Origin of the sequence: Ochrobactrum sp. 19YEA23 (assembly GCF_029909865.1) — a bacterium.
GTDB classification, from domain to species: Bacteria; Pseudomonadota; Alphaproteobacteria; order Rhizobiales; family Rhizobiaceae; genus Brucella; species Brucella gambitense.
Genome location: NZ_JASAMQ010000005.1, coordinates 1 through 55,450, shown reverse-complemented (window position 1 = coordinate 55,450; position 55,450 = coordinate 1). Strand labels below are relative to the sequence as shown.

Genomic DNA, 55,450 nt, shown 5'->3' with positions numbered 1-55,450 from the left:
CTGGAATCGCTGCGGCTCGACAAGTCCTATCGCGCCATGTACCGCGACATGAACACCGAGCTGAGCGCCTGGGAAAGCGGCCTCGAACGCTTCATCCGTCTCGACAAGGGCGATTTCATGGGCAGGCAGGCGCTGGTCGAGGAAAAGGAACGCGGCATCAAGCGCCGCTCCGTCACGCTTGCGGTTGAAACCGATGGCGCCAGCACGCTGACCAGCGAGGGTGTCTACCATGATGGCAAGCTGGTGGGTCGCGTCACTTCGGGCAGCTATTCCTACACGTTCGGGCACGATATCGCGCTGGCGCTGCTGCCGGTCGAGCTTGGCGTGCCGGGCACGGAACTGGAAATCCCGGTTCTGGGTGAGAGGCGCAAGGCCCGCGTGATCGAGGAATCGCCATACGATCCGGAAGCCAAGCGCGCGCGCCTCTGATCGTCCGTCCAATAGTTAGTGCGAACCGGCTCCGATATATCGTCACGACGATCCGGTTCGCTGCAAGGAAAGGTTAGCCCCATGAAGGCAGTTGTCGCAGTAAAACGTGTCGTCGATTACAACGTAAAGATCCGTGTTAAGGGCGACGGATCTGGCGTTGAGCTTTCGAATGTGAAGATGTCGATGAACCCGTTCGACGAGATTGCGGTTGAAGAGGCGATCCGCCTGAAGGAAGCTGGCAAGGTCACGGAGATCGTGGCTGTATCGGTTGGCCCGGCACAGGCGCAGGAAACACTGCGCACGGCCCTTGCCATGGGTGCGGACCGCGCGATCCTGGTCAAGACCGATGAGACGGTCGAGCCTCTTGGCGTCGCCAAGGTCTTGAAGGGCGTGGTTGATACAGAAAAGCCGGACCTCGTCTTCCTCGGCAAGCAAGCCATTGACGACGATGCCAACCAGACCGGCCAGATGCTGTCGGCGCTTCTTAACTGGAGCCAGGCAACCTTTGCCTCGAAGGTGGAACTGGGTGACGGTTCGGCCAAGGTGACGCGCGAAGTGGATGGCGGTCTGCAGACCATCGATGTGAAACTTCCGGCGATTGTCACGGTCGATCTTCGTTTGAACCAGCCGCGCTATGCATCGCTGCCGAATATCATGAAGGCGAAGAAGAAGCCGCTGGACGAGAAGTCGCCTGCCGATTTCGGTGCCGATATCACGGCGCGCCTGAAGGTCCTGAAGACCGAAGAACCGGGTGGCCGCAAGGCTGGCGTCAAGGTTGGTTCGGTCTCTGAACTGGTCGAGAAGCTGAAGGCCGACGGCATCATTTAAAGGGAAACCCGTGAGGCCCGTCTGCAAATGGCGTGTCGCTGCGCTTCCGGTGCTCACGTACCAAAAGTACGCTCCGCTCCGGTTCTCGCGCCCCACCATTTTCGCCAAGTGTGTATATTGGGCCTGACAGGTTTCCGGCACCGGATGAATTAAGGACAGAAACAATGGCTATTCTTCTTATTGCCGAACATGACAATGCAACCCTTTCGGACCAGACGGCAAAGGCGCTGACGGCCGCCGCCCAGATTGGCGGCGATGTCGATATTCTGGTTGCAGGCAAGGGCGCAAAGGCGGCAGCCGATGCAGCCGCCAAGCTGAAAGGCGTGCGCAAGGTTCTGCTGGCTGAAAGCGATGCGCTGGAAAACCGTCTGGCCGAGCCAACGGCAGCACTCATCGTGGCGCTGGCCGCCAATTACGACACGATCATCGCTGCGGCGACGACTTCGGCCAAGAACATCCTGCCGCGCGTTGCAGCACTTCTCGATGTGATGCAGTTGTCTGAAATCATGGAAGTCGTATCGGCGGATACGTTCAAGCGTCCGATCTATGCGGGCAATGCGATCCAGACCGTCCAGTCCACCGACGCCAAGAAGGTGATCACGGTGCGCACCGCCTCTTTCCAGGCGACGGGCGACGGTGGTTCGGCTGCGGTTGAAAGTGCAACCGTGCCTGCCGATCCGGCATTGTCGAGCTTTGTTGGCAATGCGCTGTCGGCTTCGGATCGTCCGGAACTGACCTCGGCCAAGATCATCATCTCGGGCGGTCGTGCACTTGGTTCGGCTGAAAAGTTCCAGGAAGTGATCCTGCCGGTTGCCGACAAGCTCGGTGCGGCGGTTGGCGCCAGCCGTGCAGCAGTCGATGCGGGCTATGCGCCGAACGACTGGCAGGTTGGCCAGACGGGCAAGGTGGTTGCACCGGAGCTTTACATCGCTGTCGGCATCTCCGGCGCGATCCAGCATCTGGCAGGCATGAAAGACAGCCGCGTTATCGTCGCCATCAACAAGGATGAAGAAGCGCCAATCTTCCAGGTTGCCGATTATGGTCTCGTCGGTGATCTCTTCACTGTGCTGCCGGAAATGGAAAAGGTAGTCTGATCTTTCCGACGGAGCGACAAAATAAAAAACCCCGCTTACGCGGGGTTTTTTATTGTTCAGTCTGCAAGCACCAGCAGATCATGTGCCGCGAAATGCACGGTCACCTTGTCGCCGCGTTGCGGCGGCGGGTGGGTCGGATCGTTGAACGTGTCGAAGGACAGGCGGTTCTTGCCCAACGCCACGCGCGTGCGGATGACGGAGCCGAGGAAATGCACATCCTCGATCGTCGCATCCAGCGATGTGTCGTGGCTCTTGCGCGCTTCAAGGCTGATGGCTTCAGGGCGCAGCGCCAGCGTCACCGGTTTGCCCTTTGGATGATGGCCAAGCGTGTCGCGCACGGTGATCATGCGACCGTCGAGGTCGATGCCGTTCTTCTCCGGTTCACTGACCGAAGCTTCCAGCATATTGAGCGTGCCCACGAAGGACGCCACGAAACGCGAGGCCGGACGGTTGTAGATGTCGAAAGGCGAGCCGATCTGGTCGGCGCGGCCTTCATGCATGACCACAATGCGATCGGAAATCGACAGCGCTTCTTCCTGATCATGCGTTACGAAAACCGTCGTGATGCCGAGCTTCTGCTGGATGGTGCGAATTTCCTCACGCAGGCTGATGCGGATCTTGGCATCAAGCGCGGAGAGCGGTTCATCGAGTAGCAGTACCTGCGGCTTGGTGGCAAGCGCGCGGGCAAGCGCCACACGCTGTTGTTGGCCGCCGGACATCTGATAGGGATAGCGGTCCGCCAGATGGTCGAGGCGGATGAGGCCGAGCATTTCCTTCACCGTGGCGTCGATTTCCGCCTTCGGCTTGCCGGCAACGCGCAGGCCGAACGAAACGTTCTGCGCGACCGTCATGTTTGGAAACAGTGCATAGGCCTGAAACACCATGCCGATATTGCGCTGGTTCGGCTTGAGGTCGACCACGTCGGTGCCGTTGATCTCGATGGAGCCGTTATCCGGATCTTCGAAACCGGCGATCATTCGCAGCACGGTAGTCTTGCCGCAACCCGATGGCCCGAGGAAGGAGACGAATTCGCCCTTTTCCACGGCGAGGTTGAAATCGTGGACGACGGTATTGGCGCCGAAGCTCTTTTTCAGGTTCTTGATATTGAGAAAAGCCATGAACGTTACCCGGCGGTTGTCTTGAATTTATTGAGGCGCGAAACGAGCTGCAACATGATGATCGCCAGCCACGTAATGCCAAACGAAATGATCGCCAGCGCAGACGGTTCGTAAGCGCGGTTGGCGCCCACCAGCTGGAGATAGGGTCCGAAGGCCGGGCGGTTCAGAAGCGAAGCCAGCGTGAATTCACCGATGACGATGGCGAAGGTGATGAAGGCGCCGCTCATCACGCCCGAAATAACATTCGGGAAGATGACCTTGAACATGATGGTGGGCCAGCTTGCACCAAGGCTCTGGGCGGCTTCCGTCAGCGTATTCACGTCGATGGTGCGCATGGCTGTGTCGACCGCGCGATACATGTAAGGCAGCGACAATGTCATATAGCCAAACATCAACAGCACGTCGGTTGCACGCGTGGATGCGGTGAACGGCAGCCAGGAAGACGAGTTGTAGATGCGCAGATAGCCGAACACGATGACGATGGCCGGAATGACCAGCGGCATCAGAGTGATGAATTCCATCACCGGGCGCAATTGCGGCAGGCGCAGACGCACCCAATAGGCGGTCGGTACAACCAGCAGGACACCGAAAATGATGGTCAAAATACCCAGCAGGATCGAATAGCCGAAGGTTGCCTGGAAATTCGGATCGGTGAAGACAACGCGATAGGCGTCGAAGGAATACTCGCCGCGCCGCATGCGCAGCGAGAATTCGAACGTGCCAATGAGCGGCACGAGGAAGTAGACCGCGCCAATGAAGAAGGCGATCCACGCTCCGATTTTCTGAGCCGTCGAGCCTTTCATCGCTGCCACCTTTCGGCGCGCATACGCAGCCAGATATAGATCAGATTGGATATTCCGGTGATGACGATCATGCCAAGCGCCAGCGCATAGCCAAGATTCTGGTTATGCAGAACGTCACCACGGATCTGCGCATAGAGCAGGATCGGCACGATGTTGAGCGACGAGCCGGTCAGCGCATAGGCGGTTGCAATAGCGCCGAAGGCATTGGCGAAAAGCAACAGCGTCGTGCCGAGCAGGCTTGGCCACAGGATCGGGAAGGCCACCATGCGCCAGTATTGCGCATTGGTTGCGCCGAGGATCGAGGAAGCCTCGCGCCATTCCTTCTTCAGACCGTCCAGCGCTGGCGTCAGGATCAGCACCATCAGCGGGATCTGGAAGAAGAGATAGGTCAGCGTCAGGCCGAAGAAGCTGAGGAGGTTAAAGCCGGTCGAATAGAGATTGAAGCCGAACCACTCACGCAGCAGGATCGTCACGAAGCCAGTGCGCCCGAGTGTCGCCAGAAAGGCGAAGGCGAGCGGCACGCCCGCAAAGTTGGACGCCACGCCGGAGAAGGTCAGAACGGTCGGGCGCAGCCATGACGGCAGATTGCCCAACACCACGGCCCAGGCCAGAAAGAAGCCGATGATTGCGCCGCCGATGGCCGATGCAAGGCTGACCTTGATCGAAATCCAGTAGGCGCTCATGATCTGCGGCTGGAACAGGTCGTTGATGTTCTGGAGCGTGAAATTGCCCGCCGGGTCCTGAAACGCGCCGATGATGAGATACATCGTCGGCCAGATCAGGAAGAGAATGGCGAAGAGGAAAAACGGCGCCACGCCAAGCCATGTCAACGGTAGTCGGCGTTTGCGAACGCTACCGACCGGACTGGCTGGGGCTGCTGTATCGGCTACTGAACTCATGCGCTCTTTCTTCGGCTGTTCGTTTCGCACGCGCTGCATGCGGAAACAGGCAAGATACACGACAGATCCGTCGAGTAGAGGCCAAAAAACGGGAAAATCGGAATTGGACCAACCGGGAGATGCCCGGCTGGTCCAACACCTTTTTCACAGGTCCATCGTCAGAAACGAACGAAGTCGCTTACTTGACGTTGGCGCCGACGACGCTGTCCCATTCCTTGGTGATCGTTGCCTGTGCGGCGTCAATCTGTTCCAGGGTCGGGAAGATTGCCTTTTCATAGGCAGTAGCGTCCGGCAGCTTGTCGAGCAGATCCTTCGGGATCTTGCCAGCCTTGCTCATCGCGTTGAAGCGGATCGGGTGGCAGTAGCCCTTCAGATAGCCGATCTGGCCTTCATCCGAATAGATGTGTTCCATCCAGAGCTTTGCAGCGTTCGGGTGCGGTGCGTAGGCGCTGATGGCCTGCACGTAGACGCCGGCAATCACGCCCGTCTTCGGGATGATGGTGTCGACTTCCGGGTTGCCCTTCAGCGTGTCGCGGTCGGCGAGCGCGTTGTAATCCCAACGGATGACGATTGGCGTCGAGCCCTGTGCCAGCGATGCGGCCTTGCCGATAACCGGAACGAAGTTGCCCTTTGCATTCAGGTCCTTGAAGAATTCGAGGCCCTTCTTGCCAGCGGCTTCGCCCGGCTCTGCGCCAGCAGCAATACCGGCCGCGTGAACGCCGAGGATCGCCTGTGCCGAAACGCGCGGATCGCCAGCGAGCGAAACGGAATTGGCATAGTCGCTCTTCAGGAGGTCAGCCCAATCCTGTGGAGCGTCCTTGATGATGTCCTTGTTCACTTCGAAGGCCAGAACGCCGTAATAGTCGCCGTACCAGTAGCCTTCGGCATCCTTGGCGCTATCCGGAATTTCGTCCCAGGTCGAAACCTTGTAAGGCTGGATCAGGCCGTCTTTCTTGGCCGAGGTGCCGAAAGCAAAGCCGACGTCGATGACGTCCGGAGCCTGCGGGCCCTTATTGTCCTTGTTGGCCTTGATGGCTTCGATTTCATCGCCCGAACCGGCATCCGGGTTCAGTTCGTTGACCTTGAGGCCATACTTGTCCTTGAAGCTCTGGATGATTTCGCCATAGCCGCACCAGTCGTGCGGGAGTGCGATGGTGGTCAGTTCGCCTTCTGCCTTGGCTGCAGCGATCAGTTCGGCGGACGGCGCGGCAGCGGCGATGGAAACTCCGGCAACGGCGATAGCGGTCGAAAGCGACAGCAGACGCGCTGTATAGCTAAGCATTGTTTGACTCCCCTAATATAGGTCGACGAAAGCCCCCGGCCAATTCCGGAGCCCGCCTACCCGTTACCCGCCCGACATGACGGTTGGATGACAGTTTGCTGCTTGTCACAAATTGCCAACAGCAGAAAGTGAAACACGTTTTCAGTAGCTTAGCAATTCATCCCTGTGGGGAAGGGTCATTTTTATGACAAGAAATGTGACAGAAGTTTCGCGGTTGTCACATTTTGGGCGGAAGCTGTTCCCGCTACGACAAGGATTTGCCTGCTCGCGGCGTGGTTGTGTTTTCCATCCCCTCAAACGAAAAAACCCGAAAGGTTTATGAACCTTTCGGGTTTCGTATGAAAGCTTGGGAGGATGCTTTCAGGGTGTCTTTTTCCGATCCGCCGGACGGGTTAGTGCCCACCGCCGCCGCCACCGCCTGCTTGCTTGGGCTTGCGCAACAGGATCGCGCAGACAGCCAGCGTGCAGAACATCATCGTCAGGATGAAGAACACGTCGATGAAGGACAGGAGCGTTGCCTGTTGCCGAACCATGCCCGACAATTTGGCGATTGCGATAGTCGGGCCGTCGAGACCGGCGGCATTGTATTTCGCCGTCAGGTTGGCGACCATCTGCTCGGCTTCCGCATTGCCCCAGCGCACATGTTCGGCAAGCCGGTCATAATGCATGTCGCCGCGGCGCGTCAGGATGGTGTTGATGACGGCAAGGCCAACAGCGCCGCCGAGGTTACGCGTCAGGTTGAAGAGACCCGATGCGTTCTTCAGCAGGGCAGGCGGCAGCGTGCCCAGCGCCAGATTGTTGATCGGCACCATGCACAGCATCAGCGAACAGCCGCGCAGGATCTGCGGGAGCAGCAATTCGTGGAAATCCCAGTCGGCGGTCAGGCCGGTGACCATCCATGTACCTGCGGCAAAGCCGAGGAAGCCGATCATCATCATCAGGCGCGGGTCCATGCGGTTGGACAGGAAACCTGCAACCGGCGCTGTAAAGAACATGGCAAGACCGCTGACGAACAGCGCTTCGCCGATCTGCAACGCATCATAGCCGCGCACGCTGGCGAGATAGAGCGGATAGAGATAGGTGAGGCCGTAAAGCCCGACGCCCATGACGAAGGAAAACAGCGAGCCGAACGCGAAATTGACGTTCTTGAAGGCGCGCAGATCCACGATGGGTTCTTCGGATGTGAAGGCTCGATAGAAGAACACAATGCCGCCGACCGTCATGACAATGGTCAGGATGAAGATGGCCTGATCCTGAAGCCAGTCGTTGCGCGGGCCTTCTTCCAGCACATATTCCATGGAGCCGAGGAAGGCAGCCATACCGACAAGGCCCCACCAGTCGAACTTGCTCAAAAGCGAGCTGTCGCCTTCGTCGAAGTCGATCAGGTTCCAGGCGGCGATGGTGACCAGAATACCGGGGCCGACATTGACCAGAAACAGCCAGTGCCAGGAAAAGGCGTGGCTGAGATAGCCGCCGACCGTTGGGCCGATGGTCGGTGCAAGCGTGGCCACGAGGCCGATCATCGGCGAGACGATGGAGCGCTTGGAGGGTGGGAAGATGGTGAAGGCCGCCGCGAACACGCTGGGGATCATGCCGCCACCGATGAAGCCCTGAATGGCTCGATAGACGATCATCTGATCGATGTTCGTCGCGGTGGCGCAGAGCATGCTGGCCAGTGTGAAGCCTGCCGCCGAAAGCGTAAACAGCACGCGCGTCGACAAGAGCCGCCCGAGGAAGCCGGACAGCGGGATCATGATGACTTCCGCGATCAGATAGGACGTCTGCACCCACGAGATTTCGTCGGAGCTTGCGCTCAGTCCTGCCTGAATTTCGGAAAGCGATGCCGAGACGATCTGGATGTCGAGAATCGCCATGAACATGCCGAAGACCATGGCCAGAAAGGCGACAGCCTTTTTGGGGTCGATGCGGTCATCCGCCGGGGCCATAGGCCCCATTGTCGTGTCTGCGGCCATGACGGCGCACTCCGGAATGAAGCATTTCCAGCAAAAGTGCAAAGCGGTTTTGCGTAGGATAATGCGGTGCGAAACAAGACTGCATTTCCAGCAAAAGCGCGAAGCGGTTTTGCGTTGGATAATGCGTAAAAATAACGAGAGCGGTTCTGACGATTCCGTAAAACAGGAACCGCTCTGGAAGAGAAGGCGGCGCGGAACTCAAAAGCCGCGCCGCTGCTTATCCATGCGACAATCGTATCGTCGAACTGTTAGTTCGACTTGTCTTCAGGGGCGGTACGCGTATCGATGTCCACGACAACGCTCAGACCTGCACGGATTTTGCCGGAGTCCAGCGCATCCTGCGGAATGGCGATACGGACCGGCACGCGCTGCACCACCTTGGTGAAGTTGCCGGTCGCATTTTCCGGCGGCAGAAGCGAGAACACCGCGCCCGATGCCGGGGCAACCGAAACGACCTTGCCGTCAAACTTGGTACCGTCGATGGCGTCGACATAGATATGCGCTGTCTCGCCGGTCTTGATATGGGCGAGCTGCGTTTCTTTGTAATTGGCGTCGATGTAGAGCTGACCGACTGGCACCAGTGCTGCGATCTTCTGACCAGCGGATACGAGGTCGCCCTTCTTGCCGGAGAGATTGCCGACCACGCCGTCGAACGGTGCGCGTAATGTAGTGAAGGCCAAATCACGGGCCGCTTTGTCACGAGCAAGTTCTAGCGATTTCGTGCCGCTGTCGGTTTCTTTATACTGAGCATTGAGAACGGCGATATTCGCCTTGGCGGAAGCGATCTGCGCATCGGCGCTGGCGACATTGGCGCGTGCCTGGTCGAGCGACGACTGGGCCGTGTCGAGATCGGCCTGAGCGACAAAACGCGTGTCGTGCAGTTTCTGCACGCGCGTCAAGGTGGACTGTGCATTGGTCAGGACGGCGCTTGCCGCCTGCTTCTGGGCTTCGGCCTGCTGCTCGGTAGCCTGGGCTGCGGTCGTCTGCGCGACGATGCGGGCCAGCGTTTCCTTTTGCGTGGAAAGCTTGGCTTCCGTCTCATCGAGAGCGATCTGATAATCGCCGGAATCAAGCTGGAAGATCACATCGCCAGCCTTGACATGCTGGTTGGCGACGACCGGAATATTGTCGATATAGCCCGTAACTTTCGGTGCAATGGACGCGATATCGCCCTGCACATAGGCGTCGTCGGTCGAAACCATGAAACGGCCTACGGTCCAATAATCATAGCCATACCAGAGACCTGCGGCCACAGCGACGATCAAAACACCCGGCAGCACAACGCGCTTGCCGAAGCCTTTTTTCTCGCCACCTTTCACGTTTCCCTTGTGCGGCGTCTCCTGTGGACGCGCATTGGGTACAGCGTGGGGCTGCGTTCTCTCGTTCTGCGGTGCATCGTTTGTCGCCGGAGCTTCGTCCGGCGTGAAGGTTTTGGCCGTCGGAAACTGGCGAATATCGGCCTGATCTACAGACTTCTTGGCAGTCATAGGAGAAACTTTCTGCACATCCAGTGGATTGAACCGCTCGGTTCGATGTTGACATAATCCAATAAGATGCGCATATCAAGTGATATCGAACCGCTCGGTTCGAAAAAAGTATAAGAGTTTGTGATATGAAGCCCGAACGGCATACCGAAGGAAGCCCCGATACGCTCACCACGCCTGATCTGGATCGGCATGATGCGGGTGAAGTTGCGGCCAATTTCGTCAAGACGGGCTCAAAATCCGAAAAGCTGGCAAAGTCAGAAAAGTTCAAAGCCAGTACGCTTGCATGCGCGCCTGAAATGGAATGCGGACGCACGAGGCTTGGCGCCGGTCAGGACCCCGCAAAGCGCAGCCAGATACTGGAAGGCGCGCAAAGCGTATTCCTGCGCATGGGCTTCGACGCTGCCAGCATGAACGATATTACCCGTGAAGCGGGCGTGTCGAAGGGCACGATCTACGTCTATTTCAACAGCAAGGAAGACCTGTTCGTCGCTTTGTGCGAACACTACCGCCACACCATGTTCAGCACTCTGATCGGCAAGCTGGACAATGGTTTCTCCAATCGTGAGGAACTAACGGAGTTCGGCATTGCGCTGGTGACGTTGATTACGTCTTCGACCGCTATTCGCGCGCAGCGCATCGTTCTGGGCGTCAGCGAGCGCAAGCCGGAGCTTTCCGCCCGTTTCTATGACAGGGGTCCGAAGCGCAGTCTGGTCGCCATGGCCGTCTATTTGGAGAAGATGATCGAGGATGGCGTTCTGGAGCCGTTCGACGTTGATCGGGTCGCCTACCAGCTCTCCGATTTGTTTCTGGCCGGGCTTTATCGCCCGCGTCTCTTCGGTGTGATTGCCGACGAGCCATCAGACGAAGCCATCCGCAAAAATGTGGAAACGGCGGTGGATTTCTTCTTCAGGGCTTACGGCAAGACTAGTTAAGGGCTTATTTGTTCCAATTGGGAACAAGCTTTTTGAAACTGTGCCTTATTTTCACTCTGTTCTTGTGTGTAACAACTTGCGGCACAATAATTGCGAGTTGCCATGAGGCGTATTTTTTTTGTCACTTATAAACAATTAAGCAGTTTGTCGGGCGCGATTCGAAACATAGTCGCCAGCAGGACATAAGGCGACGGACCGAAAGCTTAAGCGGCTTGATTCTTAAGGATATTTCGCATGACTCTTGACCTGATTCATTTTCCAAATTTCAAGAAGACCTTTTTTGGAGCAGCATTTCAGAGCGATACGCTCACACTTTTGACCCGCATCCGCGATGAAGTCGGCTGCCGGCACATCATGCACGCCTATCGTGGCCGCATGAATGAGTGCGCCAAGCTCAATTCCAACGATCTGACGCTGGTGATGACCGTTCCGACCGCCTGGTCGGCGCGCTATTCGACGAAGAACTATTTCGCCATCGATCCGATCTTTCAGGAAGATGCGCCCTATTTCTCCAACGACGGCAGCGGCATCGTGCATGATCTGCAGGAAGACGCCAATATCTGCCCATCGGTTGCGGAACTGCTGCAGGACGCTGAAAAGCATGGGCTCGGCAATATTTTCATTGCCGTTTCCGCGCGCAATCCCAAAGGCGCTTCCGGCTGCACGCTGTTCTCGTTCGAGATCGACAAGGATGAGGATCGTGAGCAATTTGTGACCAAGCTGCGTCCGCGCCTGCTCAGCGTGTCTGGCGTGATCCACAATGCGTTGTGCGGCCATAAGGACGCCAGCTCGGTGGCAAGCCTGCTCACACCGCGCGAGGTGGATTGCCTGCGTTGGGCGGCCAATGGCAAAACCGACGGCGAGATCGCTGATATTCTCAGCATCGCCCGCTGGACGGTGGTGACCTATCTGCAAAACGCGAAAATCAAGCTGAACTGCTCCAACCGTACTTCGGCTGTGGCGACCGCTCTGTCGCTTGGCATTATTGAAATGCCGGGCACTGAGCATCTTATGTAATTCAGCAATTGCCGGCTCGGTGACGGGCCGGTCATGATGTGTCCGGATAGACCGGAAGCGCTGATTATTTTGATTTATTTTGTTTTATTGATTGCATTTCCGAACGCGGGGCGGTCAGCCCCGCTGGAAATAAACTAGCCGCTTAAACTGCTTGATGGCACCGGATGCGTTTGCTCGCGTCCGGTGTCATTTTTCAAGCCCGCATTGTCCCGCGCAAAACCGCTTCGCACTTTTGCTGGAAATGCTTTAAGCCCGCTTCTTCAGGGGCAGTCTGGCCTCGCGGAAAGCGTTTCGCAGGCGCGCCGTGTTGTTTGCGGGGTCCTGATCTGCGTCTTCAAAGGTGATGTGGTTCAATTCCACGCCAGCCGTCTTGTCCGTGAGGATCAGGCGGAAATAGGCATAGACGCCCTGATTGCGGAATTCCATATCCAGCACCACCGACGGTGGCGATTGCCAGTCACAGCGATAGTCACCCCCATGGCCCAGTTCCAGCGTACCGGGGAAGAAATAAAGCTCTGTCGCAGAGCTGACGACATCGGCAATATTGGCAAAAAGCTCGCAGCGGATGAAGGCAATGTAATCAGCTGGATCGACGAGACGCAGCTCCGTCACCACTTCATGCAGGTTCTCGGCGATGATCGCTTCACGTTCGTTGGAAAATTGCAGACTCTTCATCGTGTCACCATCGATCGTTGAGAACAGGCCAATAATATTTGGGAATAGGGCAAAGTCATAGCTATACCATTAGTGTACTGTATGCCGCGTATTGATGATGCGGATGAGTTCGGCAACGGCCTTATAGAATTCCGGTGCGATCATCTGGTCGACATTCACCTGTTTATAAAGTGCGCGCGCCAGAGGCACGTCCTCGAAGACTGGTATCGAGTGCTGGGCGGCCACTTCTCTTATCTTGAGCGCGATCAGATCCTGCCCCTTTGCAACGACCACCGGTGCGGCGTCTTCGTTCGGCTTGTAGCGCAGTGCTACGGAGAAATGCGTCGGATTTGCGACAATCAGCGTGGCGGTCGGTACGGCGCTGATCATACGGCGGCGGGCGCGATCACGTCCCAGTGAGCGCAGGCGCGATTTGACCAGCGGATCGCCTTCCGACTGTTTCAGCTCGTCCTTGACTTCCTGCCGCGTCATGCGCAGTTCCTGCCGCCAGTGAATGCGCGACCAGGCAAGGTCGAAGGCCGCGATGGCTGTAATTGCCAGCACATTGGCGACCAGAAGGCGCACCATGTTTTCGCGCAGGAATTCCGGCAGGGCGCTCGGTTCGGTCGCAATCGCGTCCGTGAACAGGCTGTTGCCCTGAAAGAAGACGATGAAAACGATGAGGCTGGCGGCGAGAAACTTCGCCACCGATTTCAGAAATTCCACCTGACCGCTGCGGCCGAAAATGCGCTGCCACCCCTTGAGTGGCGAAATGCGCGAAGCCTGCGGGCGAATACGCTCGCCGACGATGCGCGGCGCGTTCTGGAAGGCGGAGGACGCGATGCCTGCCAGCGGAATGATGATGAAGATGGGCACGAGTGCTGCGCCGACCGCCAGCGCCAGCACGCTGAACAGGCGGCTTGCATCTTCCGCGCTGTTGAGAACCCAGTCCTCGGGACGGTCGATCAGTTCGCGCAGGAACATGGCAAGCTTTGTCGTGGCGGGAGCGGCGACAAAGACGGCGATGACCAGAAACGAGGCGACGCCAGCGAGGATCGGCGTTTCGCGGGAGAAGGGCATGTTGCCCTTGTCCAAAGCGTCGCGGATCTTCTGCTCGGTCGCTTCTTCTGTTTTGCTTTCCTTATCGGTATCGTCCGCCATGCGTCACACCGGCCTCAGGCAGAAGCGTCGTTCGCGTCGAGGGTGATGATGCCGCGCTCGGAAAGGTCGATAGCAATGCGCGAAATCGTACGGCGTGCGTCGGCGATATTCTGAGCGGTGATATTGCCCTGCTCGGCGCCAAGTTCCGTTTCCACCATGCGGCGACCGCGGGTGGAGAGCGAGGACAGGACGAGTTCCTGAAGCTTGGCATCTGCGCCACGCAGCGCGGTTGCGATCTGTTCGGTCTGCACTTCATCGAAGAGCAGCAGGCGCGCGCGCTGCGACAGGCGCTCGATATCCTCGAAGGTGAAGAGCTTGGCCTTGATGCGATTGAGATCGTCGCGGTTGAGGTCCTCAAGGCTTGCCATCAGTTCTTCCATCTCGCTCTTGTCGAGCTGGTTGAAGATATTGGCAATCTGGCCGTGATGGGCTTTGACCGGGCCGGAATCGCTGCGGCCCAGAAGATCGCGGCGCAGCACATCTTCCAGCAGCTCGGCTGCGGCGGGCGCGACATTGCCGATATGCAGCGAACGCTGGACCACGGCATTGCGCAGTTGCGGCGGCAAGGCGACAAACAGGCGCGCGGCAAGGTCCGACGGCAATTTGGAGACGATAAAGGCGATGATCTGCGGATGTTGGTCGGCCAGATAGGCTTGCAGGCTGTCGACCGGCAGGCGACCGAGCTGCACCCAGACCGATTCCTGCACCAGCTGCGGCTGCACGCGCTCTTCGAACACGGCATCCACTTCTTCCTGCGGCAGCGTATCGCGCAACAGGCCCTCAAAGCGTTGCCCGGCTTCCGAAACCGGCGCGCCCTCGGCGAATGAATCCTCGAATTCCTTCACGAGCTGTTCGAAATCCAGCGGCGAGATCGGGTCCAGCGTGCGGGCATGACCGGCAAGCTTGCGCAGATCCTCGGCGCTGAAATGCTTGAGAAGGCGCGACGCAGCCGGGCGGCCGATAGCCACAAGAATGGCTGCCGCCTTTTGCGCGCCGCTCAGCGTATCGATGATGCCGCTGGCGCTTTCTTCAGCGAGGTTTTGCTGCTCTTTGTCGGTCATGGAGATGTCCGGGCCGTTCCGTTACTTGCCGATGATTTCGGTGAGGCTGACGCCGAAACGCGAAGAATCGTCTTCGAGCACGATGACTTCACCGCGTGCGATCACGCGACCGTTCACGACGATATCGACCGGATCACCGATCTGCTTGTCGAGGGTGATCACCGCGCCGCGACCGAGCTTCATCAGATTGGCCACCGGCATGGTCGTACCGCCGAGAACCACCTGCACATCAACGGGAATGCCCATGATGAGTTCGAGATTGGGCTTGGAAGCACCTTTCTGTGCACTGCGCGGCTTCTCTTCGCGCAGTTCCTCGATGGCTTCGTCCAGTTCCTGCTGCATGTTCTTGTCCTTGTTGTCAGCGCTCATGCCTGCCCCGCAATTTCAACGGTTGCCTTGCGGACCGCGCGATGCACGAACACCGGCAGCGCATTCTTTTCTTTTTGCTCGACGACTGGTTCGCGGGTGCGAACGGCACTGTCGGCGACAGTGCGCGCTTCGCGCATGTCGCGGGTCAGCGCCTTGCGCAAGCGGTTCAGCTCTTCGATGGCTTCTTCCATCTCGCGGCGCACGCGCTGCGTTTCGCCAAGGCGTGCTTCCAGCTTCACATTCTCATCGACAAGATCGGTGCGCTCGCTCTGGATCGCCTTCACGGCGCGTTCCAGACCATTGGAGGCAGCCGCGACGCGCAGCGCCAGCACCTTGCCGAGCTTGATCGTTTCGTTGGCCTTGCGACCGACAACGATCAGCGCGCCCAGCGAAGCAAGAGCCATCAGCGTGGAAAGAATATTAGCCAGCAACAAGCTCATCGATGAAATCCTCTTCCTGATTGACCGGGTCGCCGACCTTGACTGTGAAATGAATGCCCGACTTGCCGAGTGAGCATTTGAAAAGCTGCTGGTTGCCAGCGCGCAGACGCACCTGCTCCATGGCGTCGGCAGGCAGCTTCAATACCTGTCCGATTTCCAGTTTGGACAGCGCGTCCAGCGTCATCGAACCTTGCTGAATGAAGGCTTCAAGCTCGATGCGGGCGCGGCTGACTTCATTGCGCAGTTTCTTGGCCCAGGTCGGATCGGCCTGATTCATGGGGCGGCGCAGAAAAGCGGCGACGGCATCCTGCATCGGCTTGTGGGTGCTGCGTGGCAGCAGAAGATGCACCTGGCCGGTCTTGCCCGCAGCCGTCACATCGATCCGGCAGGCGAAAAGACGCGAGCGTTCGAAATTGGTGCGGTCGAATTCGGCGATGTCGACGCATTCACCGGCGGCGAACATCGACTGCGCGCTACCCACCCAGCCCGACAGGGCGCCCGTATTGAACACCTGATCCAGCGCACCGGCGAGATGACCGGCGAGAAGGGCGGAAATCTTGTGTTCGACCATGCCGAACGGGCGTTCGACATCAACATTGCCGAGATTACCCTGCGCGCCATACATGGCTTCGATGATCGAGAAGACCAGCGGCGCGTCGACGGTCAGATAAAGCGTCGAGCCCCAGCGCTCCACCTTGAGCGGCGCAATGATGGCTGCGCTGTCGAGAATGGCGGAGAAAGCCGCGTCGTCCGCGCTTTCCACCGCACCGGTTTCAACCTCGAAAGCGGCCGCGCAACCATGCTTCAACCGCTCGCAGAAATGCGTGGAGGCATCCTTGAACACATGGGCAAGCGACTTCAGATCGTCGCCGGACAATCCGGCTGCGCGCAGCAGATTGTCGGCCAGCACGTCATTCTTGCGGTGTTGTTCCGACGTGGTCGCTTCAAGGGTCGATTCGGGGGCCGTTTCGGACGTTGTCATCTTATGCGGCCTGCTGTGTCGGCGCGCTCGCCATGGTTTCCTGCTCGACCACATCGATGGTCGGGCGGTCGTAAGCGGAGATGGTCTTGCGTCCGTATTCCACGGCGATCTGCGGCAGCGAGCCGTTCATATAGGCAAGCAGCGTCTGCTTGACGACGACATAAAGACGGTTCTTCTTCTCGCGGGTCGATTTGATCTTCGTCGCGATGGGGCCGACAACACCGTAGGAAAAGAAGATACCGGCGAAGGTGCCGACAAGGGCCGCACCGATCAGGTGACCGAGCACTTCCGGCGACTGGTCCAGCGCCCCCATGGCCTTGATAACGCCGAGAACAGCGGCAACGATGCCAAGCGCTGGCAGGGCTTCCGAGATCGTGACCATGGCCTGATAGGGCTTTAGCTTGTCGCGGGCGATGGTGTGGATTTCCTCGTCCATCAGCGCTTCGATTTCGTGCGAACGCACATTGCCGACAATGATGAGGCGGCAATAATCGCAGATGAAGTGGGTGAGATCTTCGTTTTTCAGAACACTCGGATAGGCCTGAAAGATCGGCGATTCCTTGGGATTGTCGATATGGACTTCGACTTCATTGCGCGACTTGGCGCGCAGTTCGCGCATCAGGCTGTAGAGCAGGCCCAGAAGGTCGAGATAGTCGCGCTGCTTGGGCACGGCGTTGCTGAACGCTTCCATGCAGGCGCGGCCGGTATCCTTCACCAGCGAAAACGGATTGGCAACGAAGAACGTGCCGAGCGCCGCGCCCAGAATGATGACGAATTCCCATGGCTGGATCAGCACGCTGACATGTCCGCCCATGGCGATAAAACCGCCCAGCATACAGCCCAGTGTGATGGCGAGACCAATGATAATGCCCAAAGCCCGAGACTCCCGCAGAATAGTTCGTTGAATCAAACATAGGCAGCGCGGCTTGCGCGAAACTTGCCGATGATCGCCCGACGGCCACCGAGCTTCATCAGCTTCGGACAAGCTTGGTCTCGCATAAAGGATGGAACTATCAGCAGGGGGTCATGCATATGGTCGATACGATGACGAGCTATCGCCTGATCGCGTCGGATATGACGCGGTCTTTGCAGCGCGTTTCGAAAGAACCGGTAGTGTCGCGGGAAACGGCCTATTTCCAGGAAAACATCGGCAATGTGAAATCAATCGACGATTTCATGTCCGACACCCGCCTCTATAATTATGCGATGAAGGCGTTCGGTCTGGAAGACATGGCCTATGCCAAGGCCTTCGTGCGCAAGATACTGACAGAAGGCGTCACCAGCGATGACGCCATGGCCAACAAGCTGACCGACAAGCGGTACAAGGAATTCGCGACGGTTTTCGACTTTGCGGGCAAGGGCGCCGAGGCGACCCAAAGCACCGATGTACAGCAAGGTGTTGTGGACAAATATCTGCGCCAGACCCTTGAGACCGAAGCGGGCGGGCAGAACGAAGGCGTGCGTCTGGCGCTCTATTTCGAGCGCAAGGCTTCGAACATCACCAATGCCTATGAAATCCTCGGCGACAAGGCTTTGCTGACCACCGTGCAGACGATTTTCAACTGGCCTGCGACCATGTCGAATGCTGATGTCGACAAGCAGGCGAAGATGCTTGAGGCCAAGATCGACTTTTCCAAAATGTCTGATCCTGATTACGTGTCGAAACTCATTTCGCGCTTCACGGCCATGTATGAAATGAACAATCCGACCGCGAGCAGCCCGGCGTCCATCGCCTCGTTGCTGCTCGGCAGCGCGTCGTCGGTCGGCATATCGACCGATATTCTCACCACCTTGCAGAGCTTCAAGCCGGGCGGTCGCTGATCCATGCAGAATAATTCGATCTATGTCGGGCTTTCCTCGCTCATTACCCTTGAACGGCGAATGGATTCGATTGCCCAGAATGTCGCCAACGTTTCCACCGTCGGTTTCCGGGGTGAGGGCACCAAGTTCGATTCGATTGTCTCGAAAAAGGCAAGCGACGATGTGAGCTTTGCCAGCGCGGGCAAGAGCTATATCCGCACGGAACCCGGCCCGTTGGTCAAGACGGACAACCCGCTCGACATTGCCGTCAAGGGTGATGCGTGGCTGTCGCTCAACACACCGCAGGGCCAGATTTATACCCGCGACGGGCGCATGAAGATGCTGGCGACCGGCGAGCTGGTTTCTATGATGGGCTATTCGGTGCTTGATGTCGGCGGTGCGCCGATGATGCTCAATCCGGATGGCGGCGCGCCCAAGATTTCCGCCGATGGAGCGGTCTATCAGAATGGCGCGCAGATCGGTTCTCTTGGTCTTTATTCCATTCCTGCCGATGCAGAGCTGAAATATGCGGGCAATTCCGGCGTGATTCCCAACAAGGCTGCAACGCCGGTTTTCGACGATAACAGCGTTGGCGTCGTGCAGGGCATGATCGAAGGCTCGAATGTCGACGCCATGACGGAGATGACGCGTCTCATCAGCGTCAGCCGCGCCTTTGAGCAGGTCAATAATCTTTTGACCCAGCAGGAAGCGACCGTGTCTGACGCCATCAAGACGCTGGGCTCCAAAAACGGATGACGCCAGATCTACCGCTCGCGCGGCTTGCCGCCTTTACCCGTCAACAGGCCGTGGAACCGAAGCCCTTATCCGGCATCGGCGGCACGGTCAGCGATGTGTCACGCTCGGCTATCGCCGTGCGCGGGCTGTCACGCGATGCGCGACTTGGCGATGCGGTAGCAATTCGGGCTGCGGGCGGCACCAGTCTTGCGGAAATCATCCGCGTTGCGGATACGCAGGTTCTCGTAAAACCCTTCGATGACCGGATCATTCCCTCATTGGGGGCTGCGGTTTTCGAGGAAGGTCAGCTCAGCATCCGTCCGGCGCTCGAATGGCGCGGGCGGGTGATCAATGCGCTGGGGCAGCCGATTGACGGCAGGGGCGCGCTTCTGCCCGGTCCGCGTCCGATGGCGTCGGAAAATCTGGCGCCGGCCGCGCTGCGCCGGGGCCGTGTGGATCGCGGGCTTCGCACCGGCGTCGACGTGATCGACATTTTCACGCCGCTTTGCTTCGGCCAGCGTATCGGCATTTTTGCCGGTTCCGGCGTCGGAAAATCCACGCTGTTGGCCATGATGACGCGTGCTGCCGATTTCGACACGGTGGTGCTGGCGCTGACCGGCGAGCGCGGACGCGAAGTGCGCGAGATGCTGGAAGAAACCATGGCTGGCCATCTCGACAAGACCGTCACCGTCGTGGCAACCGGCGATGAAAGCCCGATGATGCGCCGCCTCGCACCCAATACGGCGACGGCCATCGCGGAATATTTCCGCGATCTCGGCCAGAATGTCCTGCTGATTGTCGATTCCGTCACACGCTTTGCCCATGCGGCGCGCGAGGTGGCGATTGCAGCGGAAGAGCCGCCAGTTTCGCGCGGTTATCCGCCGAGCGTGTTCAGCCAGCTGCCGCGACTTCTGGAGCGTGCAGGGCCGGGCAGCGCCGATTCAGGCGGCAGTATTACCGGCATCTATTCGGTGCTCGTCGATGGCGACGACCATAATGATCCGGTATCCGATACGATACGTGGCACGCTGGACGGCCATATTGTGCTCGACCGTACGATTGCAGCGCTGGGACGCTTTCCGGCGGTTGATGTGCCGGGCTCGGTTTCGCGTCTCGCCAAGCACAACTGGACGGCCGAACAGCGCAAGCTTGTCAGCCAGCTTCGCAGCATGGTGGCCCGCTTCGAGGAAACGCGCGATCTGCGCGCCATTGGTGCGTATCAAAAGGGACATGACGGGATTCTCGATCAGGCGGTGGATCTCGTTCCGCGCATCTATGATGCCTTGCAGCAATCCCCCGAGACACCGCGTTCAGACGATCCCTATCAGAAACTCGCCGCCGCGTTGCGCGGGGAAAAACAGGCATCCAATCCATGATGACGGGCAACAAGAACCGACGCAAAAACGCCGAAGAAAAGATTCTGGCCGATCTGGAAGCGGAAGTGGAAACCGTCGCCGCGCAAGAGGGAGGCAAGAGACCGCATAGCAAGGTCGACCGTTATCTCAAGATTGCGGCGGTTACGCTGGCTGCCGGTTGCGCCATGCTGCCTTTCATCACCTATCTCCAGCGCATCGAGCTTGCGCCTGCCGAAAAGGCGGAGCGCAAGATCATCGATCCACTGGACCGTTCGGAACAGAAGACGGTGCGCCGCTTTCCGTCCTTTCGCCCCTCGGATCGCGTTGCCCCCAGTGCGGATATCGACAACACCATGACCGGTTCGGTCATGTCCAACGGCAAGGGTCTGCCGGGGACAGGGGCTGGCAATGACGGCGAAGGCGGCGGCGACGGACAGGCTTTCCCGAAGCCGGTTTTCGCGCTGCGCGAAGTCGTCGGCGGCATGGCGATGATCGAGGATACGTCTGGCTACTGGTTCGTGGAAAAGGGATCGCTGCTGCCGGATGGCAGCCGCCTTGTTTCCATCGGTCAGGGCTCGGGAACCTGGCAATTGACCACGACGTCTGGCGACGTGATTGAGATGCGGAGGTAGGGAGTAGGGCAGTAAGGGAATAGGGGAGTATGTTTGTCTTGCGCTATCAGTGCTCTTCCTCACACACCGACATAGCGTTCCTAAAAAACATATTCCCTTACTGCCCTATTCCCCGACTCCCTTAACCTCCGCAAGCTTGACGCAAGTTCCGCCCCGTAAATTAACGAACGGTAAAGGCGGGAAACTCCATGAGCTCCATTCATCTTTTCGATCTGGCCGCAAGGCAAGTGCAGTGGCTGTCGGTTCGGCAGGCGACTGTCGCTGGCAATGTCGCCAATGCGAACACGCCGGATTTCAAGGCGCGCGACGTTCAGCCCTTCGCCGATGTGCTGGACAAGACGCAGCTCACCATGGCTGCGACCAGTCCGCAGCATCTTGAAGCCGAAGCAAACGGCATCGCGGGCGCACGCCTGCGCCCCGACGACATCACCGAGGAAACCCATTCGGGCAATACCGTCGATGTCGAGCAGGAAATGATGAAGGCAGGCGAGATTTCCCGCGAATATTCGCTCAACACCAGCATCGTCAAAGCGTTCCATCGCATGATGCTGTCGGTCGCGAAGGGATAATCCATGTCTTCCGACGCTCTGCAGAATTCCCTGAAGATCGCAGCCTCGGGCCTTTCGGCCCAGTCGACACGTCTGCGCATCGTTTCGGAAAACATCGCCAATGCCCAGTCGACGGGCAAGACGGCGACCGACGATCCCTATCGCCGCAAGACGGTTTCTTTCCGCACCGAGCTGGAACATGGCACGGGCGCTGCAGAAGTGCGCGTTGCGGAAGTGGGCAAGGATACCTCGCCCTTCGTCGAACAATACGATCCGAGCCATCCCGCCGCCGACGAGCGCGGCTATGTCCGTTACCCGAACGTCAACATGGTCGTCGAAATGGCGGACATGCGTGAAGCCAACCGTTCTTATGAAGCCAATTTGCAGGTCGTCAAGCAGGCGCGTGAGCTGATCTCGATGACCATCGATCTCCTGAGGAGCACATAATGTACGACTCGATCATGAGCATTTCGGCGCGCAATGCCCTGTCGCGCCTTTCCGAAACCGTCGCCGAGAATGGCGTCGGTTCTGCCGCTTCCACGACTGCGCCACAGGCTGTTCCGACAGCGCCTGGCGCGTCCTTCGGCGATGTACTGTCGCAGATGACGGATTCGGTCGGCCAGAAATTGCAGGCGGCGGAAGCCACCTCCATTCAGGGCATCAAGGGCAATGCGCCGGTGAACGAGGTTGTCAGCTCGGTCATGGAAGCAGAGCAGTCGCTTCAGACTGCAATCGCGATCCGCGACAAGATCGTGCAGGCCTATCTCGAGATCAGCCGTATGTCGATTTAAAGCATTTCCAGCAAAAGTGCGAAGCGGTTTTGCGTCGGATAATGCGTAAAAACAAATGGTTAGAACGGCTTCGACGATACCGTTTTAACTGAACCGCTTCATCCCGCATACGCTCAGCAGATCAAGGACGCGCCATGAAAGCCCTGACGATTGCCGCAACCGGCATGAACGCCCAGCAGCTCAATCTGGAAGTGATCGCCAACAATATAGCCAATATCAATACAACGGGCTTCAAGCGCGCGCGTGCCGAATTTTCGGATCTGCTCTACCAATCCGAGCGCACGGCAGGCATCCCCAATCAGGCCAATGAGAGCATTGTGCCCGAAGGCGCGCTGGTCGGCCTCGGCGTCCAGACGGCAGCCGTGCGCAACCTGCATATTCAGGGAAGCTTCAACCAGACCGGAAATCCGTTCGATCTGGCACTGACTGGTCAGGGCTGGTTCCAGATCCAGAGCCCGACGGGCGAAACGCTCTATACCCGCGCTGGCGCATTCAACAAGAATGCAGACGGCCAGATGGTGACGCTCGACGGCAATATCGTGCAGCCGGGCATCGTAGTTCCGGAAAATGCGCTCGAAGTGACCGTCAGCGACACCGGACAGGTCTTCGCGAAGGTGCAGGAGCAGAACGGTATCCAGATCAACCAGATCGGCCAGCTTCAGCTCGCGAACTTCACCAATGAAGCCGGTCTCGAACCGCTAGGCGACAATCTTTATCGCGAAACGGAAGCCTCCGGCGGACCGCTGGTGGGCGATCCGGGCGATCCGGGTTTTGGTTCGATCAAGCAGGGCTATCTGGAAGCATCGAATGTCGATCCGGTGAAGGAAATCACCGATCTGATTACGGCGCAGCGCGCCTATGAAATGAATTCCAAGGTCATTCAGGCCGCCGACGAAATGGCGGCGACCGTATCGAAGAACATGCGCTAACGGTGATCGCCATGAAACGCGCCAAAGGAAGTGACATCAAAGCCCGGGCCTGGTTCAGACGCGCCGCACTGGCGGTTGCCGGAGCGGCCGGTCTTGCAGCTGCTGCGATTTCGGGAGCTTCCGCCACCGACCGCATCGCTTTCGTCGTGCCTTCGGCGACCGTTTATCCCGGACAGGTCGTTAGCAATGTCGCGCTGGTCGAGAAGAAGTTCTACATCAGCGCGCCCGCCGCACAGCAATATGTGCTGTCGGTGGATCAGGCAGACGGCAAGGTCGCGCGCAAGACGCTGATCGCCGGCAAGCCGATCCTCGTTGCCGCTCTTTCAGAGCCGTCGCTGGTCAAGCGCGGCGTGCCGGTGACGATGGTGTTTGATTCCGGTGTCATGACTATCACTGCCGTCGGTATTCCGCTGGAATCCGGGGCGGCAGGCGATTTCATCAAGGTACGCAACAGCGACAGCGGCGTCATCGTGCCCGGCACGGTGCTGGCTGATGGCCGTATTCAAGTGGGGATGCGGTGAGAAAAACCTGGGCTACGCTGATCGCCATTCTGGCTCTCGCGCTTCAACCCGTTGCGGTTCTGGCGGATGAGGCGGCCAAGAACGTGAAGGATTTCGGCACCGCCGTGGAAGCGGATGCCGATTGGCTTGGCGCAGGCGGCGATCCGTCCAAGATGGCCTATGCGGAGCTTGGCCGTGGCAGCGCTGTGGCGCGCCTCAAGGATATCGCGACCATTCAGGGCGTGCGTGAAAATCAGCTTGTCGGGTACGGTCTGGTGATCGGCCTCAAGGGTACGGGCGACAGCCTGCGCAATTCGCCTTTCACCGAACAGTCCATGCGCGCCATGCTCGATAATCTCGGCATCAATGCGCCGCGCAACTCCACGCGTTCGAAGAATACGGCTGCGGTCATTGTAACCGCCAACCTGCCCGCCTTTGCCGGTTCCGGCTCGCGTATTGATGTGACGGTTTCGTCCATTGGCGATTCCACCTCATTGCAGGGCGGCACGCTGGTCATGACGCAGCTGATGGGCGCGGACAATCAGATCTACGCTGTCGCGCAGGGTAATATGATCGTCTCCGGCTTTACCGCCGAAGGCGACGCCGCCACCGTCACGCAGGGCGTACCGACATCGGGCCGCATTCCAAACGGCGCGCTCGTCGAGCGCGAGGTTGCCGGAAACTTCGGCAAGGACAGCGAGATGATCGTCGAGCTGCGCGATCCCGATTTCACGACTGCCGTGCGCACTGCCGATACGATCAATATTTTTGCCAAGCGTCGTTATGGACGCGGCGTGGCGCTGGCGCGCGATGCCAAGACGATCCGCCTGTCGCGTCCGAAAAATGTGCCTGCCGCTCGCTTCCTCGCGGAGCTGGAAGGCCTGCCGATCACCACAGACGAAGTGGCGCGTGTGGTGGTGGATGAGCGCACCGGCACCGTGGTCATCGGTGCGAAGGTGCGCATTTCCAAAGTGGCGATCAGCCATGGCAGCCTGACGGTGCGCGTGACGGAAACGCCGATGGTCGTGCAGCCTGAACCCTTCAGCGACGGCGTGACGGCGATGGAGCCGAACACCGATATCGCCGTCAACCAGCCAAACGCCAAGATCGGGATTCTGACCGGCGCCAATCTGGAAAATCTGGTTAAGGGCCTCAACCAGATGGGTGTGAAGCCGACGGGCATCATCGCCATCCTTCAGGCGATCAAGTCGTCCGGCGCGCTTCACGCGGAACTGGTGGTGCAATGATGAAGCCGGGGATGAGAGCGGACATGATGGTGAAACAGGCAATCCGCTGCGGTTCGGCTCTGGCGCTCCTTTTTGCGAGCGCCTTGCCGACATTGGCCCAGGAAGCGGCACAAACTGCAGCACAGCCAGCCGTGCAGGCGAATGCGCAGCCTTCTGCGACGCCAGCCTCCATGCCGCCTGCAAATCTCGGCAATCTGGATGAAATCCGCAAATATTGCGGCAACATCGACAATCAGGCGGCCGATGCCCGCTATTCGTTGCAGGCCAAGCAGCTCACCGATCTCAAGGCCGAGGTCGACGAGCGGATGCAGGCGCTGGAAGAAAAGCGCAAGGAATACGAGATGTGGCTGAAGCGCCGCGACGATTTCGTCAGCAAGGCGCAGGATTCGCTGGTCGACATCATCTCCAAGATGAAGCCCGACGCGGCGGCAGCCCAGATGGCGATGATCGGCGATGAGGCCGCAGCCGCCTTGATCCTCAAGCTCAATCCGCGCGTTTCGAGCATCATCCTCAATGAAATGCCGCCAGACAAGGCGGCGAAGCTTGCGCGCATTATCGTCGGCTCGCAGCGCACAACGACCCCGCCGCCAGCGGCGAAGGACCAGCGCGCCCAGGCGCAAACCGGGAATACGGTGCAATGACAGGAAACATGAACAAGACCATTTTCGCCGCCACCGTTCTGGCGCTTCTGGCCGGTTGCGCCATGAAGCCGGAAGAAATCGGTCGTGCGCCGGACCTGTCGCCGGTCGCCGCCAATCTCGGCATGCAGAACAATCCGCAATATAACGGTTATCCATCGCGTCCGGCCAAGCCGGATTATTCGCTGTGGAACCAGCGCTCGACCAATTTCTTCAAAGATCCGCGCGCTGCCGAGCCGGGCGATGTCCTGACCGTGATCATCTCCATCAATGATCGGGCCAATCTCGACAACAAGACCGACCGCGAGCGTGTGTCGAAGGGCATTTATGGCGCTGGCGGTTCGTTCAAGACCAGCAGCAGCACCGGTGCCGGCGCTGGCGGCGACATGGATGGTTCCATCAACACCCATTCGGACAGCTCGGCCAAGGGCAAGGGCACGATCAAGCGCAGCGAAGATATCAGCCTTCAGGTTGCGGCTATCGTTACCGACACCTTGCCCAATGGCAACATGATCATTCGCGGCTCGCAGGAAGTGCGCGTCAACAATGAGCTGCGCGTGCTGAATGTCACAGGTGTCGTGCGTCCGCGCGATATTTCCGGCTCCAACACCATTTCCTACGACAAGATCGCCGAGGCCCGCATTTCCTATGGCGGTCGCGGACGGTTGAGCGAGGTGCAGCAGCCGCCTTACGGCCAGCAAATCCTCGATCAGGTTTCGCCTTTCTGACCTTTTGTTTCCATGCATATCCCAGTTTTCGGGATGTGCTTCAAAGTTGAGCATCGATGAGCGACACGGCACTGGACAAGAATGACGGCAAGGCGAAGGGCTCCATGATGGGGCTGCTGGCGGCTGTCGTTGCTCTTACAGCTATCGCCGCCGGTGGCGGGTGGTATCTGGGCGGGATGATTTCCGCCGACCAGCAGGCAACCGCCAAGACGACGGGCAAGGAAGACAAGCCGAAGCCGGGCGATTTCGAATCGCGTTCCATCGGCGCGGTCGTGCCGTTGAAGCCGATTGTCACCAATCTCGGCATTCCGCAGAACACCTGGGTACGGCTGGAGGCCTCGTTGGTCGCCAAGCCCGGTCATGAAATCCCGGCGGCCATGGCAGCCAATGTCGGCGATGATTTCCTGAGCTTCCTGCGCAGCGTCAATCTCATGCAATTGCAAGGCGCGGCAGGACTTGCGTATCTGCGCGCCGATCTCGAAGAACGTGCGCGCCTGCGCTCGGAAGGCGCGGTGGACCGGGTCTTTATTTCGGCACTGGTCGTAGAATGAAAAAACTCCTTGGTCTCGGCGTTTTCCTGACGCTCGCATTCACTGTTGCTGCTCATGCGCAGCAGGCCCAGCCTGCGCTGACGCTGGAAAATCTGCTGCCTGCAGGCAGCGGCGCGGCCAGCGGGCAGATCGTCCAGCTTTTCGGCCTTTTGACGGTGCTGTCCATCGCGCCGGGCATTTTGATCATGGTGACGAGCTTCACGCGCTTCGCCATCGCCTTCTCGCTTCTGCGTTCAGGCCTCGGTCTTCAAACCGCGCCTGCCAGCATGGTGATGATCTCGCTTGCGCTGTTCATGACGTTCTATGTGATGGCGCCCGCCTTTGATCGCGCGTGGAACAATGGCGTGCAGCCCCTGATGCGTAACGAGATAACGCAACAGGCCGCCTTGACCGAAATTTCGCAGCCATTTCGCGAATTCATGATGGGTCAGGTGCGCGACAAGGATCTGCGCCTGTTCGAAGACCTTGCCGACCCGTCTTTCCGCACCGGCGAGGACGGAATCGTGGATTTCCGCGTGCTGGTTCCGGCCTTCATGATTTCGGAACTGCGCCGCGGCTTTGAAATCGGCTTCCTGATCGTGCTGCCGTTTCTGGTGATCGATCTGGTCGTGGCGACGCTCACCATGTCCATGGGCATGATGATGCTGCCGCCAACAGTGATCTCGCTGCCGTTCAAGATTCTGTTCTTCGTGCTGATCGACGGCTGGAATATTCTGGTTGGAAGCCTGATTCGCTCGTTCTCCTGACCCGATTTGGTACAGCTGCGAAAGCGCCCGGTAAAATTCGGCATCAGAATCCGCGTGTTCGTTAAAATTCGGCAGAATAAATTAGTATTTCTTTTACATTTGGGTTTTAAACATCGGCACATGGTGGGTTTCCGCGTTTAAGCGGAGACAGGCATGATGCCGCTCCACTATGCCGGTAAGTCCGGCCTGTCCCTCAGTTTGATTTTTCCCAAGGGGCAAAATAATGGCTAGCATTCTTACAAATTCGGCAGCTCTGACCGCTCTTCAGACCCTTTCCTCGACCAACAAGTCGCTGGAAACCACGCAGAACCGTATTTCGACCGGTCTGCGTATCGGTGAAGCTTCCGACAACGCTTCGTACTGGTCCATCGCAACGTCGATGAAGTCCGACAACAAGGCCAACTCGGCTGTTCAGGACGCTCTCGGCCTCGGCGCTGGTAAGGTCGACACCGCTTACTCCGCGATCAACAAGATCCGTGAAGCTGTTGACGACATCAAGACCAAGCTCGTTTCGGCTCTTGGCGCAAGCGAAGAAGACAAGGGCAAAATCGAAACCGAAGTGAAGTCGCTGGTTGCCAACATCAACTCGGCTCTCAGCAACGCCAACTACGCTGGTTCCAACCTGCTGAACGGCCCGACGGACGATCTCGAAGTTGTTGCTTCGTACAACCGTTCCGGCACCACGGTTACGGTCGACAAGATCACCGTTGCAGCTGATGACACCGATGCGAAGACCATGGTTGCCACGATCGTTGGCGCAGGCTTCTTCTCGTCGACCTCGGACGACACTGCAATCACGACGGCTCTGGGCACGGTTGAAACGGCTCTCGCAAGCCTCGCAACCGGCGCAGCAACGCTCGGTGCAGCGAAGTCGCAGATCGACAGCCAGAAGAGCTTCCTGTCGGGTCTTCAGGACTCCATCGAAAAGGGCGTTGGCACGCTCGTCGACGCTGACATGAACAAGGAATCGGCACGTCTGTCGGCTCTCCAGGTTCAGCAGCAGCTCGGCGTGCAGGCTCTGTCGATCGCCAACTCGTCGAACCAGAACATCCTGTCGCTGTTCCGCGGCTAATCGATAACTGAGTAGACAATACGGGGCGCCGGTTCACCGGCGCTCGCGAGTTCTCAGGCAAATCAGGGGTTCGCATCCGGACCGACCTGATCGGACCGGATGCCTTTGGGCGGAAAAGGGGCGCGGGATTTATTCCGCGCCCCGCTTCGTTGTTGCGCCTTCTCACACCGAAAGGCACTTGTCTTATCAGCCGCCACTTTCGCGCAAGCTTCGCGGTCTAGTTTGCATCCATCATGATGGCGGTGGTGTCGATGCAGCAGAATTTCCAGCAATTGATCGAACAACTTAAGCGAACGCTTGGCAAGCTTGGCGTGCGCAAGCTTGTTGCGCTCGGGCTTGTGGGCGCTGCCTTGATGGGTGCGATCCTCTACACGAGCTTCTATATCAGCCGTCCATCCTATGAGACGCTCTATGTCGGTCTGTCGCGCGATGACGTGAACCGCATGGGCCTGGCGCTCGGCGAAGCTGGTATTCCCTTCGATGTGAAGTCGGATGGTTCGTCCATTCTGGTGCCGATCGGCAAGGCCGAAACCGCGCGCATGTATCTGGCCGAAAAGGGCCTGCCGACCTCGAACAATGCCGGTTATGAGCTGTTCGACAATATGGGCTCGCTAGGCCTCACCTCCTTCATGCAGGAAATCACCCGTGTGCGCGCGCTGGAAGGCGAGATCGCCCGTACCATTCAGGCGATTCGCGGCGTGAAGGCCGCCCGTGTGCATATCGTTCTGGCCGAAAAAGGCTCGTTCCGTCGTGGCGACCAGAAGCCGTCCGCTTCGGTGGTCATTCGCGCGGAAGGCGGCTTTGCAGCCGAATCGGCGCAGTCGATCCGCCAGCTCGTGGCCGCCGCCGTGCCGTCGCTCGATGCATCGTCTGTCACCGTTCTTGATACCAATGGCCGTCTGCTGGCCTCCGCAGGCGAGGCCGCCAATGGCGCTGCCCTCCTGACCGCCTCGCTGGAACAGCAGGTTGCCGGTAATGTCGACGACAGCATCCGTAAGGCGCTGTCGCCCTATCTTGGTCTCGGCCATTTCCAGACCAGCGTGCAGGCAACGCTCGATACCGACCGCCGCCAGATCAACGAAACGACCTTCGATCCCGAATCGCGCGTCGAACGTTCGGTCCGCGTGGTGCGCGAAAGCGGCGATTCCCGCAACAATCGCGATAACAACGCGACCGGCGTGGAACAGAACATTCCGCAGGAAGAAATTCAGAACCGCAATGGCGAGACCTCGTCGGAAAAGACCGACCGCCGTGAGGAACTGACCAATTACGAAATGAACAGCAAGACGATTGCGACCGTCAGCGACGGCTATTCCGTCAAGCGCCTGTCGATTGCCGTTGTCATCGATCAGGCCCGCCTGCTGCAAACGGCCGGAACCACGCCGCCGCCTGCGAATTTCGTTGACCAGCAGATCACCAAGATTCGCGATCTCGTTGCAACGGCCGCCGGTCTCAATGCGGATCGCGGCGATGTCATCAATGTAACCGCCGTCAACTTCCTCGACCCGGCAGGCGCCGATATGGAGCCGGTTTCGGCGCCATGGACCGATACGCTGCTGCGCCAGAGCGGAAGCTACGTCAATGCGCTGGCCATCCTCGCCGCCGTCGGTCTCCTGATCTGGTTTGGCCTGCGTCCGCTGCTGCGTGACCAGACCGCCAAGCCAGCGGGCACGGAAGTCGCCGTGCGCGAAGCCGGTGAAATAGCAGCGCCGAATTTCGTCGGCACGCAGGCTGGCACGGACGGTCATCAGGCCGTTATCGGCGGGCCGGAAGCCTATGCCGATCAGATGAAGACCAGCCTCAGCGATCTGCGCCAGCGTATGCGTATGCCTGCCAAGCTTCGTCTGGAGCAGATGATCGAGATGGATGAAGAACGCGTCGCCGCGGTTCTCAAGCAGTGGATCGGCGGAAACACCGCGAAGCAGCCTGTCCATGCCGAACGGGTCAACGCACCGGAGCTTGAGGCTGCCTGATAATGAGCGCGCTCCCTCTCAGCCGTTATCTTCCTGATTTCTCGACCCATCGCATTGCCGATGAGGCGGTGGAGATCATCGCCGCCCCGGTGCAGCCACAGCCGTTGAAGCAGGAGCCGGTCCAGCGTGCGCGTTCAGCCGAACGGGCCAAGGAGACCAAGGCTCCCCATTTCGCCGACAAGCTGGACGCTGCTGAACAGGCGGAAGTGGCGGCGATAATTGCGGTCGAGGAAGAAAAGCGCACGGCCTTCGAGACCGGTCACGCGCAGGGCCACACGCTTGGCCGCGAGGAAGGGCACAAGGAAGCCGAAGCGCTTTACGAAGCCGAGAAAGCCCGGCTTTTGCGTGAGCATGAGACGGAAATCGAAAATCTTCGTGCCGCCTTTTCGCGTGAGCAGGCGCTGTTGCTGGCGCGCAGCCTGACGGAAGCGCTGACCGCGCTGGAACAGAACTGTTCCGCTCAGATTGCCGAAATTCTGGCGCCGCTGCTCGTCGGGAAGCTTGAGCACGACGCGGTTGTGGAATTTGCCCATCGTATTGCAGCACTGGCGCTGGAAGGTGAAGCGCCGGAAATCGCCGGCCCGGCAAGGCTGCTGGCCCCGCTGCGCGATCATGCGGCTTTGCTGCCATCCGGCTGCCGGTTTACCGAAAACGCGTCGGATGAATTGTCCTTTTCCTTTGGCGAACGGGTGCTGGAAACGCGCATCGCGCCGCTTCTTGAAGAATTGAAGGCTGCGGTCCAATGAGCATCGATCCCGAAACCAAGCGCGAAATCATCATTGTTCGCCGTGGCGGGCATGACGACCACGACAGCCACCATGGCGGCGTGTGGAAAATCGCCTATGCCGACTTCATGACCGCCATGATGGCGTTCTTTCTCGTCATGTGGCTGATCAATGCCGCCAATGAGGAAACCAAAGCGGCTGTCGCCAGCTATTTCAATCCCGTCAAGCTGATGGACCGGCAGTCGAGCCCGAAAGGCGTGCAGGACATTGACGAGAAAGACGGCAAGGTTCGCTTTGACAGTGACCAGAAGGTCGATGATAGCACCAAGGTCATCAACGACACCAAGGTGCAGCCGCCAAGCGAGCAGGAGGAGCGTCAGCTTTTCCGCGAGCCTTATGCGGTTTTGTCGGAACTGGCGCATGAAACCGGCGTGTTGCAGAATCAGTCTGCCAAGGGCGATGGCGGCACGTCGCAATCCGGCCCCGCCACTGGTGCCGATGGCGGCGATGCCTATCGCGATCCGTTCAGCCCGGATTACTGGTCGAGCAAGGCTGCCGACGAGCTGACGCCTCCAAATGCCGCTCCCTCCACGCCGCCCAAGCCGGAAGCGGCAGAGGCGAAGCCGGAAGAGGCTGCAAAGCCAGCCGAGGCGCCTGCAAAAGATCAGGATCAGCTCATCGCGGAACTGAAAAAGGCTGCGGAAGGAGAAAAGTCCACTGCGGCCAAGCAGGGCAGCAAGGCTGAACCCATGCCAGATGTGACGGTGGTGCCCGTTGATGGCGGTGTGATGATCCAGCTTACCGACAAGATCGATTATGGCATGTTCACTATCGGCTCTGCCAAGCCCGATGCGCGCGTGGTCCAGATGCTGGAACGCATAGCGCAGGTGATTTCCCGCCAGCCGGGCGAAGTTATCATCAGTGGTCACACCGATTCGCGCCCGTTCAAAAGCGCAAGCTATGACAACTGGCGTCTGTCTTCGGCGCGTGCGCAGATGGCCTATTACATGCTGGTGCGCGGCGGGCTGGATGAAAAGCGGGTGCTGCGCGTCGAAGGCTATGCTGACCGCCAGCCGAAAATCGCCAATGATCCGAATGCGGCAGAGAATCGCCGCATCGATATTTTCCTCAAGTCCGCCCCATGAAGCGGTTCGTTCAGCGCTCCCTGATGATCGCTTTGACCGTGAGCCTGCCTCTGGCAGGAACGCCCATGCATGTCTTTGCGCAGGCGCAGCAGGGTGGCAGCACGGGCGCTACCTTGCCGGTGCTGGAACCTTACAAGCTCGTGCGTTCGCTGCGCATGTTGCAGGATCAGGTGGTGGCCGGAAAGCCGGAAGCCGTGGTCATGCTGAACAAGCTTCTGGCTTTCATCAGCGCCGATATGGCGCGCGCGCCGAAGGAAGCCTGGGACAATCCCGAAAACATCTATGCGGCGATTATCTATCTCTTCAATGGCGGTAATCCTGACGCGGTGCGCAAGGTTCTGGTCGATCTAAATTCGGATGTCGTGCCGCAGGAGCTGGTCAAGGGCGCTTTGGCCTATGCCTCCGGGCAGATGATCGAAGTGGTGAAGCTGTTCTCCGTTCCGCTGTCGCCCGATGTGCCTTCAGAGCTGAAAGCTTCCATCGTGCTCGTGACTGCCAGCCAGATGACAGCCTTTGACCCGGCTACGGCGCTGCTGCGGCTTGATCAGGTGCGGCTCGAAGCACCGGGCACGCTGTTCGAGGAAGCGGCGATCCGCCGTTCGATGCCGATTGCCGCCAAGCTGGGCGATGCCGAAAAGATCAGAATGCTGGCGCGCAACTATCTGCAGCGTTTCCCCCGCTCGCCCTATATGCGTGATTTTATGGGACAATTCGTCAGCGCAGCGCTCAAGCTCAATGACCGTATTGGCAATGCCGAACTGGTGAAGTTGATCGCAGCCGCCGATCCGGTGATGCAATATTCGCTCTATCTCCAGATCGCGCGCGGCGCTCTGGTGGACGGTCAAACCGAGCGGGCGCGTTTCATGTCTGCCGAGGCGCGCAAACTCGCCGACCATCTCAAAGCCGATCCGACTCGCGCCAATCTTTATGCGGCGGCGAGCGGCGTCGCTTCCGATTCGGCGGGAAACGCCCTGCGTGAACTGTCGCAGATTTCGCCTGATCGGTTGCAGGAACCTGACCGCAAGCTGTTGAAGGCCGCCGAGACGGTGGGCTCGGTCGTGACCCGCGCGCCGGACGCCCTGCCGCCAGCCAAAGCAGCGCCAGAACCCGCCGTGGATGACCGCAAGATACCGCGCATGGCGGTAGCGGATGCGCCCGTCACAGCACCTGTCACAACGCCGGTTGCGACGCCTGTGGCGGCACCGGTTTCGTCGCCGGTTGCGGGCTGGAAGCCGACACCTGCGCAGCCGACAGACGATTTGCAGAAGACCATGGACGATGCCCGGCGCAAGCTTGCCGAGATCGACGCTTTGCTAGGGGAGACCATTCGATGAGCGTGGATATTTTGCTCGGTCAGGCTGGACGGATGGCTTCGCCGACCCGCAGCCTCGCCCCCCAGCAGGCCAACGGACAAGGCAAGGCAGCCGTGGATGGGCAGGAAAATTCCGACCCGTCGCAGCTGTTCGGCGCGCTTCTGGAAAAGCCGCATGGCAAGCCCGTCGCCAAGGGTGAAGATGCCGACACAGCGCAGACCGAAGAGCAGGACGAGCAGAAATCAGATGCCTCAACGCAGGCTTCATCCTGGGTTGTGTCGCAGAATGTCCTTTCTTTGGCCGCAAATATGCCCAGTTTGAACAGCGAAAGCCACAATTCTGCCACAGAAAATCTGGCGAAAAAGGCTGAAAAAGCTGCGCTTGGACATGCTGAGGGCGTGGATGCGGACGCTGTCGAAGGCAAGGAAGCGCAGGTCGGGGCAGACACTGCGAACGACGTGAAGCGCAAGGGCGAAGCAACTCAAAATCTCGCGCCCGCTGCAAACACAAAGCCGTCTTCCAAATCCGCTCAGGCCGCGTCCGGTGAGGCAACCGGCGCACAACAAGACACGGCGACCGAAAAGCCCGAAGCGGATCTTGCCGATCTCCTGAAAGGCGACAAGCCAACAGGTAATCAGCCGGCTAATTCCGATACCGCTGATCGAAGTGTCCTCCAGCCGCAGCAGGCTGCCAGCAAGTCTGTTGGTCCGGCGGAAGGCAAGTCAACCGCCGCTAGCCAGCAGGCTGTGCGGGTGGCGGATGTGCAGGTGGTTTCCGAACGCAGCTTCGGTTCGGTGAAGACATTGCAAATCCGGCTTGACCCGGTCGATCTGGGGCAAGTGACGGCGCGTATCCGCGTTGTGCCGGATGGGGTGGAAGTGCACCTTGTGGCGGATAAGGCGCAGGCTGCCGAAGCGCTTTCCGCTGACCGCTCGGTGATTGAAAAAGCGCTGAAAAGTGCAGGTATCGGTGACGATGCGCGTATCACCGTGACAGTTGCTGACCGCAGCGCGCCAAGCGCTATACAGCACGCCGCTGCAAGCCAGAATGCTGGCCAGCAACAGGCGGGCGCTCAACAGCAATCATCCGGCCAGCAGCAGGCCTTCAATATGCAAGGCGGCTTCGATGGCCGCAATGGCGCGCAATCTCAGGCACAGGCACAGTTTGCAAGCGGCGAGGGCAGGCAGAATGGCGATTCCAGCCAAACGGGACATGACCGGTCCGGCAAGCAGACAGGTTCCGAAACTGCGGCGCGCGACACTGTTGCAGGCACTGGTGGCCGCAGTCGCGGTCTGGTTGTGTAGCACCGGCATCGCAGCAGCTGAAAATGTCTGTGAGCGCGAAATGCACCGCGCTTCGGCGCGTTATGAAGTGCCGCTCGGCATCCTCTACGCCGTCGGCCTGACAGAGACCGGGCGCAAGAATTCATTGCAACCCTATGCGATGAATATCGAGGGCAAGGCAGAGTTTCTCCCGTCGCAAGGCGCTGCCCTGAAGCGCTTCACCGAGGTGCGCGCCGGGGGCGCAAAGCTGATCGATCTTGGTTGCATGCAGATCAACTACTACTATCACGGGCAGGAATTTCCATCGGTCGCGTCCATGCTGATACCGAGCCTGAATGTCGATTATGCGGCCCGGTTTCTGAAGCAGCTTCATACCCGTGAAGGCAACTGGACGATGGCCGTCGCACGCTACCACGCAGGCCCGAACAACAACCCGGCACAGAAGCGATATGTCTGCCGGGTCATGGCAAATATGGTCGCGACAGGCTTCGGAAACTGGACGCCAGACGCAAAAATATTTTGCGGAGCGTGATCGGCGTCATCCCCGAACCATTACTGAATCATTAAATTTTTAACGGTTGTAAAGCGACGGTGCATACACGCCGTTTACAACTGTACAATCAGGGATTGTCTTTCAGATTGGGGACTAATTTAGGTTAGTAATAATTAAGCCATTGTAATGAATCGTAAAAGATCGTGAGCCGTTAACGCGTCGTTAAGGGTCGCCTCGCTATCCTTCCCAGGTGCAATGCAATCTGCACGATTCCCCATAAATTAGATAATGCTAAAATGCCTCCCAATTTATTGCGGGCAATTTCTTGCCATTGTCGCCGAGTCACTCCGCCAGTTACCTCTGTCTTGCTTGGGCTAACATATTGATTCGGAAGGCGGGCCGATGATTGTCGTCGTGGATGACAGAGATATTGTCACTGAAGGCTATGCCTCATGGTTTGGCCGTGAAGGCATCACGACGACGGGCTTCACACCGGCGGATTTCGACGAATGGGTAGAGACCGTTCCTCGGCAGGATATTATGGCCGTCGAAGCGTTCCTCATTGGGGAATGCGCAACCCAGCATCGTCTTCCTGCCCGAATTCGTGAACGCTGCAAGGCCCCCGTCATCGCCCTCAACGATCGTCCCTCGCTCGAGCATACGCTGGAGCTTTTTCAATCCGGGGTTGACGATGTTGTGCGCAAGCCGATCCATGTCCGCGAAATTCTTGCCCGCATCAATGCGATCCGCCGCCGCGCGGCTGGCGCGCAGAGCGTTGCGGAAACCGGCACCGATCTTGGCCCCATCCGTGTTTTCTCCGATGGACGTGATCCGCAGATCAACGGCGTCGATTTTCCGCTGCCGCGCCGCGAGCGCCGCATTCTGGAATATCTGATTGCCAATCGCGGTCGCCGCATCAACAAGGCGCAGATTTTCGGCGCGATCTACGGCATCTTCGACAGTGAAGTCGAAGAAAACGTCGTGGAAAGCCACATCAGCAAGCTGCGCAAGAAGTTGCGCGAGCAGCTTGGCTTCGATCCCATCGATTCCAAGCGCTTCCTCGGCTACTGCATCAGCATCGAGTAGTGCCCCATTCGTTCTTTGAATGGTTTGCTTGTTCCAGGTTCTGAGTTCCCCGTTCCCGGTAAGAGTCCGAGCCGCAGTTTAGAGCCAGATTCCGGTCTCTCAAAAGCTGCGCAGCGTCCCGGTAAAAAACAAAAATCTCGCGACGCTACAGCTTCACGCAAGCATGGCACGTTAGAATCGTAACAAGTTCTAAAATTCTCGGCTAGAAATGTCAGGAGCTGGCAATGAGTCTCTACGGTATGATGCGGACGGGTGTTTCGGGCATGAATGCTCAGGCAAACCGTCTCTCGGCTGTCGCGGACAATATCGCGAATGCGAGCACGATCGGGTACAAGCGCGCTGAAACGCAGTTTTCGTCGCTTGTTCTGCCGAGCAGTGGCGGCCAGTACAATTCCGGCAGCGTGCTGACCTCGGTGCGTTATGGTATTTCGGATCAGGGCGGCATCCGCTCCACATCGTCGACGACCGACCTTGCCATTGACGGCAACGGCTATTTCCTCGTGCAGGGCGCGGACGGCGCGACCTATCTGACGCGCGCGGGATCGTTCGTGCCCGACAAGGATGGCAATCTGGTCAATACGGCTGGTTATTACCTGCTCGGTTCGGCTGACGGCAATGTTGCGCCAGACCTCAACGGCCTTTCGATCGTCAATGTCAATGCGCCCGATCTGACGGCAATCGGCAGCACGAACGGCACGTTCACGGTCAACCTGCCGACGACCGATACGCCGCCTGCAACGGCTGGCGACTATAACCACAAGACCTCGCTGATCTCCTACAACAATGCCGGCGAGGCGGTTAAGCTCGACGTCTATTTCACCAAGAATGCGGATGACACCTGGTCGGTCTCGGTCAAGAACGCTGCCGACAATGTCGAAATCGGCACCGGCACGCTGACCTTTGATCCGGTAACGGGCGCGGTGGTTTCCGGCGGCAACGTTTCGGTCGATCTGACCGGCTACAATGGCGGTACGCTGGACCTCAATCTCGGCGCATCGACGGCGCGTACAGGCAACTACACGATCTCGCAGGCCACCATCAACGGTCAGGCGCCGTCTTCGCTGCAAAGCGTCGACGTGGGTGCGGACGGTTCGGTCGTTGCGATTTACGAAAACGGCTCGCAGCAGGTGCTCTATCGTTTGCCGCTGGCAACCGTGGCAAGCCCCGACCGCATGACGGTGGTGAGCGGCAACGTGTTCTCGCCAAGCGCAGCATCCGGCGCGGTCAAGACCGGTTATCCGCAGAGCGATGGCATGGGCAAGATCATGTCCGGCTCGCTTGAGGAATCAAACGCCGATATCGCGCAGGAACTGACCGACATGATCGAAGCCCAGCGCAGCTACACGGCAAATTCGAAAGTCTTCCAGACCGGCTCCGAACTGATGGACGTTCTGGTCAATCTGAAGAGATAAGTTAAGCATTTGCGGGAAGGGCGACCTTCCCGCAAATGCGATGTTTTAGATTACGGGTCGCGGTTCGCGATTTGCATGAGGGGAAAAGAATGTCACTCAGTTCTGCTCTATCGACGGCCAAGAGTTCTCTTGCGGCGACGTCCAAGCAGACATCGGTTGTTTCGCGCAACATTGCTGGCGTGAACGATCCCCACTATTCGCGGCGCACCGCTTCCCTCGTTTCAGGGCCTTACGGCTCTCTTTATGTGAATGTCACCCGCTCGGCGGACGAGGCGCTGTTCAATCGCTTCATCCAGTCCAACAGCACGGCGGCCTCTTCGTCGGCTCTCGCAAGCGGGCTCGACCGCCTTTCGTCGATTTACTCCGCAGACAATTATTCGGGTTCGCCATCGGCTCTGATGGGCGATCTGCGCGATGCTCTCCAGACCTATTCGGCCTCGCCCTCCAATTCGTCGCTCGGCGACAGCGTCGTATCCACGGCGCAGGCGCTCGCCAATGCGCTGAACGACGGCACCAAGCAGGTGCAGTCACTGCGCGAGGATGCCGATAGCGAAATCGCGGTGTCGGTCGCCAATATCAACGATCTTCTGTCCAAGTTCGAACAGGTCAACAAGGACGTCATCAGCGGCACGCGCGCGGGGCGCGACGTGTCGGACGCGCTGGATCAGCGCGATGCGTTCCTGAAGCAGATCTCGGGCGAACTCGGCATCACCACCATGACGCGCGGCGACAACGACATGGTGATCTTCGCCGATAATGGCGTGACGCTGTTTGAAACCACGGCGCGTACGGTGACCTTCGCGCCGTCAGGCAGCCTGACTGCCGGTACGGCTGGCAATGCCGTGCTGGTGGATGGCGTGCCGCTCAGCCACGATACGTTCGACCAGCCCTATGGCACGGGCCGTCTCAGCGGGCTTCTGCAATTGCGCGATCAGGTTGCGCCGCAATACCAGATGCAGCTCGATGAGATTGCGCGCGGCCTCGTCTCCATGTTTTCCGAATCGGACCAGTCCGGTAATGGCGGCGCGGACAAGACCGGCCTTTTCAGCTGGTCCGGTTCGCCAGCTGCACCGGGCGCTAGCCTGACGTCGGGGATTGCAGGGTCGATCAAGGTTTCGTCCGCATTCGTCACCTCGCAGGGCGGCAGCCCGAATTATCTGCGCGACGGCGGCGCAAATGGCGCCGACTACGTCTATAATGCGGAAAACGCTGCCGGTTTCACAGGCCGTCTGCTCGCGCTGAATGAAGCGTTTTCGACGCCATTCAGCTTCGACGCTGCGGCCGGTCTCAAGTCGAATACGGGCCTGATCGACTACGGTTCGTCTTCGGTCAGCTGGCTTGAAGGCAAGCGCAAGACGGCCAACAACGAATATACTTACAACCAGACTGTAGCGACGCAGGCCGATCAGGCCATGTCCAACGCCAATGGTGTCAATATCGATACCGAAATGGCGCTGCTCCTCGATCTGGAACATTCCTATCAGGCATCGAGCCGCGTGCTGACGACGGTCAGTTCGATGCTCGACGATTTGCTCGCGGCGGTGTGAGGCTCATGAAAGCGCAATCAGTTTCCAACTACGGTGCAGCTTCCGCCCTTCGGGCGCTTGTCAGCAAGGGCAAGGCTGATCTGGTCAAGGCCCAGCAGGAAGCGACGACGGGAACCGTCTTCGATGTCGGGCTTTCGCTTGGCACGAAATCCGGCCAGAGCGTTTCCTTGCGCAAGGAATATGACCGGCTGACTGTTTTGCTCGACATGAACAATCTCGTGCAGCAGCGGATGACGACGACGCAGACCGCGACAAGCTCGATCATCGGCAACACTCAGGACTTCCTCGCCAACCTGACCGGCGCGACCAGCACCAGCGAAAGCGGCGCGACGATTGCCGCATCGGCGCGTTCGATCCTCAACAGCGTCACCGGCCTGCTCAATACGAGCTATAACGGCGAATATATCTATTCCGGCGTTAATACCGATGTGAAGCCGATTGCCGACTATACTGATGGCGGCACGGCGCAGACCGCTATCCGCGACGCCTTCCAGGCGCATTTCGGTTTCGGCGTCGACGATCCTCAGGTCGCCAATATCACTGCCGACCAGATGTCCGCGTTTCTGGAAGGCGATTTTGCCGACCAGTTCAACGATGCCAATTGGGCTGCCAACTGGTCCGACGCATCGGATACGGTGATCAAGAGCCGCATTTCGCCGACCGAGACCGCCGATACATCGATCAGCGCCAATGCCGACGGTTTCCGCAAGACCATCATGTCGCTGACGATGATGGCCGAGTTTTCGACCATCGGTCTCAACAATTCGGCCTTTCAGGCGCTGACCGGCCACGCCATGCAGACGACGACGCAGGCCATTGCCGAGACCACATCCGAGCAGACGTCGCTTGGTCTTGCGCAGTCGCGCACCTCGCAGGCGGTAACGCGTATCACGGCGCAGCAGAAGATCCTGAACCAGTCGGTTCTCAATCTTGAGGAAGTCGACCCTTATGAGGCAGCGACGCGCGTCAACAATCTGAAGACGCAGATTGAAACCTCGTATCAGCTGACGGTTCAGCTCCAGAACATGAGCCTGCTCAACTATTTGAAATAAAGCGGGCAACATCATAACGGCGGTAGCATGAGGCGACCCGCGCAGATGATGACTACGAGAGCACATCCCGAAAAGTGTGAAACGGTTTTCGGATAAGATGTGCGTAAGAACAACCATTTAGAGCGCCAATCTGATTTAATCAGATCACAAGGCGCTCTGGCGGAGACGACATGTATCAGTTGCGCTACGAAGATGTCATGAATGACGATATGGCGAGCGCCAAGGAACGCGAACGGATGCTTTTCGACCGTTCGATCGACATGCTCGCAGCAGCCAAGGCCAATGGCGCCGGTTCGCGCGAAGCCATCGACGCCGGTTATTTCACAATGCGTCTCTGGACCACGATCATCGATGATCTGGGATCGGAAGAAAACGCGCTACCGAAAGAGCTGAAGGCCGCAATCATCTCCGTTGGCATTTTCGTGCTCAAGGAAATCGAGCGCATCCGCCAGGGTGAAAGCAACGATTTCGATACGCTGATCGAGATCACGCGGTCGATCCGGGACGGTCTCTGAGATGGCAGTCAATGGCAAATCGGCAATCCGCCTGTCGCTTCGGGCGGGTGAGAAAATCTATATCAACGGCGCTGTGCTGAAAGCTGACCGCAAGGTATCGCTGGAACTGCTCAACGATGCGACGTTCCTTCTGGAAAACCATGTGCTCCAGCCGGACCAGACGACGACACCGCTGCGCCAGCTTTATTTCGCCGCGCAGATGATGCTCATTGAGCCATCCCTGCGCGATCAGGCGCGCCAGACTTTTGCGCAAATGCTGAAAGGCATGTTCAAGGCGTTTTCAGATCCGGAAATCCTGAACGCGCTGAAGATCGTTGATGAACTGGTGCATAACGGGCGCGTTTTCGAAGCATTGAAAACGATCCGCGCGCAATATCCGCGCGAGGCGGAGCTGATGCCGGAACAGAGCGTCATGCCGCCAGTTGGGAATGCAGCACAGGCTAGGGAGACAAGCCTATGACCACGACAACGCCGGTCACCAATACGACGAACAACACCAATAATTCGTCGAGCGCCAGCTCGGCTGCGAAGGCGGACGTCGATTACAACTCGTTTCTGAAGCTGCTCGTGGCCCAGATGAAGAATCAGGACCCGACCCAGCCGATGGACGCGACGCAATATGTCTCGCAGCTCGCGACCTTTTCCGGCGTCGAGCAGTCCGTGCAGATGAATTCCAAGCTGGAAACGCTGATCGCCAACTCGTCGCTGACACAGGCCGAAGGCTGGATCGGTCGCACGGTGACCAGTGCCGATGGCAAAATCTCGGGCGTGGTGAAATCGGTCACGATTCAGCAGTCGGGCATGCTCGCCGAGCTGGAAGACGGGCAGACCGTCACCATCGGCCAGGGCGTCAAAGTTAGCTAAGGACGATCCCGGTGAACGAAGCTGATGCGCTGGATATCGTCAACTCGGCGGTGTGGACCGTGCTGATGGCCAGCGGCCCGGCAGTTCTTGCCGCCATGCTCGTCGGCATCAGCATCGCGCTTTTTCAGGCACTGACGCAGGTGCAGGAAATGACCCTGACCTTCGTTCCGAAGATCGTCGTTATCTTCGTCGTGCTGGCTGTTACCGCGCCTTTTGTTGGCGCGCAGATCAATTCCTTTACGCTGCTCGTCTATTCGCGCATCGAAAAGGGCTTTTGAGTCATCTTCATAAGTCACAAGACATGACGACAGAAAGCGATTGGAAGCCCAGACGATGAAACAGCGTATGGGCCCTCGTGTTGTCCAGATTGCTTTCGAGAAACATTCTGCGAATACCACCGGCGCGGCATTGATCGCGAACCCAATTCAGCATCGACGAGCCGATCCCCCGATCGCGCATGTTATGGCTGATCAATAGATCTTCCAGTATCGCATAGGGGCACGCGGCATCGCACCTGACGCTAACAAAGGCGATGCCCACCAAAGTTGCATTCTTCATGGCGATCACCAGCCTTATACCTGATGATGTCGGTCGAGCGCTTTTACCTGTGCTGATCTGGCCGATCAGTTCCATAATGTTCTCGCGCAGATCAGGGCTCCATTGCCCGACGCCCGATGCACGTCCCCACTGAATATCCGTGTGGGAAATATATGAAGGGTTGACATTGGCAGAGAAGAAATCAGCGACATCTTTCGCATCAGTCTGACCGTCATACCAACCGAAAATGACGTTCTCCGCTTGGGAAGGGCTGCCTTTACCACTTGAAATCATGTTGTTCTCTTGAAAAAGAACAGCTTCCGTTGTTGAGGACAGCGTCGTCAATACCAATAAGTTGCACCGCGATTGCATTTGTGCGAAGTCCTCGCGCAAGCTTCGCAAGCTAAGGTCCGCTTCGTAACAGGAGACGGACGTGCAGCAGGCAACGGCTAAACCCTTCATAAAAAGCGGATTTCTGACCGGCAGCGATATGGGCCTGGCGGCAGGCATGATCATCATCCTGACGGTGCTTTTCTTGCCCGTTCCAGCGATGGTGCTGGATATCGGTCTGGCCTTTTCCATCGCTTTTTCGGTGTTGATTCTGATGGTGGCGCTGTGGATTCAGCGGCCGCTCGATTTCTCGGCCTTTCCGACCGTCCTGCTGATCGCGACCATGATGCGACTCTCGCTCAATATTGCGACGACGCGTGTGATTCTCACTCATGGCAATGAAGGCTATCTCGCCGCGGGCCATGTGATTCACGGCTTCTCCCAATTCGTGATGGGCGGCGATTTCGTCATTGGTCTCGTTGTTTTCTGTATCCTGATTATCGTCAACTTCCTCGTCATCACCAAGGGTGCGACGCGTATCGCAGAAGTGGGCGCACGCTTTACCCTCGACGCCATTCCAGGCAAGCAGATGGCCATCGATGCCGATCTTTCGTCGGGCCTGATCGATGAAAAGGAAGCGCAGCGCCGCCGCCGCGAACTGGAAGAAGAAAGCTCCTTCTTCGGTTCGATGGACGGTGCCTCGAAATTCGTGCGCGGCGATGCCATTGCCGGTCTGATCATCACCGCCGTCAATATTTTCGGCGGTATCATCATCGGCGTTACCCGCCATGACATGAACATTTCCCATGCGGCTGACGTCTTCACCAAGCTGTCGGTTGGTGACGGTCTCGTCACGCAGATTCCTGCCCTTATCGTTTCGCTCGCCGCCGGTCTTCTGGTGTCGAAGGGGGGAACGCGCGGCTCTGCCGATCAGGCGATTTTCGGCCAGCTTGGCGCTTATCCAAAGGCGCTTCTGGTTGCGTCGATGCTGCTGTTCGTTCTCGGCATCATGCCGGGCCTTCCGGCGTTTCCATTCTTCATGCTGGGCGGCGCGATGGCTTTTGTCGGCATTGCCGTGCCTCGCCGTCAGGCGCGCCAGCGCGAGGCCGAAGCTGCTGAAGCGGGCAAGAAGCAGCGCGAGGCCGAGGATCAGGAACGCAATTCCGTCAAGGCATCGCTGGAAACCAGCCAGATTGAACTTTGCCTCGGCAAGCAGCTTTCCGCACGCCTGATGGCTTCGCAGCAGGAGCTGGCGCATCGCGTTAACAAGATGCGCCGCAAATTTGCGCAGGAATACGGCTTCGTCATTCCCGAGATCAAGGTCACCGACGATCTTGCCCTGCCGCCCAAAAGCTACCGCATCAAGATTCATGGTACGTCGGTGGCCAGCCATGAACTGCGCGTCGGTGAAATTCTGGTGGTGCTGGGCGAGCGCCCGATTCCGTCGATCCCCGGCGAGGAAACGCGCGAGCCGGCCTTCGGTATGCGCGCCTATTCGGTGCCGGAAACCTTCGCCTCCGATTTGCGCCGCGACGGCTATATGACGGTTGATAATCTGTCCGTCCTGCTCACCCATCTCAGCGAAATCGTGCGCAATAATCTGGCCCAGCTCTTGTCTTACAAGGATATGCGCATTCTGCTGGATCGTCTGGGGCCGGAATATCGCAAGCTGGTCGAGGATATCAGCCCGGCGCATATTTCCTATTCCGGTTTGCAGGCCGTGCTGAAGCTTCTGCTGGCCGAGCGCGTGTCGATCCGCAACCTGCATCTCATTCTCGAAGCCATTGCGGAAATCGCGCCGCTGGTGCGCCGTCCGGAAATGATTGTCGAACATGTGCGCATGCGCATGGCGCAGCAAATCTGCGGCGATCTTTCCGATAATGGCGTGCTCAATGTGCTGCGCCTTGGCAATCGCTGGGATCTGGTGTTCCACCAGAGCCTCAAGCGTGACGCCAAGGGCGAAATCGTCGAGTTCGATATCGACCCGCGCCTGCTGGAACAGTTTGGCACGGAAGCATCGACCGTCATTCGCAAGCATTTCGACAATGGCGAGCGATTCGTCCTCGTGTCGTCGCCGGAAGCGCGGCCCTATATCCGAATGATCATCGAGCGCCTGTTCGCAACCTTGCCGGTGTTATCGCATGTCGAAATCGCGCGTGGTGTGGAAGTGAAATCGCTCGGCGCGATCTCATAGGTTGGGTTCTTCTGTTCGCTCGACCCCTCGATCCTTCGAGACGCCCCTCCTTCGCTACGCTTGGAGGGGCTCCTCAGGATGAGGGGAGGGGAGCCAGACTCCCCCTCATCCTGAGGAGGTGCCCTGAGCGCAGCGAAGGGAACCGTCTCGAAGGACGAGGGGATAGAGCATTTCCAGCAAAAGTGCGAAGCGGTTTTGCGTCGGATAATGCGTAAAACCAAATAGATAGAGCGGTTCCACAATTCCGTTTAACCGGAGCCGCTCTTGTTATTGATTGATACGCGGAAAGGGGCCTGAGTGCCGATCGCGCAACTGCCGCTCAACGATATCATTCTGGCAGCCGTTCTGGCGTTCTGCCGCGTCGGCGCATGCTTGATGCTGATGCCGGGGATTTCGAGCGCGCGCATTCCGTTGCAGGTCCGGCTCTTCATCGCACTGGCGTGCTCTTTCGCGGTGCTGCCGCTGGTTTTGTCGCGCATTGTCACCGCCGTTGATGGCGGTGCGCCGTGGACGCTGTTTCGTCTGATGGCAAGCGAGATGTTTGTCGGCGCGGTAATTGGCATTCTGGCGCATATCTATTTCTGGGCGCTGCAATTCATGGCCAACACCATGGCGATGGCCATAGGCTTTAGCGGCTCACCCGCCGATGCGATTACCGAATCGGAACCGCAGGCAACGCTTGCGACCATCGTGACGTTCAGCGCGCTGCTGCTGTTCTTCGTCACCGACATGCATCTGGAAATTCTGCGCGCGCTGCTGAATTCCTATACGGCCATTCCGGTGGACGGGCGATTCCGGCCCGATGCGGCAATGATCGATTTTACCGATGCGCTGTCATCGGCCTTCATGGCGACGTTGCGAATCGCAGCGCCATTCATCGTCTTTGCGATTCTGGTCAATTTCGCAGTCGGTTTGGTCAACAAGCTGACGCCGTCGATCCCGATCTACTTCGTGTCGATGCCTTTCGTGCTGGGGGGTGGGTTGTTGGTGATCTATTTCATCCTGCCGGAACTCCTGCGCTTCTTCACGAACGAAACCGCCACGCAAATGCGCGCTTTGTTTTGAGGTGGTCATGGCCCAGACCAACACACGCAATCTGAAAAAGCTGATCGATTTGCAGAAGCTGGGCAGCGCCCGGCTCGAATCGGCGCTTGCCGTTTCCAATGCCCGCAAGCTCGCGCTGGAAGAAGAGCGTCTGGCGCTCATCGCCATGCAGGACCGGCGCTATGACGGCGCGGTCTTCGATATCGATCCGTCGCTTCTCATCAAGCGTCTCGGCGCAAACGCAGTCGAATCGCTGGCGCTCGAATCACAGCTCGAATCGGAGCGCAGCGCGCTTTTGAAGGAACAACGGCGGGTTGAATTGCTGGAAGACCGGCTGGTAGAGGCCAAAAACGAGCTGGATCGGCATGAATTGGCCACTCTGATCGAAGAATTCGTTAGCCGGAAAACCACGAAAACGCCGTCTGAGCCACGCTGAACTCACCCACAAGTTTCAGTCAAGTTTGACCCATTATGGTGCACTCATAGGATGAAGAAGGAAACTTTGCATGGCGATCAACCCGCCGTCAGATCTGGTGATGGATGTAGCCCGCGCGGCCGATCCGCAGGCCTATCGTATGGCGGCGGAACGGTTGAAGTCGGTCTCCGGCACCATGCAGGCGACGGCGTCTTCCGTGACAGGGCTGACACGGGACAATTTCGCGAGCTTTTCCGACAGTCTTTCGGCGGGCGTGACCATGCGGCCCGACGCGCAGAATACGATCAATCCGGCCTATCGGAAATTCGAGGCCTTCATGCTGCAATCCTTTGTGCAGTCGATGTTCACCAGTGACACGACAGCAACCTTCGGCAAGGGCATAGCGGGCGATTACTGGAAGTCGATGATGGCGGAAGCCATGGCGAACAAGATGGCGGATGTCGGCGGTGTCGGCATTGCCAGACTGCTTGAGGAGCAGGCGGCGCGCAAAGGGCGGGCAGACGCGCCGAACACTGCAGCATTAGGAGATGTGATCAACAATCTGGGAGAGACTATGAGCAACAATGCGGTTTCGAAAGACATTGTCCATGGCTTCGAACGCACGCTCATCCAAAAGCAGCTTGAGAAAAACGACGACGCGGATAGTGCGCGCGGCTGAACGATAAATGCCGCAGAGCGCAACGCGACGTCCCCCGAAATTGAGGAACCTTGAAATGACCGAGACAAGCTCTGAAACCAGCCTGCCGCCGGAAGAATCGCTGGTTCTCGCCCAGGCGAGCGAACAGGTGCATGATCTGGCCCACCAGGAACTGGCGATGGAACCGGTGCAAAACCCGACTTTGAAGCCGGTTGTTCGCGCCATCCAGCGTCTTGAGGACGTCATCGAAACCGAAACGCGCCTTCTCATGGAGGGCGGCAATCCCGATCTTGCTGAAATCAATTCGCGCAAAAGCCGCGGTCTCTATGATTTCAACAAGGCTATCAAGAAGGCTGCCGGTCTGGCCGAGCCTGCATCGCTGAAAGGCTTGCAGCCGCTGCTCGACAGCCTGAAGCAGAAGCTTGAGAAGAATTGTGAAGCGCTGCAGCTGCATCTGCGCGCGGTCGGCGAGCTTGCCGACGTGATCCGCGGCGCATTGGAAACACAGGAAGCCGACGGCACCTATTCCATGCAGAGCGCGAGGCTCGGTCACGCGCGATGATCCGCATTTTCGTCATTGGCTTGTGGATTTGCGCTGTCGCTTTCGGGTCGCTGTTCATGGCGACCCGTCAGAACGCGGCATCGTCCGGTGAGGCGCAGGCCGCCGTTGGCGGCTTCGGCGGCGTGGATTACGTCAAGACGGACGTGATGAGCGTGCCGATCATCTCCAATGGCGGTGTCGCGGGCTATGTCGTGGCGCAGCTCGTCTATACGGTCGATTCGAATATCCGCAAGAAGCTGAGCGTGCCGCTGGAGCTGTTCATCAGCGACGAGATTTTCCGCAAGTTCTACGGCAGCTATTCGGATACGAAAGAGGTTGAGAAAGTGCAGTTCGAGGATGTTCGCGCCTCGATCATCTCAGATCTGAATGCGCGGTTCCCGGAGCCGGTGATCAAGGATCTGCTGGTCGAGCAGTTCAACTATATTTCTGCTGAAGAAATCCGCGCCATGAACATGCGCGGCGAGCCGACATCGACCGCCCCGGCCAACCAGACGCCCGGAAAGCAGGCCAATGCCAATATCAATGATGGGCAGGCGGCTCACAGCGAATAGTATTTTCCGCCAAGCTGGGCCAAGCGTTCGCTGTCCAGCGGCGTGACTGTCGGATCGGTGATCAGTTCGACGCCAATTTCCCGGCCGTTGCGCCAGGCGATGCGGGCCAGAAGGGCGCGCTTGTAATAATCGTCGAACAGCCAGAACCTGTCGGGCAAGGTTGGGGTTTCCATGGTTCTCAGCTTGGCGCCATGGGGGGACAAGTCGCTGAACTGGCACTCAACGATAAACTGTCCGTCCAGGTCTATCAGTTTCCCCGAACGTAACCTTGTCCTCTGTCTTTCTTCCTTGCGCCGCTCTTGCGGCGACTTCATGCGCGCCATATGAAAATCTTACCCACTAATCCCCTGAACTAGGTATTTTTAGCAGATTTCGATTTCCGAAGCGTTACTTTTAAAGTTTCACTTCCAAAATTAGGTACTTCCAATGGGTTAGGCTCTTGTTAGGCTTGGGGCCCCTAGTGATCGCCACAGGCCTGGCACAAGCCGCGCAGTTCGAGAGTCGTCTTGCGCGACTTGAAACCGTTTTGCAGGCTCCAGGCGCTGACGAGATTTTCAATCGCCGCATCGGAAAATTCCGTTACCTGACCGCACTTCTCGCAGATCGCAAAGGCGACGAGACCCTGCTGATGGCATTGCGGATGCGCGCAGGCCACGAAAGCATTGAGGCTTTCGAGGCGATGGATAAGTCCATAGTCGAGCAGCTTTTCCAGCGCGCGATAGACCTGAAGCGGCGCGCGAAAGCCGTCGTCCCGCAACTGGTCGAGTATCGTATAGGCGCTGAGCGGCCCTTCCGCCTTGGACAGAACATCGAAAACGAGGGTCTGGTTGCGGGTCAGATCCTGTTGCGTGTGATGATGGTGGTGATGCGTGCTCATTGTTCAGCAGTCCGTTTCGATGTGGCCTCAGCTCTTTTATGTAAGGGCAGAAGGCTGAAAATGAAAATGGCAAGCGCCGCGACCACGATGGAAGGGCCCGACGGCGTGTCGAAATGAATGGAGCCATAGAGGCCACCAACAACGCCTGCCGCACCAACCAGCGATGAAAGCACCGCCATTTGCTCAGGCGTGGAGGCGAAACGGCGGGAGGTTGCAGCCGGTATGATCAGCAGCGATGTGATCAGCAAAATGCCGACGATCTTCATCGCAATGGCAATCACGATTGCCAGAAGCAGCATGAAAATGACGCGCGAGACGGCGGGGTTCATGCCTTCGGCTCGTGCGATATCTTCGCTAACTGTCGCTGCCAGCATGGGCCGCCATAACCAGGCCAGTACGGCGAGTACGAATGCGCCGCCAGCATAGATATAGACGATATCCATGCGCGAAACGGCCAGAAGATCGCCGAACAGGAAGGAAAGAAGATCGACGCGAACCCATGTCATGAAGGCAACGATCACCAGACCGAGCGACAATGTGGCATGGGACAGAATGCCGAGCAGCGAATCTGCCGACAATGTGTGGCGGCGCTGCAAGAGCAGCAGGATCGCGGAGATCGCGACCGACACAGCGAAAACGCCGATCATCAGATTGATGTCGAAGATCAGAGCCAGCGCCACGCCAAGCAAGGCGGAATGGGCCATGGTGTCGCCGAAATAGGCCATGCGCCGCCAGACGATGAAACAGCCGAGCGGCCCGGTGGTCAGCGCCAGACCGATACCGGCAATCAAAGCGCGGGTGAAAAAGTCGTCAAGCACGGTGTACACCTTCCCCATGATGATGTTGGTGATGCTCGTGCTCGTGCTCGTGCTCGTGCTCGTGCTCGTGCTCGTGCTCGTGCTCGTGATGATGACCGTCATCGGCATGGCAATGATCCGTCACCGAACCATCGCTGTGCAGCACGCGCCCGTCTGGCAAATGCGTGTGATCGTGATGATGCTCATAAACGGCGAGCGGTCCAACGGCGCGACTGCCGAACAGGCGCACATATTCCGGGCTTGCGGTCACGTCGCGCGGGGTTCCGCTGCAACAGACATGACCGTTGAGGCAGATGACCCGGTCGGTCGCCGCCATGACGAGATGCAGATCGTGCGAGATCAGCAATACTCCGCAGCCGGTCTCGTCGCGGAGCCGCGCAATCAGTTCATAAAGAGCGGCCTCGCCGGAAAAATCCACGCCCTGCACAGGTTCGTCCAGCACCATGATATCCGGCTTTCGCGCCAGTGCCCGCGCCATCAAGGCGCGCTGGAATTCGCCGCCGGAAAGGTGAGCTGTCTCCGCTTTCAGAAGATGCGGGATGCCGACCACCTCAAGCGCCGCAGCGATCTCCTGCTTGCTCAAAGGGCCGGTCAGCGTCAGCAAACGTTCCACGGAAAGCGGCAGGGTGCGGTCGATGTTGATCTTCTGCGGGACATAGCCGATGCGCAGGCCGGACTTGTGGATGATTTCGCCTTCATCGGGCTTGAGAATGCGCAGCGCCATCTTGGCGGCAGTGCTTTTGCCCGCGCCATTCGGCCCAATGAGCGTGACGATCTCGCCGCGCTCGACCTTTAGATCGACATTGCGCACAAGCCAGCGCCCGTCGCGATAAACACCGGCGTTTTTCAGTTCAATCAGCGTTTCCCGCGCCTGACCGGAGGCCTGACTGGCGGGGATTGTATTCTTTCTGGCCATTGCAATCGGGGCTTTCGCTGCCTGCATCTTCATTTCGCTTAAAGCGCATTCCAAAGGATCATCCGCCGATTCGGACTTTTTCCCAGCGTCTTTTTCGGGCGGCGCGACACGCCATATCCCGATTATGAAATCCACCCGCCCATGCTGTCACACAGGACAGCAATTTCAGGATGAATGCGATATCGCCGAAAAAAGCCGGGGTGAATTTCTCCAAAAAAGGGTTGCTTGACCTTATGGCAGACGTTATAGCATAACGCAACTGACGTAATAAAATAACATATCATCAGAATATGATGCACATCCCCGCTCATTCAAGAGAGATAACATGAAACATTTGCGTTCCCTGCTGCTCGCCTCCGCATTTCTCACTGGTCTTGGCGGCAGCGCCTTTGCCGCAGAACGAGACGGTGTCGTCGTTTCGATCAAGCCGCTCCATTCGCTTGTTTCTGCTGTCATGCAGGGCGTTGGCGAGCCAAAACTGATCGTGCAGGGCGCGGGTTCCGAGCATGTCTATAGCCTCAAGCCTTCCGATGCTGCGGCTATCGAGCATGCAAAGATCATCTTCTGGGCTGGCCCCTCGATGGAAACCTTCCTCGACAAACCAATCGATACATTGGGCGAGGGCGCCAAGGTCGTCGCGCTCGGTGAATCGGAAGGGCTGACCCGGCTGAAATTCCGCGAAGGCGGACCGTTTGAGGCGCATGATCATGGCCATGAGGGCGAAGGTCATTCGGAAGCGGGCGAAGGCCACTCCCATGAAGGCCACGACCATGCCCATGGACATGATGACGGCGACAAGAAGGAAGCGGAAGCCGGTCACGATCACGCTGCCGAAGCGGGCGAAGGCGCGCATGAGCACCACCACCACGGCGAATATGATCTGCATTTCTGGCTCGATCCGGAAAACGGCAAGGTGCTGGTCACCAATATTGCCAAGGTTCTGAGCGAAAACGATCCGGCCCATGCTGCGCAATATGAGCAGAACGCCAAGAACTATGCCGAAAAGCTGGACGCGCTCACCAAAGACATCGCGACGGAATTGCAGCCGGTGAAGGACAAGCCATTTGTCGTGTTCCACGATGCCTATCAGTATTTTGAAAATCGTTTCGGTGTGAACGCAGCCGGTTCCATCACCGTCAGCCCGGAAAAGGCTCCAGGTGCTGCCCGCATTCAGCAGATCCACGACAAGATTAAATCGCTGAAGGTTGCCTGCGTGTTCTCCGAGCCGCAATTCGAACCGAAGCTCGTCAATACGGTCATTGAAGGAACGGATGCCAAGACCGGCGTTCTGGATCCGCTCGGTGCAGAATTGAAGGACGGTCCTGATCTTTATCCGCAACTGATCCGCAATATGGCGGATTCGCTGAAAACTTGCCTGTCCTCATAATAGCTGCGGTTGCTGTCCCTTCCTAAAGCGTTTGCAACCGCAACGACGCCGGGCCATCCCTCGGGTGGCCCGGCGTAAGATAATCCGTCAATGGCGGCACTGCCGCCTGTTTTTTGCAATTAAAATGTAATGATATAACATTAAAAGGACGATGTTATGAGAAAACGGCTCCCAGTCACAGTCCTGTCCGGCTTCCTTGGCGCCGGCAAGACGACGCTTCTCAATCATGTACTCAACAATCGTGAGAATCGCCGTGTAGCGGTTATCGTCAACGATATGAGCGAGATCAATATCGATGCCTCGCTGGTGCGCGAAGGGGGTGCCAATCTCTCGCGTACCGAAGAGCAGCTGGTGGAAATGACCAATGGCTGCATCTGCTGCACGCTGCGCGACGATCTTCTGAAGGAAGTTTCCCAACTGGCTGAGCAGGGGCGCTTCGATTATCTCCTGATCGAATCGACCGGCATTTCTGAGCCGCTGCCGGTGGCAGCGACCTTCGAGTTTCGCGACGAGCAGGACAAGAGCCTGGCCGATGTGGCGCGGCTCGATACGATGGTGACGGTCGTGGATGCGGCCAATCTGCTGAAAGACTATGCATCGAACGATTTTCTCCGCGATCGGGGTGAGTCGCTGGGCGACGAAGATGAGCGAACCCTCGTCGATCTTCTGGTCGAGCAGATCGAGTTTGCCGATGTCGTGGTGCTGAACAAGGTTTCCACCGCGTCGCCCGAAGAACGCGATCTGGCCCGCAAGGTCATTCATTCGCTGAACCCCGATGCGCGCATCGAAGAGGTTGATTTCGGGCAGGTTCCGCTCGATGCCATATTGGATACGCGCCTGTTCGACTTCAACAAGGCGCATGAACATCCGCTTTGGTACAAGGAGCTTTACGGCTTCAACGATCATGTGCCGGAAAGCGAGGAACATGGTGTTCGCTCCTTTGTCTATCGCGCGCGTCGGCCTTTCGACCCGACAAAGTTCCAGTCGTTTCTCGATAAGAGCTGGCCGGGCGTGGTGCGGGCCAAGGGGTTCTTCTGGCTGGCGACCCAGCCGGATTATGTCGGCGAGATCAGTCAGGCTGGCGCATTGGTACGTACAAACAAGCGCGGGCGCTGGTGGTCGGCGGTGCCGAAAAACTATTGGCCGACCGAGCCGGGCTGGACGAGCGCGATGGAGCCGTATTTCCACAAGGTCTGGGGCGATCGTCGTCAGGAGATCGTCTTCATCGGCGTCGATCCGATGCGCGAGGAAGCGCTGACAGCCGAGCTGGACACATGTCTGGTCGAAGATGAGACCTTTGCGCCGGAACGCTGGTCGGCGCTGACCGATCCGTTCCCGAACTGGTCGGTCGCGGCCTGAACTAAAATGCTATTCCGACAGCGAGGCGAGCGCCTTGCTGTCGGCAAGCGTGCGGTGGTCCAGCACATTGGCAATGGCCTCACGCACATCCAGCATCATCAGACGCACTTCGCATTCTTCTTCGTCGCAGTCGTCGCAAGGGTGATAGTCGGTCTTGCTTGCGCAGGCGATGGGAGCCAGCGCGCCATCCAACGCACGGATGATATTGCCGATGGCAATTTCATTGGCCGGACGCGCGAGACAAAATCCGCCGCCCTTGCCTTTGCGGCTGAGGACGAAACCGGCATTGCGCAGTTCAGTGAAGATATTGTCGAGGAACTTTCGCGGAATATGATGCTTTTCGGCGATCTCACTGGCTGAGGCCAGTTGTCCATCGGCTATTCCGGCCAGATGAACCATGGCTTTCAGGCCGTATTTGCCTTTCTTGGTAAGCATGCCACCCCTGCGAGACTTTCAGATAAAAAGCGTAGCGGCTAAACCGAGCTGCGACAAGTCTTTTTGCCCCTGCCGGCTCATCTTATTGGCCGTCTCGCAAGGCTAGCGCCAACGCGCCTTGCAAGGCATCGCCAAGTGGCGGCTTATAAAGTGCGCGGTGTGGCAGAAAGGGGAGCGCCGCATAGGCATTTACCAGCCCGCCAGTCATGCTGAAGCGACCTACCTCCTCTACGCCTAGGCGGTCCAGTCCGCGGCGGAGGGAATCGCAGGCTCGTTGCGTGATCGAAAGGCCGACAGGGTCACCTTCCATCGCCCATTTAAAGACCAATGGCGCTAACGCGGCATAGTCCGCGGCGGTCGCGTTGCGCGAAAAGGTGGTGATCTCACGCGCATCATTCTTAAACTGTGCCAGTGCGGCGTCGATCAGCTGACTGCGCGCAGCCATGCCATCCGCAACGAGCAGCGCCTCTTCCAATAGCTCGCGTCCTAAACGTGCGCCGCCCGCATGGTCGCTGAGCATGAAGCCGCGCCCACCCACAATCTCAACGGTCTCGCCGGTGCGCTTGATAAAGGCCGAGCCGGTTCCGACAATGATCATTACGCCGTCACCATCGCCGAGCGCGCCTTGTAGCGCGGTGACCGCATCCGACATGATCCTGACTTGCCCGAAGGGCAGCGCATTATAATGCGCTTCGCGGTTGGCCAGCGAGTTGGCTCCGGCGAGACCCAGCACCGCCCGCGCTTCACTTAAGACTGCAATGTCGAGCCCGGCATTCGCGGCGGCCCTCTCTGCGACTTCTATTATATGCGCGAGTGCAGTCGGCGTATCAGCGCCGATATTGGCTGGTCCGCCGGTGGCGCGACCCAGAATAGTCCCAGCTGCGTCCGCGAGGATCGCCCTGCATCCGGTTCCTCCGCCGTCAACGGCAATGCGATACGGTATGTGCTTGATTGTCATATGTTTGTCGCAACTGTTCGAATCGACAGGTTTCATCGGTTGATTTTATGTTAAAAGACACCATATTGGCTGTGGAAAAGAAAACTGGATTTTTGTTGGAAGTGGTGTTGACAGTTTGGCTTAGTCCGCCCTATATAGCGCCACAACGAGGGCGGCGACGCTGCTAGCGGCAGGTTGCTTCGTCCTTGAGTTCCAGTGAA

At 58.4% G+C, this 55,450-nt stretch carries 62 protein-coding genes (1 of these 62 cut by a window edge); 42 read left to right on the top strand and 20 right to left on the bottom strand.

Features of this window, described 5'->3' with window-relative positions:
• From QBD01_RS14195 to QBD01_RS14185, 3 genes are all read left to right on the top strand, one after another.
• Nucleotides 1–429, top strand: partial view of an FAD-dependent oxidoreductase gene (locus QBD01_RS14195; protein WP_280993334.1) — the end only. 2,013 nt of this gene lie to the left of the window's left edge; only the last 429 of its 2,442 coding nucleotides appear in the window; the start codon falls outside the window, past its left edge; the stop codon is at nt 427–429.
• A gap of 81 nt (nt 430–510) precedes the next feature.
• The gene (locus QBD01_RS14190; RefSeq protein ID WP_280993333.1) at nt 511–1,257 is read left to right on the top strand and encodes an electron transfer flavoprotein subunit beta/FixA family protein; all 747 of its coding nucleotides are present in this window, start codon (nt 511–513) and stop codon (nt 1,255–1,257) included.
• 164 nt (nt 1,258–1,421) lie between these two features.
• Nucleotides 1,422–2,351, top strand: a complete 930-nt coding sequence (locus QBD01_RS14185; RefSeq protein WP_280993332.1) for an electron transfer flavoprotein subunit alpha/FixB family protein — start codon at nt 1,422–1,424, stop codon at nt 2,349–2,351.
• Nucleotides 2,352–2,407: 56 nt separating this feature from the next.
• Here the strand turns inward: QBD01_RS14185 and QBD01_RS14180 are convergent, their stop codons facing one another.
• From QBD01_RS14180 to QBD01_RS14155, 6 genes are all read right to left on the bottom strand, one after another.
• Entirely contained in the window at nt 2,408–3,469 is a 1,062-nt protein-coding gene (locus tag QBD01_RS14180; RefSeq protein WP_182523089.1) for an ABC transporter ATP-binding protein, read from the bottom strand.
• A 5-nt stretch (nt 3,470–3,474) separates the two neighbouring features.
• Entirely contained in the window at nt 3,475–4,272 is a 798-nt protein-coding gene (locus tag QBD01_RS14175) for an ABC transporter permease (protein ID WP_078340844.1), read from the bottom strand.
• Entirely contained in the window at nt 4,269–5,171 is a 903-nt protein-coding gene (locus QBD01_RS14170; protein ID WP_138787279.1) for an ABC transporter permease subunit, read from the bottom strand. Before QBD01_RS14170 ends, QBD01_RS14175 begins: the two co-directional genes overlap by 4 nt.
• A gap of 178 nt (nt 5,172–5,349) precedes the next feature.
• Entirely contained in the window at nt 5,350–6,453 is a 1,104-nt protein-coding gene (locus QBD01_RS14165; RefSeq protein WP_182523088.1) for an ABC transporter substrate-binding protein, read from the bottom strand.
• A 392-nt stretch (nt 6,454–6,845) separates the two neighbouring features.
• The gene (locus QBD01_RS14160; protein ID WP_280993331.1) at nt 6,846–8,426 is read right to left on the bottom strand and encodes a DHA2 family efflux MFS transporter permease subunit; all 1,581 of its coding nucleotides are present in this window, start codon (nt 8,424–8,426) and stop codon (nt 6,846–6,848) included.
• 248 nt (nt 8,427–8,674) lie between these two features.
• Nucleotides 8,675–9,913: an HlyD family secretion protein gene (locus tag QBD01_RS14155; protein ID WP_280993330.1), complete on the bottom strand. Its 1,239-nt coding sequence runs from the start codon at nt 9,911–9,913 to the stop codon at nt 8,675–8,677.
• Between the two features lie 296 nt (nt 9,914–10,209).
• On the opposite strand from QBD01_RS14155, the gene QBD01_RS14150 reads away from it, so the two are divergent.
• Together QBD01_RS14150 and QBD01_RS14145 are read left to right on the top strand one after the other, a co-directional pair.
• A complete protein-coding gene (locus tag QBD01_RS14150; RefSeq protein WP_392391419.1) occupies nt 10,210–10,845 on the top strand; it encodes a TetR/AcrR family transcriptional regulator in 636 nt (211 codons plus the stop codon).
• 234 nt (nt 10,846–11,079) lie between these two features.
• A complete protein-coding gene (locus tag QBD01_RS14145) occupies nt 11,080–11,862 on the top strand; it encodes a LuxR family transcriptional regulator (RefSeq protein WP_182523084.1) in 783 nt (260 codons plus the stop codon).
• 246 nt (nt 11,863–12,108) lie between these two features.
• On the opposite strand, the gene QBD01_RS14140 is transcribed toward QBD01_RS14145, so the two are convergent.
• The 7 genes from QBD01_RS14140 to motA form a co-directional block, all read right to left on the bottom strand.
• Nucleotides 12,109–12,537: a hypothetical protein gene (locus QBD01_RS14140; RefSeq protein WP_182523083.1), complete on the bottom strand. Its 429-nt coding sequence runs from the start codon at nt 12,535–12,537 to the stop codon at nt 12,109–12,111.
• Between the two features lie 69 nt (nt 12,538–12,606).
• Nucleotides 12,607–13,677: a flagellar biosynthesis protein FlhB gene (locus tag QBD01_RS14135; RefSeq protein WP_280993328.1), complete on the bottom strand. Its 1,071-nt coding sequence runs from the start codon at nt 13,675–13,677 to the stop codon at nt 12,607–12,609.
• Between the two features lie 14 nt (nt 13,678–13,691).
• The gene (locus QBD01_RS14130) at nt 13,692–14,738 is read right to left on the bottom strand and encodes a flagellar motor switch protein FliG (protein ID WP_280993327.1); all 1,047 of its coding nucleotides are present in this window, start codon (nt 14,736–14,738) and stop codon (nt 13,692–13,694) included.
• Nucleotides 14,739–14,759: 21 nt separating this feature from the next.
• A complete protein-coding gene (gene fliN, locus QBD01_RS14125) occupies nt 14,760–15,107 on the bottom strand; it encodes a flagellar motor switch protein FliN (RefSeq protein WP_109367901.1) in 348 nt (115 codons plus the stop codon).
• Nucleotides 15,104–15,547: a BAB2_0123 family type IV secretion system effector gene (locus tag QBD01_RS14120; RefSeq protein WP_280993326.1), complete on the bottom strand. Its 444-nt coding sequence runs from the start codon at nt 15,545–15,547 to the stop codon at nt 15,104–15,106. The genes fliN and QBD01_RS14120 overlap by 4 nt, the downstream gene beginning before the upstream one ends.
• Nucleotides 15,528–16,529 (bottom strand): FliM/FliN family flagellar motor switch protein, encoded by a 1,002-nt coding sequence (locus QBD01_RS14115; protein ID WP_182523079.1) that lies wholly within the window; start codon nt 16,527–16,529, stop codon nt 15,528–15,530. The genes QBD01_RS14120 and QBD01_RS14115 overlap by 20 nt, the downstream gene beginning before the upstream one ends.
• A 1-nt stretch (nt 16,530) precedes the next feature.
• On the bottom strand, nt 16,531–17,403 hold the full coding sequence (gene motA / locus QBD01_RS14110; protein WP_109367899.1) for a flagellar motor stator protein MotA: 873 nt from the start codon (nt 17,401–17,403) through the stop codon (nt 16,531–16,533).
• A gap of 158 nt (nt 17,404–17,561) precedes the next feature.
• Between motA and QBD01_RS14105 the strand changes: the two genes are divergently transcribed.
• The 29 genes from QBD01_RS14105 (at nt 17,562) to fliQ (ending at nt 42,487) form a co-directional block, all read left to right on the top strand.
• A complete protein-coding gene (locus tag QBD01_RS14105) occupies nt 17,562–18,350 on the top strand; it encodes a DUF1217 domain-containing protein (RefSeq protein WP_280993567.1) in 789 nt (262 codons plus the stop codon).
• Nucleotides 18,351–18,353: 3 nt separating this feature from the next.
• Nucleotides 18,354–19,085, top strand: a complete 732-nt coding sequence (flgF, locus tag QBD01_RS14100) for a flagellar basal-body rod protein FlgF (protein WP_182523077.1) — start codon at nt 18,354–18,356, stop codon at nt 19,083–19,085.
• Nucleotides 19,082–20,440, top strand: a complete 1,359-nt coding sequence (gene fliI / locus QBD01_RS14095; RefSeq protein WP_280993325.1) for a flagellar protein export ATPase FliI — start codon at nt 19,082–19,084, stop codon at nt 20,438–20,440. The genes flgF and fliI overlap by 4 nt, the downstream gene beginning before the upstream one ends.
• Nucleotides 20,437–21,051 (top strand): hypothetical protein, encoded by a 615-nt coding sequence (locus tag QBD01_RS14090; protein WP_280993324.1) that lies wholly within the window; start codon nt 20,437–20,439, stop codon nt 21,049–21,051. The genes fliI and QBD01_RS14090 overlap by 4 nt, the downstream gene beginning before the upstream one ends.
• Before the next feature lie 188 nt (nt 21,052–21,239).
• Nucleotides 21,240–21,620 carry a flagellar basal body rod protein FlgB gene (gene flgB / locus QBD01_RS14085; RefSeq protein WP_078340859.1) on the top strand — a complete coding sequence of 127 codons (381 nt, stop codon included), beginning with the start codon at nt 21,240–21,242 and terminating at the stop codon, nt 21,618–21,620.
• A gap of 3 nt (nt 21,621–21,623) precedes the next feature.
• Entirely contained in the window at nt 21,624–22,046 is a 423-nt protein-coding gene (flgC, locus tag QBD01_RS14080; RefSeq protein ID WP_078340860.1) for a flagellar basal body rod protein FlgC, read from the top strand.
• Complete coding sequence (locus QBD01_RS14075; RefSeq protein WP_078340861.1) at nt 22,046–22,390, top strand: flagellar hook-basal body complex protein FliE; 345 nt, start codon at nt 22,046–22,048, stop codon at nt 22,388–22,390. Before flgC ends, QBD01_RS14075 begins: the two co-directional genes overlap by 1 nt.
• A 134-nt stretch (nt 22,391–22,524) precedes the next feature.
• The gene (gene flgG, locus QBD01_RS14070) at nt 22,525–23,319 is read left to right on the top strand and encodes a flagellar basal-body rod protein FlgG (protein WP_182523074.1); all 795 of its coding nucleotides are present in this window, start codon (nt 22,525–22,527) and stop codon (nt 23,317–23,319) included.
• A gap of 11 nt (nt 23,320–23,330) precedes the next feature.
• Nucleotides 23,331–23,840 (top strand): flagellar basal body P-ring formation chaperone FlgA, encoded by a 510-nt coding sequence (flgA, locus tag QBD01_RS14065; protein ID WP_280993323.1) that lies wholly within the window; start codon nt 23,331–23,333, stop codon nt 23,838–23,840.
• Nucleotides 23,837–25,066, top strand: a complete 1,230-nt coding sequence (locus tag QBD01_RS14060) for a flagellar basal body P-ring protein FlgI (protein ID WP_280993322.1) — start codon at nt 23,837–23,839, stop codon at nt 25,064–25,066. Before flgA ends, QBD01_RS14060 begins: the two co-directional genes overlap by 4 nt.
• Before the next feature lie 170 nt (nt 25,067–25,236).
• The gene (locus QBD01_RS14055; RefSeq protein ID WP_280993566.1) at nt 25,237–25,707 is read left to right on the top strand and encodes a MotE family protein; all 471 of its coding nucleotides are present in this window, start codon (nt 25,237–25,239) and stop codon (nt 25,705–25,707) included.
• Entirely contained in the window at nt 25,704–26,432 is a 729-nt protein-coding gene (gene flgH / locus QBD01_RS14050) for a flagellar basal body L-ring protein FlgH (protein ID WP_280993321.1), read from the top strand. The genes QBD01_RS14055 and flgH overlap by 4 nt, the downstream gene beginning before the upstream one ends.
• A 56-nt stretch (nt 26,433–26,488) precedes the next feature.
• Nucleotides 26,489–26,983 (top strand): flagellar basal body-associated protein FliL, encoded by a 495-nt coding sequence (gene fliL / locus QBD01_RS14045; RefSeq protein WP_078340865.1) that lies wholly within the window; start codon nt 26,489–26,491, stop codon nt 26,981–26,983.
• Nucleotides 26,980–27,729: a flagellar type III secretion system pore protein FliP gene (fliP, locus tag QBD01_RS14040; protein ID WP_280993320.1), complete on the top strand. Its 750-nt coding sequence runs from the start codon at nt 26,980–26,982 to the stop codon at nt 27,727–27,729. Before fliL ends, fliP begins: the two co-directional genes overlap by 4 nt.
• Before the next feature lie 223 nt (nt 27,730–27,952).
• Nucleotides 27,953–28,801: a flagellin gene (locus QBD01_RS14035; protein WP_280993319.1), complete on the top strand. Its 849-nt coding sequence runs from the start codon at nt 27,953–27,955 to the stop codon at nt 28,799–28,801.
• Nucleotides 28,802–29,037: 236 nt separating this feature from the next.
• The gene (gene fliF / locus QBD01_RS14030; protein WP_280993565.1) at nt 29,038–30,774 is read left to right on the top strand and encodes a flagellar basal-body MS-ring/collar protein FliF; all 1,737 of its coding nucleotides are present in this window, start codon (nt 29,038–29,040) and stop codon (nt 30,772–30,774) included.
• Between the two features lie 2 nt (nt 30,775–30,776).
• Nucleotides 30,777–31,520: a hypothetical protein gene (locus tag QBD01_RS14025; protein ID WP_280993318.1), complete on the top strand. Its 744-nt coding sequence runs from the start codon at nt 30,777–30,779 to the stop codon at nt 31,518–31,520.
• Nucleotides 31,517–32,644: a flagellar motor protein MotB gene (locus tag QBD01_RS14020; protein ID WP_280993317.1), complete on the top strand. Its 1,128-nt coding sequence runs from the start codon at nt 31,517–31,519 to the stop codon at nt 32,642–32,644. The genes QBD01_RS14025 and QBD01_RS14020 overlap by 4 nt, the downstream gene beginning before the upstream one ends.
• Nucleotides 32,641–33,978, top strand: a complete 1,338-nt coding sequence (locus tag QBD01_RS14015) for a chemotaxis protein (RefSeq protein ID WP_280993316.1) — start codon at nt 32,641–32,643, stop codon at nt 33,976–33,978. The genes QBD01_RS14020 and QBD01_RS14015 overlap by 4 nt, the downstream gene beginning before the upstream one ends.
• Complete coding sequence (locus tag QBD01_RS14010; protein WP_280993315.1) at nt 33,975–35,261, top strand: flagellar hook-length control protein FliK; 1,287 nt, start codon at nt 33,975–33,977, stop codon at nt 35,259–35,261. The genes QBD01_RS14015 and QBD01_RS14010 overlap by 4 nt, the downstream gene beginning before the upstream one ends.
• A complete protein-coding gene (locus tag QBD01_RS14005) occupies nt 35,170–35,772 on the top strand; it encodes a transglycosylase SLT domain-containing protein (protein WP_280993314.1) in 603 nt (200 codons plus the stop codon). Before QBD01_RS14010 ends, QBD01_RS14005 begins: the two co-directional genes overlap by 92 nt.
• 363 nt (nt 35,773–36,135) lie before the next feature.
• Nucleotides 36,136–36,819 carry a flagellar transcriptional regulator FtcR gene (gene ftcR, locus QBD01_RS14000; RefSeq protein ID WP_182523064.1) on the top strand — a complete coding sequence of 228 codons (684 nt, stop codon included), beginning with the start codon at nt 36,136–36,138 and terminating at the stop codon, nt 36,817–36,819.
• A gap of 224 nt (nt 36,820–37,043) precedes the next feature.
• Complete coding sequence (locus tag QBD01_RS13995; protein WP_280993313.1) at nt 37,044–38,231, top strand: flagellar hook protein FlgE; 1,188 nt, start codon at nt 37,044–37,046, stop codon at nt 38,229–38,231.
• A gap of 89 nt (nt 38,232–38,320) precedes the next feature.
• Entirely contained in the window at nt 38,321–39,778 is a 1,458-nt protein-coding gene (flgK, locus tag QBD01_RS13990; protein ID WP_280993312.1) for a flagellar hook-associated protein FlgK, read from the top strand.
• Between the two features lie 5 nt (nt 39,779–39,783).
• Nucleotides 39,784–40,830: a flagellar hook-associated family protein gene (locus QBD01_RS13985; RefSeq protein ID WP_182523061.1), complete on the top strand. Its 1,047-nt coding sequence runs from the start codon at nt 39,784–39,786 to the stop codon at nt 40,828–40,830.
• 170 nt (nt 40,831–41,000) lie between these two features.
• Nucleotides 41,001–41,345 (top strand): flagellar biosynthesis regulator FlaF, encoded by a 345-nt coding sequence (gene flaF / locus QBD01_RS13980; RefSeq protein WP_182523091.1) that lies wholly within the window; start codon nt 41,001–41,003, stop codon nt 41,343–41,345.
• Nucleotide 41,346: 1 nt separating this feature from the next.
• Nucleotides 41,347–41,805: a flagellar biosynthesis repressor FlbT gene (gene flbT / locus QBD01_RS13975; protein WP_280993311.1), complete on the top strand. Its 459-nt coding sequence runs from the start codon at nt 41,347–41,349 to the stop codon at nt 41,803–41,805.
• Nucleotides 41,802–42,209, top strand: coding sequence for a flagellar hook assembly protein FlgD (flgD, locus tag QBD01_RS13970; RefSeq protein ID WP_182523059.1), 408 nt, complete (start codon nt 41,802–41,804; stop codon nt 42,207–42,209). The genes flbT and flgD overlap by 4 nt, the downstream gene beginning before the upstream one ends.
• A gap of 11 nt (nt 42,210–42,220) precedes the next feature.
• Nucleotides 42,221–42,487, top strand: a complete 267-nt coding sequence (gene fliQ, locus QBD01_RS13965) for a flagellar biosynthesis protein FliQ (protein ID WP_182523058.1) — start codon at nt 42,221–42,223, stop codon at nt 42,485–42,487.
• Nucleotides 42,488–42,494: 7 nt separating this feature from the next.
• Here fliQ and QBD01_RS13960 read toward each other — a convergent pair whose 3' ends face one another.
• Nucleotides 42,495–43,097, bottom strand: a complete 603-nt coding sequence (locus QBD01_RS13960) for a GNAT family N-acetyltransferase (RefSeq protein WP_280993310.1) — start codon at nt 43,095–43,097, stop codon at nt 42,495–42,497.
• An 82-nt stretch (nt 43,098–43,179) separates the two neighbouring features.
• Between QBD01_RS13960 and flhA the strand changes: the two genes are divergently transcribed.
• From flhA to QBD01_RS13930, 6 genes are all read left to right on the top strand, one after another.
• Nucleotides 43,180–45,270 carry a flagellar biosynthesis protein FlhA gene (gene flhA / locus QBD01_RS13955; RefSeq protein ID WP_182523057.1) on the top strand — a complete coding sequence of 697 codons (2,091 nt, stop codon included), beginning with the start codon at nt 43,180–43,182 and terminating at the stop codon, nt 45,268–45,270.
• 297 nt (nt 45,271–45,567) lie between these two features.
• The gene (fliR, locus tag QBD01_RS13950; RefSeq protein ID WP_182523056.1) at nt 45,568–46,335 is read left to right on the top strand and encodes a flagellar biosynthetic protein FliR; all 768 of its coding nucleotides are present in this window, start codon (nt 45,568–45,570) and stop codon (nt 46,333–46,335) included.
• Between the two features lie 7 nt (nt 46,336–46,342).
• Nucleotides 46,343–46,750: a hypothetical protein gene (locus QBD01_RS13945; protein WP_280993309.1), complete on the top strand. Its 408-nt coding sequence runs from the start codon at nt 46,343–46,345 to the stop codon at nt 46,748–46,750.
• A gap of 70 nt (nt 46,751–46,820) precedes the next feature.
• Complete coding sequence (locus tag QBD01_RS13940; protein WP_280993308.1) at nt 46,821–47,408, top strand: rod-binding protein; 588 nt, start codon at nt 46,821–46,823, stop codon at nt 47,406–47,408.
• Between the two features lie 55 nt (nt 47,409–47,463).
• Nucleotides 47,464–47,949, top strand: coding sequence for a flagellar protein FlgN (locus QBD01_RS13935; RefSeq protein ID WP_182523053.1), 486 nt, complete (start codon nt 47,464–47,466; stop codon nt 47,947–47,949).
• Nucleotides 47,946–48,500 carry a hypothetical protein gene (locus tag QBD01_RS13930; protein WP_280993307.1) on the top strand — a complete coding sequence of 185 codons (555 nt, stop codon included), beginning with the start codon at nt 47,946–47,948 and terminating at the stop codon, nt 48,498–48,500. The genes QBD01_RS13935 and QBD01_RS13930 overlap by 4 nt, the downstream gene beginning before the upstream one ends.
• Here QBD01_RS13930 and QBD01_RS13925 read toward each other — a convergent pair.
• The 4 genes from QBD01_RS13925 to QBD01_RS13910 all read right to left on the bottom strand — a co-directional run bounded on the left by QBD01_RS13925 (nt 48,488) and on the right by QBD01_RS13910 (nt 51,111).
• Nucleotides 48,488–48,823, bottom strand: coding sequence for a PilZ domain-containing protein (locus tag QBD01_RS13925; protein ID WP_280993306.1), 336 nt, complete (start codon nt 48,821–48,823; stop codon nt 48,488–48,490). The genes QBD01_RS13930 and QBD01_RS13925 overlap by 13 nt on opposite strands.
• A gap of 134 nt (nt 48,824–48,957) precedes the next feature.
• Nucleotides 48,958–49,377 (bottom strand): Fur family transcriptional regulator, encoded by a 420-nt coding sequence (locus tag QBD01_RS13920; protein ID WP_078340887.1) that lies wholly within the window; start codon nt 49,375–49,377, stop codon nt 48,958–48,960.
• Nucleotides 49,374–50,213, bottom strand: a complete 840-nt coding sequence (znuB, locus tag QBD01_RS13915; protein ID WP_280993305.1) for a zinc ABC transporter permease subunit ZnuB — start codon at nt 50,211–50,213, stop codon at nt 49,374–49,376. The genes QBD01_RS13920 and znuB overlap by 4 nt, the downstream gene beginning before the upstream one ends.
• On the bottom strand, nt 50,188–51,111 hold the full coding sequence (locus QBD01_RS13910) for a metal ABC transporter ATP-binding protein (RefSeq protein WP_280993564.1): 924 nt from the start codon (nt 51,109–51,111) through the stop codon (nt 50,188–50,190). Before QBD01_RS13910 ends, znuB begins: the two co-directional genes overlap by 26 nt.
• 325 nt (nt 51,112–51,436) lie before the next feature.
• Here QBD01_RS13910 and znuA point away from each other — a divergent pair, with 325 nt between their 5' ends.
• Nucleotides 51,437–52,498: a zinc ABC transporter substrate-binding protein ZnuA gene (gene znuA / locus QBD01_RS13905; protein ID WP_280993304.1), complete on the top strand. Its 1,062-nt coding sequence runs from the start codon at nt 51,437–51,439 to the stop codon at nt 52,496–52,498.
• Between the two features lie 156 nt (nt 52,499–52,654).
• The gene (gene zigA, locus QBD01_RS13900) at nt 52,655–53,857 is read left to right on the top strand and encodes a zinc metallochaperone GTPase ZigA (protein WP_280993303.1); all 1,203 of its coding nucleotides are present in this window, start codon (nt 52,655–52,657) and stop codon (nt 53,855–53,857) included.
• A gap of 9 nt (nt 53,858–53,866) precedes the next feature.
• Here the strand turns inward: zigA and QBD01_RS13895 are convergent, their stop codons facing one another.
• Nucleotides 53,867–54,292 carry an Rrf2 family transcriptional regulator gene (locus tag QBD01_RS13895; RefSeq protein WP_280993302.1) on the bottom strand — a complete coding sequence of 142 codons (426 nt, stop codon included), beginning with the start codon at nt 54,290–54,292 and terminating at the stop codon, nt 53,867–53,869.
• Nucleotides 54,293–54,374: 82 nt separating this feature from the next.
• Complete coding sequence (locus tag QBD01_RS13890) at nt 54,375–55,250, bottom strand: BadF/BadG/BcrA/BcrD ATPase family protein (protein WP_280993301.1); 876 nt, start codon at nt 55,248–55,250, stop codon at nt 54,375–54,377.
• Nucleotides 55,251–55,450: the final 200 nt, after the last annotated feature.

Bases quoted from the DNA above. Each gene is read 5' to 3' on its own strand.
- QBD01_RS14155 (WP_280993330.1), bottom strand. From the start codon at position 9,913: ATGACTGCCAAGAAGTCTGTAGATCAGGCCGATATTCGCCAGTTTCCG.
- fliL (WP_078340865.1), top strand. From the start codon at position 26,489: ATGAGCGACACGGCACTGGACAAGAATGACGGCAAGGCGAAGGGCTCC.
- QBD01_RS14105 (WP_280993567.1), top strand. From the start codon at position 17,562: ATGGTCGATACGATGACGAGCTATCGCCTGATCGCGTCGGATATGACG.
- flgC (WP_078340860.1), top strand. From the start codon at position 21,624: ATGTCTTCCGACGCTCTGCAGAATTCCCTGAAGATCGCAGCCTCGGGC.
- QBD01_RS14015 (WP_280993316.1), top strand. From the start codon at position 32,641: ATGAAGCGGTTCGTTCAGCGCTCCCTGATGATCGCTTTGACCGTGAGC.
- QBD01_RS14115 (WP_182523079.1), bottom strand. From the start codon at position 16,529: ATGACAACGTCCGAAACGGCCCCCGAATCGACCCTTGAAGCGACCACG.
- QBD01_RS14020 (WP_280993317.1), top strand. From the start codon at position 31,517: ATGAGCATCGATCCCGAAACCAAGCGCGAAATCATCATTGTTCGCCGT.
- QBD01_RS13940 (WP_280993308.1), top strand. From the start codon at position 46,821: ATGGCGATCAACCCGCCGTCAGATCTGGTGATGGATGTAGCCCGCGCG.
- QBD01_RS14055 (WP_280993566.1), top strand. From the start codon at position 25,237: ATGCCGCCTGCAAATCTCGGCAATCTGGATGAAATCCGCAAATATTGC.
- QBD01_RS14185 (WP_280993332.1), top strand. From the start codon at position 1,422: ATGGCTATTCTTCTTATTGCCGAACATGACAATGCAACCCTTTCGGAC.
- QBD01_RS13910 (WP_280993564.1), bottom strand. From the start codon at position 51,111: ATGGCCAGAAAGAATACAATCCCCGCCAGTCAGGCCTCCGGTCAGGCG.
- QBD01_RS14120 (WP_280993326.1), bottom strand. From the start codon at position 15,547: ATGAGCTTGTTGCTGGCTAATATTCTTTCCACGCTGATGGCTCTTGCT.
- flgF (WP_182523077.1), top strand. From the start codon at position 18,354: ATGCAGAATAATTCGATCTATGTCGGGCTTTCCTCGCTCATTACCCTT.
- QBD01_RS13945 (WP_280993309.1), top strand. From the start codon at position 46,343: ATGGCCCAGACCAACACACGCAATCTGAAAAAGCTGATCGATTTGCAG.
- flbT (WP_280993311.1), top strand. From the start codon at position 41,347: ATGGCAGTCAATGGCAAATCGGCAATCCGCCTGTCGCTTCGGGCGGGT.
- QBD01_RS14130 (WP_280993327.1), bottom strand. From the start codon at position 14,738: ATGACCGACAAAGAGCAGCAAAACCTCGCTGAAGAAAGCGCCAGCGGC.
- fliP (WP_280993320.1), top strand. From the start codon at position 26,980: ATGAAAAAACTCCTTGGTCTCGGCGTTTTCCTGACGCTCGCATTCACT.
- QBD01_RS14145 (WP_182523084.1), top strand. From the start codon at position 11,080: ATGACTCTTGACCTGATTCATTTTCCAAATTTCAAGAAGACCTTTTTT.
- QBD01_RS14180 (WP_182523089.1), bottom strand. From the start codon at position 3,469: ATGGCTTTTCTCAATATCAAGAACCTGAAAAAGAGCTTCGGCGCCAAT.
- QBD01_RS13985 (WP_182523061.1), top strand. From the start codon at position 39,784: ATGAAAGCGCAATCAGTTTCCAACTACGGTGCAGCTTCCGCCCTTCGG.
- QBD01_RS13890 (WP_280993301.1), bottom strand. From the start codon at position 55,250: ATGACAATCAAGCACATACCGTATCGCATTGCCGTTGACGGCGGAGGA.
- flgD (WP_182523059.1), top strand. From the start codon at position 41,802: ATGACCACGACAACGCCGGTCACCAATACGACGAACAACACCAATAAT.
- QBD01_RS14005 (WP_280993314.1), top strand. From the start codon at position 35,170: ATGACCGGTCCGGCAAGCAGACAGGTTCCGAAACTGCGGCGCGCGACA.
- QBD01_RS13935 (WP_182523053.1), top strand. From the start codon at position 47,464: ATGACCGAGACAAGCTCTGAAACCAGCCTGCCGCCGGAAGAATCGCTG.
- QBD01_RS14035 (WP_280993319.1), top strand. From the start codon at position 27,953: ATGGCTAGCATTCTTACAAATTCGGCAGCTCTGACCGCTCTTCAGACC.
- QBD01_RS14025 (WP_280993318.1), top strand. From the start codon at position 30,777: ATGAGCGCGCTCCCTCTCAGCCGTTATCTTCCTGATTTCTCGACCCAT.
- QBD01_RS14170 (WP_138787279.1), bottom strand. From the start codon at position 5,171: ATGAGTTCAGTAGCCGATACAGCAGCCCCAGCCAGTCCGGTCGGTAGC.
- QBD01_RS14190 (WP_280993333.1), top strand. From the start codon at position 511: ATGAAGGCAGTTGTCGCAGTAAAACGTGTCGTCGATTACAACGTAAAG.
- fliN (WP_109367901.1), bottom strand. From the start codon at position 15,107: ATGAGCGCTGACAACAAGGACAAGAACATGCAGCAGGAACTGGACGAA.
- QBD01_RS14165 (WP_182523088.1), bottom strand. From the start codon at position 6,453: ATGCTTAGCTATACAGCGCGTCTGCTGTCGCTTTCGACCGCTATCGCC.
- zigA (WP_280993303.1), top strand. From the start codon at position 52,655: ATGAGAAAACGGCTCCCAGTCACAGTCCTGTCCGGCTTCCTTGGCGCC.
- QBD01_RS14160 (WP_280993331.1), bottom strand. From the start codon at position 8,426: ATGGCCGCAGACACGACAATGGGGCCTATGGCCCCGGCGGATGACCGC.
- ftcR (WP_182523064.1), top strand. From the start codon at position 36,136: ATGATTGTCGTCGTGGATGACAGAGATATTGTCACTGAAGGCTATGCC.
- flgA (WP_280993323.1), top strand. From the start codon at position 23,331: ATGAAACGCGCCAAAGGAAGTGACATCAAAGCCCGGGCCTGGTTCAGA.
- QBD01_RS13930 (WP_280993307.1), top strand. From the start codon at position 47,946: ATGATCCGCATTTTCGTCATTGGCTTGTGGATTTGCGCTGTCGCTTTC.
- QBD01_RS14075 (WP_078340861.1), top strand. From the start codon at position 22,046: ATGTACGACTCGATCATGAGCATTTCGGCGCGCAATGCCCTGTCGCGC.
- QBD01_RS14090 (WP_280993324.1), top strand. From the start codon at position 20,437: ATGATGACGGGCAACAAGAACCGACGCAAAAACGCCGAAGAAAAGATT.
- QBD01_RS13995 (WP_280993313.1), top strand. From the start codon at position 37,044: ATGAGTCTCTACGGTATGATGCGGACGGGTGTTTCGGGCATGAATGCT.
- QBD01_RS14150 (WP_392391419.1), top strand. From the start codon at position 10,210: ATGGAATGCGGACGCACGAGGCTTGGCGCCGGTCAGGACCCCGCAAAG.
- flgK (WP_280993312.1), top strand. From the start codon at position 38,321: ATGTCACTCAGTTCTGCTCTATCGACGGCCAAGAGTTCTCTTGCGGCG.
- fliF (WP_280993565.1), top strand. From the start codon at position 29,038: ATGGCGGTGGTGTCGATGCAGCAGAATTTCCAGCAATTGATCGAACAA.
- QBD01_RS14010 (WP_280993315.1), top strand. From the start codon at position 33,975: ATGAGCGTGGATATTTTGCTCGGTCAGGCTGGACGGATGGCTTCGCCG.
- QBD01_RS13895 (WP_280993302.1), bottom strand. From the start codon at position 54,292: ATGCTTACCAAGAAAGGCAAATACGGCCTGAAAGCCATGGTTCATCTG.
- QBD01_RS14175 (WP_078340844.1), bottom strand. From the start codon at position 4,272: ATGAAAGGCTCGACGGCTCAGAAAATCGGAGCGTGGATCGCCTTCTTC.
- QBD01_RS14140 (WP_182523083.1), bottom strand. From the start codon at position 12,537: ATGAAGAGTCTGCAATTTTCCAACGAACGTGAAGCGATCATCGCCGAG.
- znuB (WP_280993305.1), bottom strand. From the start codon at position 50,213: ATGGGGAAGGTGTACACCGTGCTTGACGACTTTTTCACCCGCGCTTTG.
- fliI (WP_280993325.1), top strand. From the start codon at position 19,082: ATGACGCCAGATCTACCGCTCGCGCGGCTTGCCGCCTTTACCCGTCAA.
- znuA (WP_280993304.1), top strand. From the start codon at position 51,437: ATGAAACATTTGCGTTCCCTGCTGCTCGCCTCCGCATTTCTCACTGGT.
- flgB (WP_078340859.1), top strand. From the start codon at position 21,240: ATGAGCTCCATTCATCTTTTCGATCTGGCCGCAAGGCAAGTGCAGTGG.
- QBD01_RS13920 (WP_078340887.1), bottom strand. From the start codon at position 49,377: ATGAGCACGCATCACCACCATCATCACACGCAACAGGATCTGACCCGC.
- flgG (WP_182523074.1), top strand. From the start codon at position 22,525: ATGAAAGCCCTGACGATTGCCGCAACCGGCATGAACGCCCAGCAGCTC.
- QBD01_RS14135 (WP_280993328.1), bottom strand. From the start codon at position 13,677: ATGGCGGACGATACCGATAAGGAAAGCAAAACAGAAGAAGCGACCGAG.
- QBD01_RS13925 (WP_280993306.1), bottom strand. From the start codon at position 48,823: ATGGCGCGCATGAAGTCGCCGCAAGAGCGGCGCAAGGAAGAAAGACAG.
- flaF (WP_182523091.1), top strand. From the start codon at position 41,001: ATGTATCAGTTGCGCTACGAAGATGTCATGAATGACGATATGGCGAGC.
- flgH (WP_280993321.1), top strand. From the start codon at position 25,704: ATGACAGGAAACATGAACAAGACCATTTTCGCCGCCACCGTTCTGGCG.